The sequence below is a fragment of the Halospina denitrificans genome, assembly GCF_004364635.1.
In the GTDB taxonomy this organism is placed as follows: domain Bacteria; phylum Pseudomonadota; class Gammaproteobacteria; order Pseudomonadales; family Oleiphilaceae; genus Halospina; species Halospina denitrificans.
Map to the genome: position 1 here is coordinate 1 of NZ_SOAX01000003.1, position 57,361 is coordinate 57,361.

The 57,361-nt window shown below is 59.9% G+C and carries 53 protein-coding genes (1 of these 53 cut by a window edge); 31 read left to right on the forward strand and 22 right to left on the reverse strand.

What is annotated here, in order from left to right:
- Positions 1 to 128 precede the first annotated feature (128 nt).
- The 4 genes from DES49_RS07030 (at position 129) to msrA (ending at position 3,960) form a co-directional block, all read left to right on the forward strand.
- Complete coding sequence (locus DES49_RS07030) at positions 129 to 1,055, forward strand: glycosyltransferase family 2 protein (protein ID WP_166646022.1); 927 nt, start codon at positions 129 to 131, stop codon at positions 1,053 to 1,055.
- 120 nt (positions 1,056 to 1,175) lie between these two features.
- A complete protein-coding gene (locus DES49_RS07035) occupies positions 1,176 to 2,732 on the forward strand; it encodes an exosortase/archaeosortase family protein (protein ID WP_166646023.1) in 1,557 nt (518 codons plus the stop codon).
- 87 nt (positions 2,733 to 2,819) lie between these two features.
- Positions 2,820 to 3,359, forward strand: coding sequence for a peptide-methionine (R)-S-oxide reductase MsrB (gene msrB / locus DES49_RS07040; RefSeq protein ID WP_133735714.1), 540 nt, complete (start codon positions 2,820 to 2,822; stop codon positions 3,357 to 3,359).
- Between the two features lie 4 nt (positions 3,360 to 3,363).
- Entirely contained in the window at positions 3,364 to 3,960 is a 597-nt protein-coding gene (msrA, locus tag DES49_RS07045; RefSeq protein WP_133735715.1) for a peptide-methionine (S)-S-oxide reductase MsrA, read from the forward strand.
- Here the strand turns inward: msrA and DES49_RS07050 are convergent.
- The gene (locus DES49_RS07050) at positions 3,957 to 4,883 is read right to left on the reverse strand and encodes a DMT family transporter (RefSeq protein WP_133736136.1); all 927 of its coding nucleotides are present in this window, start codon (positions 4,881 to 4,883) and stop codon (positions 3,957 to 3,959) included. The genes msrA and DES49_RS07050 overlap by 4 nt on opposite strands.
- 100 nt (positions 4,884 to 4,983) lie before the next feature.
- Between DES49_RS07050 and DES49_RS07055 the strand changes: the two genes are divergently transcribed.
- Both DES49_RS07055 and DES49_RS07060 read left to right on the forward strand, forming a co-directional pair.
- Positions 4,984 to 5,331 (forward strand): DUF6694 family lipoprotein, encoded by a 348-nt coding sequence (locus DES49_RS07055; protein ID WP_133735716.1) that lies wholly within the window; start codon positions 4,984 to 4,986, stop codon positions 5,329 to 5,331.
- A gap of 14 nt (positions 5,332 to 5,345) precedes the next feature.
- Complete coding sequence (locus DES49_RS07060; protein WP_133735717.1) at positions 5,346 to 5,726, forward strand: PilZ domain-containing protein; 381 nt, start codon at positions 5,346 to 5,348, stop codon at positions 5,724 to 5,726.
- A gap of 6 nt (positions 5,727 to 5,732) precedes the next feature.
- Here DES49_RS07060 and DES49_RS07065 read toward each other — a convergent pair whose 3' ends face one another.
- From DES49_RS07065 to DES49_RS07075, 3 genes are all read right to left on the reverse strand, one after another.
- Positions 5,733 to 7,568, reverse strand: coding sequence for a putative bifunctional diguanylate cyclase/phosphodiesterase (locus tag DES49_RS07065; RefSeq protein ID WP_166646024.1), 1,836 nt, complete (start codon positions 7,566 to 7,568; stop codon positions 5,733 to 5,735).
- 201 nt (positions 7,569 to 7,769) lie between these two features.
- The gene (locus DES49_RS07070; RefSeq protein ID WP_133735719.1) at positions 7,770 to 8,270 is read right to left on the reverse strand and encodes a helix-hairpin-helix domain-containing protein; all 501 of its coding nucleotides are present in this window, start codon (positions 8,268 to 8,270) and stop codon (positions 7,770 to 7,772) included.
- Between the two features lie 76 nt (positions 8,271 to 8,346).
- Entirely contained in the window at positions 8,347 to 9,876 is a 1,530-nt protein-coding gene (locus DES49_RS07075) for a bifunctional GNAT family N-acetyltransferase/carbon-nitrogen hydrolase family protein (RefSeq protein ID WP_133735720.1), read from the reverse strand.
- 153 nt (positions 9,877 to 10,029) lie between these two features.
- On the opposite strand from DES49_RS07075, the gene DES49_RS07080 reads away from it, so the two are divergent.
- On the forward strand, positions 10,030 to 10,566 hold the full coding sequence (locus DES49_RS07080; protein WP_133735721.1) for a DUF4442 domain-containing protein: 537 nt from the start codon (positions 10,030 to 10,032) through the stop codon (positions 10,564 to 10,566).
- Between the two features lie 12 nt (positions 10,567 to 10,578).
- Here the strand turns inward: DES49_RS07080 and DES49_RS07085 are convergent, their stop codons facing one another.
- Positions 10,579 to 12,576 (reverse strand): transglycosylase SLT domain-containing protein, encoded by a 1,998-nt coding sequence (locus DES49_RS07085; protein WP_133735722.1) that lies wholly within the window; start codon positions 12,574 to 12,576, stop codon positions 10,579 to 10,581.
- A gap of 189 nt (positions 12,577 to 12,765) precedes the next feature.
- Complete coding sequence (locus DES49_RS07090) at positions 12,766 to 12,960, reverse strand: hypothetical protein (protein WP_133735723.1); 195 nt, start codon at positions 12,958 to 12,960, stop codon at positions 12,766 to 12,768.
- A gap of 203 nt (positions 12,961 to 13,163) precedes the next feature.
- Between DES49_RS07090 and DES49_RS07095 the strand changes: the two genes are divergently transcribed.
- The 6 genes from DES49_RS07095 to DES49_RS07120 are packed head-to-tail and all read left to right on the forward strand — an operon-like array spanning position 13,164 to position 21,390.
- Positions 13,164 to 14,282, forward strand: coding sequence for an efflux RND transporter periplasmic adaptor subunit (locus tag DES49_RS07095; protein WP_133735724.1), 1,119 nt, complete (start codon positions 13,164 to 13,166; stop codon positions 14,280 to 14,282).
- Entirely contained in the window at positions 14,279 to 17,434 is a 3,156-nt protein-coding gene (locus DES49_RS07100) for an efflux RND transporter permease subunit (RefSeq protein WP_133735725.1), read from the forward strand. Before DES49_RS07095 ends, DES49_RS07100 begins: the two co-directional genes overlap by 4 nt.
- Complete coding sequence (locus DES49_RS07105) at positions 17,431 to 18,273, forward strand: CPBP family intramembrane glutamic endopeptidase (protein ID WP_133735726.1); 843 nt, start codon at positions 17,431 to 17,433, stop codon at positions 18,271 to 18,273. Before DES49_RS07100 ends, DES49_RS07105 begins: the two co-directional genes overlap by 4 nt.
- A gap of 14 nt (positions 18,274 to 18,287) precedes the next feature.
- The gene (locus DES49_RS07110) at positions 18,288 to 19,424 is read left to right on the forward strand and encodes a serine hydrolase domain-containing protein (protein WP_166646025.1); all 1,137 of its coding nucleotides are present in this window, start codon (positions 18,288 to 18,290) and stop codon (positions 19,422 to 19,424) included.
- Positions 19,425 to 19,427: 3 nt separating this feature from the next.
- On the forward strand, positions 19,428 to 20,435 hold the full coding sequence (locus DES49_RS07115; RefSeq protein ID WP_243864943.1) for an Acg family FMN-binding oxidoreductase: 1,008 nt from the start codon (positions 19,428 to 19,430) through the stop codon (positions 20,433 to 20,435).
- A 1-nt stretch (position 20,436) separates the two neighbouring features.
- Positions 20,437 to 21,390: a M23 family metallopeptidase gene (locus DES49_RS07120; RefSeq protein WP_133735728.1), complete on the forward strand. Its 954-nt coding sequence runs from the start codon at positions 20,437 to 20,439 to the stop codon at positions 21,388 to 21,390.
- Between the two features lie 209 nt (positions 21,391 to 21,599).
- Here DES49_RS07120 and acuI read toward each other — a convergent pair whose 3' ends face one another.
- Together acuI and acuR are read right to left on the reverse strand one after the other, a co-directional pair.
- Positions 21,600 to 22,580, reverse strand: a complete 981-nt coding sequence (gene acuI / locus DES49_RS07125; protein WP_133735729.1) for an acrylyl-CoA reductase (NADPH) — start codon at positions 22,578 to 22,580, stop codon at positions 21,600 to 21,602.
- Positions 22,581 to 22,626: 46 nt separating this feature from the next.
- Positions 22,627 to 23,259 (reverse strand): acrylate utilization transcriptional regulator AcuR, encoded by a 633-nt coding sequence (acuR, locus tag DES49_RS07130; RefSeq protein WP_133735730.1) that lies wholly within the window; start codon positions 23,257 to 23,259, stop codon positions 22,627 to 22,629.
- Between the two features lie 161 nt (positions 23,260 to 23,420).
- Between acuR and DES49_RS07135 the strand changes: the two genes are divergently transcribed.
- The 7 genes from DES49_RS07135 to DES49_RS07165 all read left to right on the forward strand — a co-directional run bounded on the left by DES49_RS07135 (position 23,421) and on the right by DES49_RS07165 (position 31,398).
- Positions 23,421 to 23,831 carry an ACT domain-containing protein gene (locus tag DES49_RS07135; protein ID WP_133735731.1) on the forward strand — a complete coding sequence of 137 codons (411 nt, stop codon included), beginning with the start codon at positions 23,421 to 23,423 and terminating at the stop codon, positions 23,829 to 23,831.
- A 260-nt stretch (positions 23,832 to 24,091) separates the two neighbouring features.
- On the forward strand, positions 24,092 to 24,298 hold the full coding sequence (locus tag DES49_RS07140) for a helix-turn-helix domain-containing protein (RefSeq protein ID WP_133735732.1): 207 nt from the start codon (positions 24,092 to 24,094) through the stop codon (positions 24,296 to 24,298).
- Between the two features lie 67 nt (positions 24,299 to 24,365).
- Positions 24,366 to 25,568 carry a 1-acyl-sn-glycerol-3-phosphate acyltransferase gene (locus DES49_RS07145; protein WP_133735733.1) on the forward strand — a complete coding sequence of 401 codons (1,203 nt, stop codon included), beginning with the start codon at positions 24,366 to 24,368 and terminating at the stop codon, positions 25,566 to 25,568.
- Between the two features lie 28 nt (positions 25,569 to 25,596).
- Positions 25,597 to 26,349 (forward strand): SDR family oxidoreductase, encoded by a 753-nt coding sequence (locus tag DES49_RS07150; protein WP_133735734.1) that lies wholly within the window; start codon positions 25,597 to 25,599, stop codon positions 26,347 to 26,349.
- Positions 26,350 to 26,368: 19 nt separating this feature from the next.
- Positions 26,369 to 28,504, forward strand: a complete 2,136-nt coding sequence (locus DES49_RS07155; protein WP_133735735.1) for a TonB-dependent receptor plug domain-containing protein — start codon at positions 26,369 to 26,371, stop codon at positions 28,502 to 28,504.
- Between the two features lie 12 nt (positions 28,505 to 28,516).
- Positions 28,517 to 29,452 carry an ABC transporter substrate-binding protein gene (locus DES49_RS07160; protein ID WP_208297025.1) on the forward strand — a complete coding sequence of 312 codons (936 nt, stop codon included), beginning with the start codon at positions 28,517 to 28,519 and terminating at the stop codon, positions 29,450 to 29,452.
- Positions 29,449 to 31,398, forward strand: a complete 1,950-nt coding sequence (locus DES49_RS07165) for an ATP-binding protein (RefSeq protein ID WP_133735737.1) — start codon at positions 29,449 to 29,451, stop codon at positions 31,396 to 31,398. Before DES49_RS07160 ends, DES49_RS07165 begins: the two co-directional genes overlap by 4 nt.
- A gap of 3 nt (positions 31,399 to 31,401) precedes the next feature.
- Here DES49_RS07165 and gorA read toward each other — a convergent pair whose 3' ends face one another.
- From gorA to gspE, 10 genes are read right to left on the reverse strand one after another with little or no spacing between them, the layout of a single operon-like run.
- Entirely contained in the window at positions 31,402 to 32,769 is a 1,368-nt protein-coding gene (gorA, locus tag DES49_RS07170) for a glutathione-disulfide reductase (protein WP_133735738.1), read from the reverse strand.
- A gap of 24 nt (positions 32,770 to 32,793) precedes the next feature.
- Positions 32,794 to 33,315, reverse strand: coding sequence for a type II secretion system protein GspM (gene gspM, locus DES49_RS07175; RefSeq protein WP_133735739.1), 522 nt, complete (start codon positions 33,313 to 33,315; stop codon positions 32,794 to 32,796).
- Positions 33,316 to 33,318: 3 nt separating this feature from the next.
- Positions 33,319 to 34,593 carry a type II secretion system protein GspL gene (gene gspL, locus DES49_RS07180; protein ID WP_133735740.1) on the reverse strand — a complete coding sequence of 425 codons (1,275 nt, stop codon included), beginning with the start codon at positions 34,591 to 34,593 and terminating at the stop codon, positions 33,319 to 33,321.
- Between the two features lie 30 nt (positions 34,594 to 34,623).
- Entirely contained in the window at positions 34,624 to 35,613 is a 990-nt protein-coding gene (gspK, locus tag DES49_RS07185) for a type II secretion system minor pseudopilin GspK (RefSeq protein ID WP_133735741.1), read from the reverse strand.
- Entirely contained in the window at positions 35,610 to 36,356 is a 747-nt protein-coding gene (gspJ, locus tag DES49_RS07190; RefSeq protein ID WP_133735742.1) for a type II secretion system minor pseudopilin GspJ, read from the reverse strand. Before gspJ ends, gspK begins: the two co-directional genes overlap by 4 nt.
- A complete protein-coding gene (gene gspI / locus DES49_RS07195; RefSeq protein ID WP_133735743.1) occupies positions 36,356 to 36,745 on the reverse strand; it encodes a type II secretion system minor pseudopilin GspI in 390 nt (129 codons plus the stop codon). Before gspI ends, gspJ begins: the two co-directional genes overlap by 1 nt.
- Positions 36,746 to 36,747: 2 nt before the next feature.
- Positions 36,748 to 37,296, reverse strand: coding sequence for a type II secretion system minor pseudopilin GspH (gene gspH, locus DES49_RS07200; protein ID WP_166646026.1), 549 nt, complete (start codon positions 37,294 to 37,296; stop codon positions 36,748 to 36,750).
- A gap of 7 nt (positions 37,297 to 37,303) precedes the next feature.
- Positions 37,304 to 37,750 (reverse strand): type II secretion system major pseudopilin GspG, encoded by a 447-nt coding sequence (gene gspG, locus DES49_RS07205; protein ID WP_133735745.1) that lies wholly within the window; start codon positions 37,748 to 37,750, stop codon positions 37,304 to 37,306.
- A complete protein-coding gene (gspF, locus tag DES49_RS07210; protein ID WP_133735746.1) occupies positions 37,747 to 38,958 on the reverse strand; it encodes a type II secretion system inner membrane protein GspF in 1,212 nt (403 codons plus the stop codon). Before gspF ends, gspG begins: the two co-directional genes overlap by 4 nt.
- Before the next feature lie 3 nt (positions 38,959 to 38,961).
- Positions 38,962 to 40,467, reverse strand: a complete 1,506-nt coding sequence (gspE, locus tag DES49_RS07215; protein ID WP_133735747.1) for a type II secretion system ATPase GspE — start codon at positions 40,465 to 40,467, stop codon at positions 38,962 to 38,964.
- Between the two features lie 125 nt (positions 40,468 to 40,592).
- Between gspE and DES49_RS07220 the strand changes: the two genes are divergently transcribed.
- The 9 genes from DES49_RS07220 to DES49_RS07260 all read left to right on the forward strand — a co-directional run bounded on the left by DES49_RS07220 (position 40,593) and on the right by DES49_RS07260 (position 51,324).
- Positions 40,593 to 41,225: a type II secretion system protein N gene (locus tag DES49_RS07220; protein WP_133735748.1), complete on the forward strand. Its 633-nt coding sequence runs from the start codon at positions 40,593 to 40,595 to the stop codon at positions 41,223 to 41,225.
- Positions 41,226 to 41,240: 15 nt separating this feature from the next.
- Complete coding sequence (locus DES49_RS07225) at positions 41,241 to 41,876, forward strand: transglutaminase-like cysteine peptidase (RefSeq protein ID WP_133735749.1); 636 nt, start codon at positions 41,241 to 41,243, stop codon at positions 41,874 to 41,876.
- A 100-nt stretch (positions 41,877 to 41,976) separates the two neighbouring features.
- On the forward strand, positions 41,977 to 42,354 hold the full coding sequence (locus tag DES49_RS07230; RefSeq protein ID WP_133735750.1) for a MerR family transcriptional regulator: 378 nt from the start codon (positions 41,977 to 41,979) through the stop codon (positions 42,352 to 42,354).
- Between the two features lie 168 nt (positions 42,355 to 42,522).
- Positions 42,523 to 43,686, forward strand: a complete 1,164-nt coding sequence (locus DES49_RS07235) for an isovaleryl-CoA dehydrogenase (RefSeq protein ID WP_133735751.1) — start codon at positions 42,523 to 42,525, stop codon at positions 43,684 to 43,686.
- 67 nt (positions 43,687 to 43,753) lie between these two features.
- Positions 43,754 to 45,298, forward strand: a complete 1,545-nt coding sequence (locus DES49_RS07240) for a carboxyl transferase domain-containing protein (protein WP_243864993.1) — start codon at positions 43,754 to 43,756, stop codon at positions 45,296 to 45,298.
- Between the two features lie 9 nt (positions 45,299 to 45,307).
- Positions 45,308 to 46,105 carry an enoyl-CoA hydratase/isomerase family protein gene (locus DES49_RS07245; protein ID WP_133735753.1) on the forward strand — a complete coding sequence of 266 codons (798 nt, stop codon included), beginning with the start codon at positions 45,308 to 45,310 and terminating at the stop codon, positions 46,103 to 46,105.
- A 5-nt stretch (positions 46,106 to 46,110) separates the two neighbouring features.
- Complete coding sequence (locus DES49_RS07250; RefSeq protein WP_133735754.1) at positions 46,111 to 48,126, forward strand: ATP-binding protein; 2,016 nt, start codon at positions 46,111 to 46,113, stop codon at positions 48,124 to 48,126.
- Positions 48,123 to 49,031 (forward strand): hydroxymethylglutaryl-CoA lyase, encoded by a 909-nt coding sequence (locus DES49_RS07255; RefSeq protein ID WP_133735755.1) that lies wholly within the window; start codon positions 48,123 to 48,125, stop codon positions 49,029 to 49,031. Before DES49_RS07250 ends, DES49_RS07255 begins: the two co-directional genes overlap by 4 nt.
- A gap of 316 nt (positions 49,032 to 49,347) precedes the next feature.
- The gene (locus DES49_RS07260) at positions 49,348 to 51,324 is read left to right on the forward strand and encodes an acetoacetate--CoA ligase (protein ID WP_133735756.1); all 1,977 of its coding nucleotides are present in this window, start codon (positions 49,348 to 49,350) and stop codon (positions 51,322 to 51,324) included.
- Between the two features lie 6 nt (positions 51,325 to 51,330).
- Here the strand turns inward: DES49_RS07260 and DES49_RS07265 are convergent, their stop codons facing one another.
- Complete coding sequence (locus DES49_RS07265) at positions 51,331 to 52,896, reverse strand: cation:proton antiporter domain-containing protein (RefSeq protein ID WP_133735757.1); 1,566 nt, start codon at positions 52,894 to 52,896, stop codon at positions 51,331 to 51,333.
- 100 nt (positions 52,897 to 52,996) lie between these two features.
- Between DES49_RS07265 and DES49_RS07270 the strand changes: the two genes are divergently transcribed.
- Entirely contained in the window at positions 52,997 to 54,610 is a 1,614-nt protein-coding gene (locus DES49_RS07270) for a cation:proton antiporter (RefSeq protein WP_133735758.1), read from the forward strand.
- A 21-nt stretch (positions 54,611 to 54,631) separates the two neighbouring features.
- On the opposite strand, the gene DES49_RS07275 is transcribed toward DES49_RS07270, so the two are convergent.
- The 3 genes from DES49_RS07275 to DES49_RS07285 form a co-directional block, all read right to left on the reverse strand.
- Positions 54,632 to 55,066 carry an ion channel gene (locus DES49_RS07275; protein ID WP_166646027.1) on the reverse strand — a complete coding sequence of 145 codons (435 nt, stop codon included), beginning with the start codon at positions 55,064 to 55,066 and terminating at the stop codon, positions 54,632 to 54,634.
- Positions 55,067 to 55,222: 156 nt separating this feature from the next.
- On the reverse strand, positions 55,223 to 56,164 hold the full coding sequence (locus tag DES49_RS07280; RefSeq protein ID WP_133735760.1) for an electron transfer flavoprotein subunit alpha/FixB family protein: 942 nt from the start codon (positions 56,162 to 56,164) through the stop codon (positions 55,223 to 55,225).
- Positions 56,165 to 56,914 (reverse strand): electron transfer flavoprotein subunit beta/FixA family protein, encoded by a 750-nt coding sequence (locus tag DES49_RS07285; RefSeq protein ID WP_133735761.1) that lies wholly within the window; start codon positions 56,912 to 56,914, stop codon positions 56,165 to 56,167. It abuts the gene before it with no gap.
- A gap of 266 nt (positions 56,915 to 57,180) precedes the next feature.
- Between DES49_RS07285 and DES49_RS07290 the strand changes: the two genes are divergently transcribed.
- Positions 57,181 to 57,361, forward strand: partial view of an electron transfer flavoprotein-ubiquinone oxidoreductase gene (locus tag DES49_RS07290; RefSeq protein WP_133735762.1) — the beginning only. It continues 1,475 nt past the right edge of the window; 181 of the gene's 1,656 nt are visible here — the first part of the coding sequence; the start codon lies at positions 57,181 to 57,183; its stop codon lies off the right edge, out of view.

Sequence of the window (57,361 nt, forward strand, 5' to 3'; positions counted from 1 at the left end):
GACGACGGCACAGTGCTTTGGGCTATGTCAGTCCCATGGACTACGAGCTCAAAACCAGTGCTTAACCGAGTGTCCGTTTTCAGTGGGGCAGATCATAACCTTGGATTCAAGATAAAGGAGGCGTCGCCGTGACGTCGGACACCGTTGAAGGGGATGGCCTTCAGGTGATCGCTGAACCTCTTGTCAGCCTGATCCTGATCACTGCTAACCGGGCTGATTGGCTGGAAGCCGTATTGGATTCCATCCAGGCTCAAGAGGAGGAGCGCTGGGAACTCGTAGCGGTGGACTGTGGCTCCCAGGACAATACGTTGGAGCTGCTCGAGAGTCGTGCCTCTGATGATTCTCGGGTTCGGGTTCTGTCGATTGAGGAGACGGACAAGGCTGTTGGCCGTCGTTATGGCCTCCAGAAGGCCAAGGGACGATATCTGGCATTTCCTGATGTGCACAGCCACTGGTCGCCTGAATTCCTGACTCGACTTCTTAGAGAATTTGATGAATGTCCTGAAAGCACAGGCATAACCTATGTGTCAGCCGATATTCTGGGGAGCGAAGGCGAGGTGAACCGGACGCTTCCGGAAGAGCTGCGGTATGGCGCCATGGTATGGGAGTTGTTCGAGAAACCTGAACTCGCCCTCTCGGCATTACTGATTCGCCGCAAGGTTATTAAACCCCTTGAGAAGACTGGAATGCGATTCTGGCTTTCCAATGACCATGGGCTGCTGATCTGGTTGGCCTACAGGATGCCTCTTAAATTTTGTGACGGGGAGGGGATGGTCCAGGTTCGCCCCATTGAGGAACGGCTCCCATCCTATTTGGAGTCCGTATCCGAAGCCCGCGGAGAGGCCCTGACCCACGCCCTGGAAAACCTTCCACGAATTGTTCCCTCCCGATTTGCCCGCCGCTGTCTTGCAGACTTTTACCGTGCTCGCTCGGTTTCGCTCGCTAACAACGGAGATACGGGCGATGCATTCAGTTGCGCACTGCAAGCTTTGATGTACCGACCGCTGTGGCCGCGTGCCTGGCAGCAGCTTCTGCGGCTTGTCGTGAAAGGCTAGCTGCAATGCGACACTCTCGCGGGAATGCGCCGCGCCGTATTGTGCTCAAGCACTGATGCCTGCAGAATCAAGCTGTTTCGGGAATTCTCGAACCGAATAACGCTGACAAGGATGAACCGCATGGAAGGAACTGCCTCTGGCCCCCGTATGAACCGGCTTGCTCCGGTCCTGATGTTGCTGGCGCTTTTTGCCGCCACTGGCAGCACCTGGCTTTTGACCATGGATCGCTGGCTCAAACTGGATGAATCCTATTCCCATGGGTTTCTGCTGTTAGTGATTGCCGTGGTACTTGCGGTCCGCACCTGGCTCCGGGAAAGGCCTGTAGCCGGCTTCTATCCCCTCTGGTTGTTACCGTTTGTGGCCGGAATTGCCATCTACCTTGCTGGCGAACTGCTGATGGTGCAGGCGTTGCGTCAGATCGTACTGGTGCCGCTGATCCTAGGGGGCATGGCGGTGCTCTGGGGATGGCGGCAACTGGTGCCCTTTATCGTGCCTGTCGGTGTTCTCTTTTTCGCCATCCCGGTCTGGGATTTCATCAGCTGGCCGCTTCAGCTCATCACCACGTCGGTAAACCAGTTGTTACTTGGGGCATTTGGCGTTGAGTTCGAGGTTGAAGGGGTATTTATCTACCTGATTGGGATCGGGGCGTTTGAGATTGCCAACGGCTGCTCCGGATTGCGGTATCTGCTGGTGGGTTTGACCCTGAGTTTTCTTTACGGCGAGTTGAATTATCGGCGTTGGTCGAGCCGGATTATGCTGGCGGTAACCGCCGTTCTGTTTTCGTTAATTGCGAACTGGATCCGGGTGTTTGTGATCATTCTGGCCGGGTATCTTACCGACATGGAGTCTGGCCTGATCGAGGAGCACGATTTCTTTGGCTGGTGGGTCTTCGCGGGCACCCTGGTACCGGTTTTTCTCATTGGGCGCAGGCTTGAAAAGCGGTCCGCGGAGCAGGAACCAGCCTATTCCATAGAACCGGGGCGGGAGAGGACCCGGGGTCAATCGTCCAGATCAGACTGGATCGGCCTTGGGTTTACCGTGGTCATTCCGCTTGCGGCAGTTCTGTTTTTCGGTGGAAGCCAGGCGCAGCTTGAGACCCGGATGCAGACCTATGATCTGTCCCCGCTGCCCTCAGAGCAGTGGTCGCCCATGTTCCAGAAGGAGCTCCAGGGCTGGCGGCCCCAGATTAAGCGAACGGATCGATCCCTGGAGAAAACGTTTTTCCTGAAGGATGGGCTTCAAGCTGGTGAGGCTCCGGAGCAGTCAAGCTTTGTGGGCCTCTATACCTATGATCCCCAGCGGGGCGGCCGGGAAATCGTGATGTACGGTAATCGCCTGTATGATCGTGGGGATTGGTTGCCGGAAGCCACTTTTGATGTGCCAACCAGCAATGGCGTGACCTGGCAGGGCCTGACCCTGCGCCAGCGCGCCTCGGACAAGCGCCTGCACCTGGCCTACGGGTACTATGTGGAGTCCTACTGGGAGACCGATGAGGTCCGCGCCAAGCTGGCCCAGCTCTTCGGTGCTTTCAATCCGCGCAGTGATGGCTCGCTGATGATCGCGGGGCTCTATTGCGAGGACTGTGACGGACAGCAGGCAGTAGGGGAGCTGGCTCGGACGCTTCAGCCCCGATTGCAGGAGGCAGTCGATGGGGTTGCGAGCGAGTCGGCTCAATGAGACCTATATACCATGCACTACAAATGCAAACCGTGCGTGTCTCCAGAGCGTAAAATGAAGTAGAGCCAATTCCGCTTGGAGCGCCATATGAACCGCAGAAGCTTTGTATCCTCGATGATGGCCGCAGGCTTCCTGTTAATGGTCCCGGCCAGTTTCGCCTCCGCCCGCGACATCAAGTACTACCACGACTTTTCCGTTACCGATGATGCGCTCAAGCCGCTTGAGCGCGATGCCAGCTGGTGGCGTGAGCGCCTGGATGATGACGCCTGGGGAATCCTCTTTCAGGAGGAAACGGAACCCGCCCACTCCAGCCCCCTGGACAAACAGACCAGCAAGGGCAGCTACGTCTGTGCGGCCTGTTACCTGCCACTGTTCAGTTCCGACACCAAGTACGACAGCGGCACGGGCTGGCCCAGCTTTTGGGCGGCCCATGAGGCACACATGGGGACGAAGACGGATTATAAAATGTTCTGGCCGCGGACCGAGTACCACTGCATCCGTTGTGGCGGCCATCAGGGGCATGTGTTCGATGATGGGCCGGAGCCGACTGGAAAACGCTGGTGCAACAATGGCCTGGCGCTCAAATTTATACCAGAGGGTGAAGCGTTGCCCGGGTTGAGAGGTTGATGGTATGAGATGGTTTGGAGCGGCGTTGGTCGCGGTTATTACGCTGTCAGCCCCGGTGTTGGCCCAGAGCCAGGATCAGGATGTGGAGACAGCAATCTTCGCGGGCGGGTGCTTCTGGTGCATGGAGCCGCCTTACGACAAGCTTGACGGTGTTCTAGCCACCACCAGCGGTTTCAGCGGGGGTGACATTGAAGATCCTTCGTATGAGGAAGTTGCTGGCGGAAACACGAAGCATATTGAAGTTGTCCAGGTCCGTTATAACCCGGACAAGGTCAGTTACGGGAAACTGCTGGACGTGTTCTGGAAGAACATTGACCCGTTCGATGACGGGGGCCAGTTCTGTGATCGGGGCTACCAGTACACCACCGCCATCTTCGTGAACAGCGAGGAACAGCGTGAGGCGGCGGAGGCGTCCAAGCGTGAGCTGAAGGGGCGATTTGATCAGCCCATTGTGACGCCCATCCGGAATGCAAAACCCTTTTACGCCGCAAAGGAATACCACCAGAACTACTACGAGAAGCGCCCGCTGCGTTACAAGTTCTATCGTACGTCCTGCGGCCGTGATGGGCGCCTCGACGAAGTCTGGGGCGAGGACCGCTAGCGCTGCAGGGTGCTGCTGAGCAGCGAGCGTACGGTCTGCCAGCGGTTGATCAGCAGCGCGGTGAAGATGATGGCGCAGCCGGCGAACTGCTGGAGCACCATGGTTTCCCCGAACCAGCCGGCGGCAAAGAGCGCGACCCAGATGGGCTCCATGGAGAGGATCACCACCCCGTGACTGTGGGCTGACAGGCTCTGGGCCCAGGTCTGTACAAAGAAGCGGGCAGCGGTGCCGACAATGGCGCTGAGCACGATCCAGAGCACCAGGTTGCTGCCGAAGTCGCTGAACGTGGGCTCCCAGGGCTCCAGTGAGAAGGACAGGACCAGTGTGACCAGGCCGACGGTGAGCAGGGCAAGGGTTGTCAGCGGGTAGACCGGAACGGCCGCTCGATGGGACTGCCTGCCGGCCGGATTGGCATTGGCGGCCCTGGAGTTGAGCGTGAAGTAGAACGCCAGCACCAGGGCGGCGAGCAGGAAGAAGAATTGGCCCGCTTCCGGATCGAAACCATCATCCAGCGAGAGCAGGGCAAGGCCGGCCATGGCCACGGGCAGGGCGAACCAGGTGGTCGCGGGCTGGCTTTCCGCGAAGACGAGCCGGGCAATGACCGGCACGAATACCACGTTCAGGCTGATGATGAAGGCGCCTTCCCCGATATGGCTGGTCAGGTGAAGGCCGGTCACCCAGCAGCTCATTCCCGCGCCGAACACCAGTCCCACCTTGAAGGCCCGGCGCAGTTGCTGGCCCGTGAGCCCCTGGAAATGCTTATACCCCACCACACCAAGCACCCCACCGGCGAGCAGGAACCGCAGTGACAGGAACAGCAATGGTGGCATGGCGAGCACGGCTTCCCGAGAGAACATCCAACTTATGGCGGCAAGCAGGGCAGCCAGGACAAAGAGAAGGTCGGATTTTATGGTACTGGACAACGCCACTGTGAACTCCGCACGGAAACCTCGGAAACGGGACTTTACCGCTTGAGCACCGTCGACCACAATAAAGCTACTGATTATAAGGGAGGAAGATTCAATGAAGCAGCATCTGGGATTGCTGGCCGTCGCGCTCATGGCCTTTTTCATTGCGGCCTGTAGTGGCGGAGAGCCGGCCATGGATACGTCTACGGACGAGGCCATGGAGGCCTCCTATACCGAGATTGCGGAGAGCCTCTCAGACGAGAAGCGTCGCAAGTTCGAGGAGGCCCTGAGCAGCGTCTATATGGAAGGCGCACTGAACCATATGGACTCCGACATGTCCGAGGATGAGATCATGGATCGCGTCAATGAGGACGTCCATGGCAAGACTGCTGACGAGATCATCTCGATGGCGGAAAACAGCGAAGAGCGCATCCAGGAAAAGATGCAGGAAATGCAACAATAAGCCGGGAGAATTCTATGAACGAGCGCCGTCGGCAGCAGCGTCTGCCCTGGGTGTCCATGGATGCCCGGGTCAAGCTTCGCAAGGGGCTGATCGGATCCACCTGGATCAGTGTGAACGTGGTTGACTACAGCCGTCTTGGAATTGGCATTGTGACCGAGGAAGAGGTCTTCAAGCCGGACAGTCGCGTCCAGGTGAGCCTTCGCCTGGGCACCGAGGTGGGTGAGCTGACGGTGGACCAGGTGTCCGCCCATGTCCGTCACAGCGAGCCCCACGAAAACGGCCATTTCTATGGGCTCGAGTTTGATGAGGATCCGGGTAAGGGTGTGACTGAATCACTGGAACGGATTGAAGGGATCCTCAACCGTCATCAGAACCTGACGGAGCGTATGCAGTAAACGGCGTCAGGCCTTGAGTTCCCGGGGCCTGTCGTTATCCCCGCTGAAGTAGTGGTACAGATCGTCAAAGGTCATGGGTGTGGCGTATCGATAGCCCTGCACGAGGCTGCACCCATGCATTTTCAGGAAGTATTCCTGCTCTTCCGTTTCCACGCCTTCGGCAACAACGGCCATGTCCATCTGCCGTGCGATGGCGATGATGGAGGTGGCGATATCAGTGTTGCCGGCGTCGGCGGGCATGTTCCTTACAAAGGTCTGGTCAATCTTGAGCCTGTCCACAGGCAGTGAGCGCAACAGCTTGAGGCTGGAGTAGCCGGTGCCGAAGTCGTCAATGGTAATGGTTACACCGGTGGACTGGATGCGCGCCATCTGCTCGCGGACGCTATGCAGATCGTCCATCAACATGCTTTCGGTGATGTCGATCTCCAGGAAGCGCGCCTCAAGCCCGGAGGTTCTCAGGGCAAATTCGATAATGTTCTGAAGGCCGGGATCCCGGAATTGACGTTCTGAGAGGTTCACCGCCACCCGTACCCCACGGCCCAGAAGCTGGTGCAGGAGCTTGATCTGCATACAGGCATTCTGCAGGACCCAGTTGCCCATGGGCATGATCAGGCCGGTATCTTCCGCCACCGGCAGGAATTCATCCGGCATGATTTCACCCCTTTCGGGATGCTGCCAGCGGATCAGGGCTTCCATGGCCGTGATGTCGCCGGTGTTGAGATCCACCTGGGGCTGGAAAAGCAGGTGGAATTCATCGTGGCGCAACGCCTGGCGCAGTTCCCGCTCCAGGGACATGAGCTGAACGGCGCGCTCGTTGAGGGTTTCGGTGTAGAAGTCGTACTGGTCGCGCCCCTTATCCTTGGCCCGGTAGAGGGCCAGGTCGGCGTTCTTCATGAGCACGTCATGGGTCATGCCGTCATTCGGCGCCGTGGTAATACCGATGCTGGTGGAGATCAGGACTTCCTGGCTCTTGAGGCGGATGGGCGCCTTTAGACTGGCCAGGATGTTCTCGGCGATCATGGTCAGGTCCTTGGCGTTGGAAACGTCATGGAGCAGGATGGTGAATTCGTCACCGCCCATCCGGGCCACCGTGTCCTGGGCGCGCACGCAGGACTTAAGGCGATCCCCGACGGTGAGCAGCAGCAGGTCCCCGGCGTCATGGCCGAGGCTGTCGTTCACCTGCTTGAACTGGTCGAGGTCCAGGAAGAGCAGGGCGATCTGGTTGCCGCGCCGGCCAATGGACTGCAGAGCCTGTTCCAGCCGGTCCTTGAACAGGCGCCGGTTGGCGAGGTTGGTGAGGCTGTCGAAGAGGGCGAGCTGCTCCATGCGCTCGTGGGCTATCTTGAGTTCCGTGATGTCCACGGCCGAGACAATGTAGTTGGCCGGGTTGCCGTTGGCATCCAGCACGGAGGAGGTGGTGACGGCGGTCCAGAGGGGCGTGGAGCCGTTGGTGCGGCACAGGAGTTCACCCTTCCAGTGCGGCTGCAGGCAATCCAGGAAGTTGGTCAGAACACCGGTCTCTGTGCCGGCCAGGTTAACAGTGGCGCTGAGGCCGGCGACGGAATTACCGAGCATCTGCTCCGGGGAGAAGCCGGTCAACTGGCAGAAGCGCTCGTTCACGAACTCGATGTGGCCTTCCGCATCCGTGATCAGGATCATGGCGCCACTGTTCATCACGGCGCTGGAGAACTTCGTCAGGGTGTTCTCGCGTTCATCCTGCTGGCGGCGGGTAGCGGCGAGGCGCAGGCTGAGGACGACCACCAACCCGATCAGGCCCAATGCGACGCCCAAGACGATCAGTGTTCCCGCAGTAGTCAGCCATGCTGGTAAAGCCAGTGCCATGGGCGCCATCCTATCCTGTACTGGTCCCCGAACGTGGATTCCTCAGTACCCACAGTAGTCAAGATCAGGTCCATCGTAGGGAATTGCGTCACAAATGGCTTGCAGTTAGAAAAGATTTTACGTGTTACAGAATGTAAACGAATATTGCAGCCCGTAACGAGGGAGGGGCGCGGACCTTTCAGACCCGTGCCCCGGGCGGACTCAGACCAGTTTCCTGGCCTCGGCCTGCCAGCTCGAGAAGCTCTTGAGATGTTTGAAATCCTCAAGTTTCTTCTGGTCGTCAGCGGATGGGTTGGCGATCTGCTTGATTGAGGTGATGCCCTTGGCCTGCATTTTCTTGGCCGTGGCCGGACCAACACCCTTGATCTGTGTCAGGTCGTCCTTGGTCTTGGCGCCCGAAGCGGACTTGGTGCCAGAGGACTTGCTACCGGAGGACTTCTTGGCCGTGCTGCCGCCGGAGGTCTTTTTCTGGGTGGTTGATGCCCCGGAAGAGGCTGACTTGCCAGCCGTTTTTGAGGATGTGCTGGTGCTTTTCGCGGATTTCTTCGGCGCCTTCTCGGCGAGACCGACGCGCTCCATCATCTGCTCACGCAGCTCCTGGACCTGGTTCTGGAGGCTGTCGATGCGTTTGAGCGCATCACTTACAAGACCTTCCACGCGTTCAAAAACTTTGTTGACGCCCATTTTATCTTTTTTCCCCATGATGATTCTCCCTGCGGAGTTCCTGTTGAGTCAGAGCCGTTAAAACATTTCAAGTCTAACATTTTCCTGTCCGGGGTCACCCCCGCCACTTGAGATCATACAGGTCAGGGCGGCGGTCTTTAAGATTCGTGACCGATCCTTCTGCGCGAATGACCCGCAATTTATCAAGATCCAGATCCGAGAACATGATCATTTCGGTGTTGGGCGTGGATTCGGACATCACCGCGTCGTGCGGGAATGCGAAATCCGAGGGTGAGAAAACGGAGGACTGGGCGTACTGCACGTCCAGGCTTTCCACCCTGGGAAGGTTGCCCACACTTCCCGTAATTACAACATAGCATTCATTCTCCACGGCGCGCGCCTGGGCGCAGTTGCGCACGCGCAGGTAACTGTTCTTGGTGTCCGTCCAGAAGGGCACGAAGATGATGTCCACGCCGCCTTCCTCGGTCGCGGCGATGCGGCTGAGTTCCGGGAATTCCACGTCGTAGCAGATCTGGATCATGACGCGCCCGGCGTCAGTCTCGAATACACCCAACTCGTTGCCGCCCTCGATGACCCAGTCACGGCGTTCGTGGGGGGTGATGTGGATCTTGCGCTGCTCGTCGATGCGACCGTCCCGGTGGCACATATAGGAGACGTTGTAGATGCGGTCGTCCTCGAACAGCGGCATGGAACCGGCAACAATGTTGATGTTGTAGCTCACCGCCATCTGCGACATTTCGTCCCGGAACTTCTCGGTGAAGGCCGCCAGGAACCGGATGGCCTTGGTCTGATCCGTCTGGTCCGTTAGGCCCATGAGCGAGGCGTTGAAGAACTCCGGAAAGACGGCGAAGTCGCTCTTGTAGTCGGACAGCGCGTCCACGAAGTACTCCACCTGGCGCAGCACCTCGTCCACGGAGTTGAACTCACGCATCTGCCACTGAACCGCACCCAGCCGGATCTGGCTCTTGCGGGATGCCAGAACCGAGTTGGGCGGCTCGAACATAATGTTGTTCCACTCGAGGAGTGTGGCATAACCTTTTGATTTCTCGTCCTCCGGGATGTACTTGTGGAGCAGGCGCTTGACCTGGAAGTCGTTCGAGAGCTGGAACGACAGGATGGGGTCGTAGATCTCCTTGCGGTGTACCTGCTTGATGTACTCGGCGGGGTTCATTTCCTCCGCATACTTGCGGTAGCCCGGAATCCGCCCACCGGCCAGGATGGCGCGCATATTCAGGCTGCGGCACAGGTCCTTGCGGGCGTCATAGAGTCGCCGGCCAAGGCGGTAGCCGCGATAATCGGGGTGGATGAACACATCCAGCCCATAGAGGGTGTCGCCCTCGGGGTAGTAGAGGATGCGGTCATTCTTCATGACCAGATCGTCGTAGGTGTGTGGGTTGGAGAAGCGCTGGTAATCGACGCGCGCCGTGAGCGCTACCGCCACCAGCCGGCCATTGTCCTCGATGCAGATCTGGCCATCCGGGAACTTCTCGATCATGTGCTTGATGGTATCCCTGGGCCAGGCGCCCCCGATGTCCTGATACACCAGGTCCATCAGTTCCCTGAGCTGGGGGTAGTCGCGTAGTTCCAGATTTCGTGTCTGGAGATGAAGTTCTTCGTGCGCCATCAAGCTGAATGTCCTCCGGTCGGTTTTCAGCGTCTCGCTTTGAATCGGCCATGGTAATCACTGCACGGGCATCGGTACAGCGCTCTGGCACCATAACGCGCATTCTCAACTGTGCTAGAGTAGCGCTTTTCAAAGTCTGAGACGGGAACTGACATGAGCGTTTTCAACACTGTTGCCCCGCGCATGCGGGACTATTTCGAGCAGCTTGAGGCATCCGGCCGGCCGGTTCCGGGGCTGGCGGATTTTGAGAAGAAGGTGGGGTACGGCCTGTTTAACCGTTTGATCGCGATCAGTGTGCCGTTCACCCGCCGGAACGGGTTCTCGGTTGTGGAGCTGCGTTCCGGGTATCTGCGGGCCCAGCTCAGCCGCAAGGGCAACCGCAACCACCTGGGTACGGTCTACGCCGGTGCCCAGTACCTGCTGGCTGAGATTCCTTTCGGGGCGCTGTCACTGGTGGAATTCGGTGGCCGTCTGATCCCGGTGCTCAAAGACCTGCACATTTTCTATGACGCGCCCGCACGGACGGATCTTGAGGTTGAGTTGACGCTGGATCCGGAGCGCAAGGCGAAAATAGAGAAGGATGTGTCGGAGAAGGGCAAGGCGGAGCTTATCCTGGAGCTCCACCTGAAGGACAAAAAAGGGGACGTGGTCTCCCGGGCCTTCGCCAATTACCAGGTCCGGCCCGTCTGAGGTTCTTGCCGCTTATTCGTCGAGGCACATGCAGGCCAGCTCGCGCTTGGTCAGCAGGTGTCCCGGCGGCTCCCCCCGGCGATAGCCATAGATGACCGTATAGGCCATGACGCGCCGAACGTACTGGCGGGTTTCATGGTAGGGCATGGTTTCAACCCAGATATCTGAGTCCAGGTCAGCGGTGTCCTCACCCAGCCACTGACGCACACGATGCGCCCCGGCATTGTAGGCGGCCGTCGCCAGTATCCGGTTGTTGTTAAATTCCTTGAGCAACTTGCTGAGGTGCGCCGTCCCGAGCTGGATGTTGGCTTGCGGGTCGAGCAGGGTGGTGAGGTTGTTGTAGGGCATGCCCGTCTCCCTGGCTGTCTGCTGTGCTGTTGCCGGCAGCAGCTGGAGCAGCCCCACGGCGCCCCGGTGGGAACGGGCGTCATGGCGGAATGCGCTTTCCTGGCGCGCCAGCGCATAGATCCAGTTCACATCGAGCCCCTGTTCGCGGGCGGCGGTGTGGAACTGTTCCCGGTAGGCGAGGGGGAAACGCATGGCGAGGTGATCCCAGGCGCTGGTCGCTATCGCACCCTGGACGCCCTGTTCATGCCAGCCCCAACCCTGGGCCAGCCGCGAGGCCAGCAGGATCTGCCGATCATCCAGGCCGGCCCGCATCTGACGCCATTCACGCCGCGCTTCATCCAGCCGGTTCAGCTTGTAGAGCTCGCGGGCACGCTTGAGCGCCGGTTTGGCGGAAACCTTTGATACCTGATCCTTCTCGAAAACCAGCCCCTTGTGATTCAATTCATAGGGCTTGCCGAGCTGGTCGGCGGCCATGAACCCGTAAAACGAGCGGCTGCCGGCAATGGTTTCAAAAATGGCCTGGGCAGCCCGCGGATGACCGGTCTGGTCCAGGGCCCGTGCCAGCCAGTATTGCCAGTCCGCCTCGCTGCTGAGCGAGTGGGGCATTGTCTTGATGGCGTCGAGCGTCCCTTCCCAGTCCCGCTTGCGCAGGGCAATACGCACGCGCCATTCGTGAAGGGTCTCGTCATCATTGTACTGGAGCGCGGAATCGAGCCACTTGGCGGCGTCCTCGTGGAATCGGGTCGCCAGAATCAAACCCAGGCGCTTCTCAATCCGGCCTACGTCTTTCTCGGCAAAACTGAATCGGTCCCGGTAGAACGGCCAGACTTTGGCGGCTTTCTCTGGGTTGGTCTGAACCAATCGCTGGATGGCGTGAGCGACCACCGTTGCCGCGCGTGGGTGGTGGCGGTCGAAATTGTGGGACAGGCGAAGCTGGTCCGGGCGGTGATGCAGCTGGATGAGCCGGCTGCTGTAAGTGCGATCGTCGCTGTGGAGGTAGCGCCTGAGGTAACTGGCGAGGTTATAGTTGCCGGCCTCCAGGGCGTTCTGGAACCGGGTCCAGGCCAGGTCTGCCGTCAGCCCGCCGTTGTCGCGCCAGTAATCCAGCAGTGGATTGCAGGCCTCGGGCAGGGAGTAGCCGCTGCGCCAGAGATCGGGAGCCTGGTTCATGACATGCGCGTGATTGCCTGTCTTGAGCTGGGCTCGCAGTGCCAGGCATCGAAGGCGGTCACCGCCTGTGCTGCCATCGTGTTCACGGGCCAGTGTTTCCCACTCGCCACTGTCCCCCAGGTGAAGCAGCCACGCCCAGCGCAGGCGATGCGCCTTGGGGATGTGGCCGTAGGCGGCCATCATTTCATCGATTTCCCCGCGTGTTGCGACGAAAAGCCGCTTCTGCATGCGCAGCAGTTCCAGATAGGAATAGAGGGGATAGTCTTCCAGGGATGCGCGGAGTTCCCTGTAGCGCTCCAGATTCCTCTGTTCCAGCGCCTTCTCGGCCTCGAGGAAGCGTTCCCGCTGATCCTCCAGGCTATTGGGTGTTTTATTGACGGAGACAACACGCTCATCGCTGCCGTCAGGTGGTGCCTGCAGCGATGCGAGGGCCGGCGCTCCGGAGGTGACTGCCAGTGCCGCCGTTATGATCAATGAAAAGGGTTTGAACATCCCTGAGTAACCTCGTCGTATGGGTCTGGAATAGAGTTGCTATGTGGTTCGGCTTCCAGTGCGAAACCACGATCCATTTATAGCAGAATGCGAGGCCCGCCGCGTAACGATTTTGTGACATCGTAATGCAGAGGTGAAAAAGGGAGTATGCGGCGTGGGCCGTTGATTACGGGCCCACGCTATTGGTGGTTAGTAGGTGATACCGTGGCGGTCATAGATCTCCTTGACCTCCCGTGATTGCTCCTCCGGCAACATCACTCGGATCATCTGCTCTTCCTCGTCAATATAGATCAGTTCCTGCGGGATCTCGCTTCCCATAAGATCCTCACGGACATTACGCGCCTGATCGATATTTTGAAACTTGCCGCTGATTGCCTTGCTCATGATTCCCTCCATTTTCTCCCGCATTACACAGTTGACTGACAGTGCCGCCTGTTCTCAAGTATACGTCATGCGACTATAAAAAAGTCTTTCCCGTTTTCCTTGAGACTATACTTTCAGGGGCGGAATTGACCCCAGTCAATCCGAACGCCACACCCCCCTTGCTAAATTGAACCGCTAACCTACCACCCAACCCAGATAAGCCGATGGAAACCCCGGAAAAGCGTTCCCTGAGCCACCACCGTTCGGCGCTGATTGCCGGGCTCATTTTCATTGCTGCCGCCCTTTGGATGCTTTCGGGTCTTTTCAGTGCTCCTGACTCGCACAACTCCGGGGAAACTGGGGCAAAGCAGGCCGACGAGCCGGCGTCAGTGCGGGTCTTCGAGTCGCGACATCAGCTGATTCAGGATCGAGTCATTATTACGGGTCGCACCCTGGCGGATCGCAGCGTGGCGGTGAAGGCGGAAACGGACGGGGTGGTCGAGAAACTGCATTTCGAACGTGGGAACCGGGTGGCCCAGGGCGATCTTCTGGTGGAGCTGGCGATCGAGAGCCGGCAGGCGCGGCTGCAGGAGGCGCGCTCGCTGGTCGAACAACGTGAGATCGAGTTTCGGGCGGCGCAGCAGTTGCGCAGGCAGGACTCGATTGCGGAGACCAGCCTCGCCAGTGCCCGGGCGGCGCTTGAGGCGGCCCGGGCACAGCTGGAGATGGCGGTCTCGGAGGCGGAACGTACACGGATCAGGTCACCCATCGAGGGCTTGATCGAGACCCGCGATGTGGAGCAGGGCGATTTTATGAGCCGGGGGGCACCGGTAGCCACGGTGGTGGATCTGAACCCGATCCGGGTGAAGGGTTCACTGTCCGAGCGTCACCTCAACAGGATCGAGATTGGCAGCCGCGCCGAGGTGAGGCTGATCAACGGGTCCGTTCACGAGGGTGAAGTGGCGTTTGTGGGCCGGGTAGCCGAGGCGGGAACGCGCACTTTTCCCGTCGAGGTAGTCATCGAAAATGACGACAGGGCCATCATCGAGGGTCTGACTGCCGAGGTTACGCTCTTTGCCGACGAGCTCGCCGCGCACCGTGTGCCCTCATCCATGCTGACGCTGGCCGATGACGGCACTCTGGGCGTCAAGGGGGTGAATGGGGCCGGCGAGGTGGTCTTTTATCCGGTGGAGGTGGTGAGGGATACATCTGATGGTGTGTGGCTGACCGGGCTTCCGGAGTCGGCGCGCCTGATCGCGGTGGGGCATGAGTTTGTGAGCGTGGGGCAGCCGGTGCAAACGGTGCCCTACGAGGGCTTCGAAACGCCCGGAGACAGCGGATGAACGGCTGGGTCGAATGGCTGTTCAGTCGTCACCGGGCGGTGTTGTCCGCCCTGGCGTTGCTGCTGATCGCGGGCGCCTGGGCCTATCTGGATATCGCCAAGGAGGCGGAACCGGATGTGGATATTCCCTATGTGTTCGTACACGTGGGATTGGAGGGCGTGTCTCCGGAAGACGCCGAGCGGTTGCTGATTCGTCCCATGGAAGTGGAGCTTCGCGGAATCGACGGGCTGAAGGAGATGCAGGCCAGCGCATCGCAGGGTGGCGGCGAGATCGTGCTGGAGTTCGATGCCGGCTTCGACGCCGACGCCGTTCTCCAGGACGTGAAGGACGCGGTGGACAAGGCTGAACCGAAGCTGCCCCCCAATGCGGACGAGCCCGTGGTTCAGGAGATCAACACCAGTATCTTTCCGGTACTGCTTGTGACACTGGCTGGGGACGTGCCCGAGCGCACGCTGCAGCAGTTGGCACGCACCACACGCGATGAAATCGAATCCGTGACCAGTGTATTGGATGTGACCATCGCCGGGGAGCGCGAGGAGGTGGTGGAGGTCATCGTTGACCCACTCAGGATCGAGAGCTATGGCCTTCGGGCCGATGAGATCATCCAGTACCTGAGTCGCTCCAACCGGTTGGTGGCCACGGGTAACCTGGATACCGGCGACGGGCGCTTTGCCATCAAGGTCCCGGGGCTGATCGAAACCACTGAGGACGTGCTCGATATGCCGGTCAAGGTCGAGGGCGAGGCTGTTGTGCGCGTCCGGGACATTGCCACCGTCAAGCGCACCTTCAAGGACGCCGAGGGCCACGCCCGGGTAAACGGGCTACCGGCAGTGACCCTTGAGATTACCAAGCGCACCGGCGAAAACGTGATTGATACGGTGGCGGCCGTGCGTGACCGGGTGGACAGGCTCAAGGCTGACTGGCCATCCAACCTGGTGGTCACTTACAGCCAGGACCAGTCCGAGTTCATCGAGATGATGCTCACGGATCTGGAGAACCACGTGGTGAGTGCCGTGGTGCTTGTGATGATTGTGGTGGTCGGGGTTCTGGGGCTGCGCTCTGGCCTGCTGGTCGGTGTCTCCATCCCCGGTTCCTTCCTGGCCAGCATCCTGGTGCTGCACCTGATGGGCTATACCGTGAACATGGTGGTGCTGTTTGGGCTTATCCTGGCCATCGGCGTCCTGGTTGACGGCGCCATAATGGTGGTGGAATACGCTGAGCGCCACATGGCGGCAGGCGAGGATCGTTTCCGGGCCTACGCCCTGGCGGTGCGGCGTATGGGAAGCCCTATTATCTCAGCCACCCTCACCACCCTTGCCGCGTTTCTTCCCATGCTGTTCTGGCCGGGGATCGTGGGTGAGTTCATGCGCTATTTTCCCATTACGCTGGTGACCACGCTTACCGCGTCGCTGCTGATGGCCCTGATATTCGTGCCCACCCTGGGCGCCCATCTGGGTAAGGCCGGTGCCGAGGCCAGATGGCAGCGGCGCAACCTCCAGGCCGCCGAGTACGGCAACCTGGAAGAGATAACCGGGGCGGCCCGCCATTATCTGCGCGGGCTCGACAAGGCCCTGGATTACCCGGGGAGGGTGCTGGGGGTTACATTGGCTGGACTGCTCGCGGCGTGGATGCTGTATGGGATCTATGGCAAGGGCGTCGAGTTCTTCCCCACGGTGGAACCGGATTTCGCCACACTGCTGGTCCATGCCCGCGGCAATCTGTCCGTGGACCAGAAGGATGCGTTGGTTCGCGAAGTGGAGCAGGAAGTGCTGGCGTACCGGGATTCCTTCGAGAGCGTCTACGCCCGGACTGCCGGGGGAGGAGGCTTCAGTTTCATGGGCGATGTGGCCGAGGATGTGATCGGTCGCATTTCGGTTGAATTCGACGACTGGGATAAGCGCCCGCCCGCCAATGAGATCCTGCAGTCCATCCGCGAACGCACTGACGGGCTGGCTGGTCTCGAGGTTGAGGTGCGTAAGATGGAGGCTGGCCCCCCGGTGGGCAAACCAGTGCAGGTATTGTTGAGCGCCAGCGATCCCAGCAGGCTGCCGGCAGCGGTTGAGACAGTGCGCCAGCGCTTTCAATCCATGCAGGGACTCACCGATATTGAGGACGATCGCCCATTGCCCGGCATCGAGTGGGAGATGAAGGTTGACCGCGCCCAGGCGGCCAAGTTTGGAGTGGACGTCACCACCATCGGAAACGCCGCCCAGCTGGTGACCAACGGTCTGCGCCTCGCCAGTTACCGGCCCGACGATACCGACGAGGAAATCGATATTATCCTGCGCTACCCGGAGCGCTGGCGCACACTGGGCCAGCTCGACCAGCTGCGTGTGAACACGCCGGGTGGCGCGGTGCCCATCAGCAACTTCATCGAGCGCCGGGCTGAGCCCAAAGTGGCCAATCTGCGCCGGGTTGATTCGGCTCGGGCCATGGCGGTGCGCGCGAATACCGCCCCCGGCGTGCTGGCCGACGACAAGGTGCAGGAGTTGCGCGCCTGGCTGGCGACCGATCCGTTGCCCTCCGGCGTACAGTACGAATTCAAGGGCGAAGATGAGGAACAGCGTGCCGCTGAGGCATTTCTGGTGCGCGCGCTTTTCGTCGCGCTCTTTCTGATGGCGGTGATCCTGGTCACCCAGTTCAACAGTTTTTTCAGCGCCGCCCTGGTGCTTTCGGCCGTGTTGGTGTCCACTATCGGAGCGGTTCTGGGCTTATTGGTGACCAACCAGGCTTTCTCTATTGTGGTGACCGGCACCGGAATCATTGCCCTCGCCGGTGTCGTCGTCAATGACAACATTGTACTGATCGACACCCATGACCGTTTGCGGAAGCGCATAAGCGATCCGCGGGAAGTGATTCTGCGCACGGGCCTGTTGCGCCTGCGCCCGGTTGTGTTGACCACTATCACGACGGTTCTGGGATTGATGCCCATGATGCTGCGCATGAACATTGACCTGTTCAACCGTGAAATCGCCTTTGGCGCGCCCATCACGCAATGGTGGTTGAGCCTGGCGACGGCCATTGTGTTCGGGCTGGGATTCGCGACGGTTCTGACGCTTATTATTACGCCCTGCGCGCTGATGGCGCGGGTGAAGGTGCGCGAACGCCTGCACGGCAAGAGCGCCAACGCGGGGCATGGAGACAGCCCATGATTCCCGATTATCCCGAACAAGACGGCATCGACCTGAAGGCATTGATCCCCTTCGTCCTGGTTACCTTCCTGATCACCTGGAGCATCACGGGGTTCTATATTGTCTTCAACGATCTCGCCGCTGGATTGCTGGGACAGATATCGGGGACCCACCCGCTGTTTTTCCTGGCCGTCTGGGCGCCCGCCATCGCCGCCGTGGCGGTTATCCTTCATCGACGGGGTATGATCGGTCTGAAGCATTACCTTCGGCGTTTGGGGATATGGCGCATTCCTGCCGGCTGGCTGCTTTTCATTCTTGTTGGTATGCCGGGCGTCTTCTTCCTGGGAGCGTTCATCAAGGGCGCGCCCTTGCAGGCGCCGATCTTTTCGGACGGCGCTGCGGCTGTCCTGATGGTCATGGCCATCATGCTTGTCCTTGGGCCGGTGGAAGAGCTGGGCTGGCGGGGATTAGCGTTGCCCGTGCTCCAGCGGCACATGGCGCCGGTATGGGCCGCCATTCTGATTGGCGCGGTCTGGGGCGTCTGGCACCTGCCGGCATTTTACCTCAGTGGCGTGATTCATAGCGGGTGGGGCTTTGCGCCTTTTTTCATTGGCAACATCTGCCTGAGCCTTATCGTGACGCCCATCTTCAACAGAACCGGTGGCAGCATCCTCTGGCCCATGCTTTACCATTACCAGCTCATCAACCCGCTTTGGCCGGATGCCCAGCCTTACGATACCTATCTGCTGGTTGGTGTCTCGGTGCTGATTCTGGTTTTCTGGCGGGAGGAAATGTTTTCGAATAAAAATGCCTCCACCGTTGTGATTCCATCAACCACCCACTCAAAAACCCCAACATGATCCGCATCGGGTTATTGATCATTCTCGCAGGGCTGTCGTGCCTGGCCTCCGGCGCCACTGAAGAAAGGGTGCGCGAGGTGCTGTCAGACCTGCGGGAGCGCCATGGTTTCCCGGGGGCGACGGTTGCCTGGGCGGGTCCTGGCAATAAGGTTCGTACCCTGGCCGTCGGCATGGCGGATCCGGACAGTGAGAGGCCCATGTCGCCAGACACTCCTATGCTGGCCGCCAGTATCGGCAAGTCCTTCGTCGCTGCGGCCATCCTGCGCGCTGCTGAACAAGACCAGCTTGAGCTGGATTCTCCAATATCGACCTGGCTCGGTGACGAGGAATGGTTCCACCGGCTACCCAATCACAAGACCCTGACCCTGCGTCGTCTGCTGACCCATACGGGTGGTTTGCTTGACCATGTCTACCTTCCGGCATTCCAGGCACTATTGCGCCAGTCCCGCACCAGCGCGGATGCTCCGGATACCCAGGAACTGATCAGCCTGATACTCGATACGGAACCGTTGTTTGCTCCCGGAGAAGGGTGGGCGTACTCAGATACCGGTTACCTGCTGGCAGCCCGTGTTCTGGAGGCCGCGACGGGGTGCCCCTGGACGGATTACGTCCGGACCCACTTCCTGAAACCATTGGATCTTGAGGACACGGCCCCGACCAATCAGCGTCATCTACCAGGGTTGGCAATGGGTATCATCAGTTCAGAGAACCCATTCGGGTTACCCGAGCGCACCATGGATGAAAATGACCGGCTGGTGTGGCACCCAGCTGTGGAGGATGCCGGCGGCGGATTCGTCAGCACGGCTGGCGATCTTGCCCGTTGGGGCAGGGCGCTATGGTCTGGCCGACTGCATTCCGAGGCCAGTTTCAAAGCCATGATGACCGGTAAACCCGTGAGCGAGGAGCGTGAAGGGGTTACCTACGGACTTGGTGTGGTCATCGAGCCCACCGAACAATACGGCGAGGTCCGTGGCCACCGGGGCTGGATACCCGGCTATGTTTCTTCACTGAGGTACTACCCGGATTACGATATCGCGATAGCCCTGCAGATCAATTCTGATATTGGCATGCTTGGAGAGCAGGGAAGCCTGACGCAGGTGGAGGCCGAGGTCACCGAGGCCATCCTCACCCCGTACATGCAAGGAGAGTAAACAGTGAATTACTCGCAAAAGGTCAGAGAAATATGGCAGCCCCCAGAGCCGCAAACTGGAACGCCGGATTACAGGGAGCTTGTGCGCTACGCGACCCTGGCCGCATCCAGCCACAACACCCAACCCTGGCTATTCAAACTGGAAGATGGGCGAATACGGATTCTTCCTGATTTCTCAAGGCGTTGTCCGGCCGTGGATCCGGATGACCACCACCTTTACGCGAGCCTGGGCTGTGCCGCCGAGAATCTGATTCTGGCAGCGGAGGCGGCGGGGCTAAAGGGCTACTGCTCCTACGACGCCTCAACCTCGGGTGTACAGATTGATTTCGAGGAAACCACCCCCTTTCAATCATCGCTATTCAAGGCAATTACCCAAAGACAGTGTAGCCGCGTCGAATACGATGGATCGCCGCTCTCTGCTGAGCAGTTGCAGCTGCTGGAGCAAGCCGGGAAGGGCGATGGTGTCTCCATAATGCTGTTTACGGATGATGAGCAAAAAGAACAGATAGCCGGGTACGTCACCGCGGGTAACTCCGCTCAGTTTGGCGACTCTGCCTGGGGCCGGGAGCTTAAATCCTGGATTCGCTTTAGTGGGCGAGAGGCGGGAACCAGTGGTGACGGCCTGTATGGACCAGTCATGGGCAGTCCCAGCGTTCCCCGCTGGCTTGGGTTGTTAGCGATGCGATTCGGGTTTTCTGCGGAGAAGCAGAACCAGAAAGACGACCGGCACATCCGCAGCTCGTCGGCTGTTGCCGTACTGGTTTCCGATTCTGACGACAAACCCCATTGGATTGAAGCGGGCCGGTGCTATGAACGACTTGCCTTGCAGGCGGCTGCGTTGGAGCTCAAGACGGCGTTCATTAACCAACCGGTTGAGGTCCCGGACCTGCGCGGTGACTTTGCCCGCTTCCTGGGGATTGGGAATGGCCGTCCGGACCTTGTGCTGCGGATTGGGCGCGGACCTGCGGCACCCCGATCGCTGCGCCGCCCGGTGGAAGAGGTTCTTCTCTGAGATGCCCTGGATCACGGTACTTACCCAGTTGTTCCTGCCCGTCCTGTTGTTGGTTTGGCTCGCTCTGTTTCCGGCACCGGGCTCACTGGCTCTTGCGCTCCAGGGACTGTCTGTCGGTCTAGTGCTTTTCGGGCTCAGCTTTGCGGCCCTGTGGGCTCTACCTCCGTTCTGGGTGCCTTATCTGTACGGCCTGGTTTTTCTGTTGATCGTAATCCGGCAACTGATGACCATTCGTTCTTCCACCCATGGCCTCTGGCAGGCGTCAGTTGGCTCGCCCGTGCTTATCGCTGTAGTCGCTGGACTCGGAGTGCTTGGGGGGTACATGGGTATAGCCGCCATTCAGGGGCGGGTTACGCCCAACAGCGACGTGGTGGATATCGCGCCGCCGTTTGCCGCCGGTCATTTCCTGGTCGCGCATGGCGGGTCAACTGAGATGGCGAATGTCCATCTCCGAACACTGGATGAATCCGAAGAGCGTTTCCGGCCCTGGCGGGGCCAGAGCAGGGGGCTGGATATCTTTCGCATTACCCCCTGGGGATGGCATATGAGCGGATGGTGGCCGGCGGATCCGGCCCAGTACACGACCTTCGGTACCCCTGTTGTAGCGCCCTGCAGCGGCAGGGTAGCGAAGGTCGTCGATCGGTTTGAGGACATGACCGTTCCTGAAATGGACGGTGACAACAAAGCCGGTAATTATATTGCCGTCGACTGTGGTGATTTCGTGGTAATTCTCGCGCACCTGCGTCAGGGAAAGATGGCGGTTGCTGAAGGAGATCAGTTACGTGTTGGGGATACCCTGGGCGAAGCGGGCAACTCGGGAAACAGTTCCGAACCGCATCTGCATATTCACGCCCAGCGCGGGTTGCCCGCGGGGTCACCCTTGGGCGGGGAGCCGTTATGGCTGACCATCGACGGACAGTTTTTGGCACGCAACGAAAGACTCCATGTTCCGTGATTGCCGGTCCTGTTTTGGTAAACCCCACCAGTAATCGGAATAGCTTTGCTCTGGGCGCCAGCGACGACGCTCACCGCACTCAATAGCGCAGCAGCCCCGGCCCGCAGCTTGCTCTCTGCGAAAGGAAGGTGACGGTCCTTTTAGCATAGAACAGAAAAAACCAAATCCGTTGGATCGTCACTTCCTGCTCGCATTTGGCCCCTGCAAGGTCACGTCATATCAACAACGACCCTCCCTCTGATCTTTCCTTCCAGCAGGTCGTCGGCAGCACCTATCGCCTGGTCCAGCGTAAGGGACTGAGTAATGGTGGTCAGCTGTTCCGGATCAAGAAGCTCACCCAGTCTGCGCCAGGCCTCGACTCGGTAGGCCAGGGGCTTCATGACGCTGTCGATACCCGCCAGCGTGACACCACGCAGTATGAAAGGAGCGACGCTGGCTGGTAGATCCATGCCTTGAGCCAGGCCACAGCAAGCAACGGTCCCGTCATATTTCGTAGAAGCGAGCACGTTGGCAAGCGTGTGACTGCCAACACAGTCGATTGCGCCGGCCCAGCGTTCCTTGGCTAATGGGCGCCCCGGCTCGGAGAGTTCGTGGCGGTCAATCACGCCCTCCGCGCCCAGCCCACGCAGATACTCTGACTCTTCCAGGCGTCCCGTAGAGGCAACAACGTGATAGCCCAGCCGCGCCAGCAGTGTAATGGCATAGCTCCCCACGCCACCGTTGGCACCAGTGACGAGGATTTCCCCCTGATCCGGAGTAACACCGTGGCTTTCCAGCGCCATAACCGCCAGCATGGCCGTATAACCGGCCGTACCGATCGCCATGGACTGATAGGGTGTGAAAGCGGCGGGTTGGGGGATCAGCCAGCGGCTATCGAGCCGTGCTTTCTCTGCCAATCCACCCCAGTGTTTTTCGCCCACGCCCCAGCCGTTGAGCAGCACCGTATCCCCAGGCTTGAAATCGGATGCGGAGGACTCCTCCACAACCCCTGACAGATCGATTCCCGGCACCATGGGGAACTGCTTAACGACGGGCCCCTTGCCAGTGATGGCGAGCGCATCCTTGTAATTGAGCGTACTGGATTGGACCCGCACAGTGACGTCGCCATCAGGGAGCTCCGATTCATCCAGCGACTTGATCTCCACCCGCTGCTCGCCATCCTGCTTATCAATAAAAACTGCGTTGAACATTGGTTACCTCTTTTTGTAGACGAACGTCTATTAATCAATAAAAAATTTACCGGGGCAAACCGTCCAGAAAGGTTTCGACAAACGTATCGAGCGGGCGGGCCGTAGCCTCCAGCCTCGCTCGCATGACGGCCCCCTCCCAACCGATCCAGAACGCTTCTGCCAGGCGATCACAGTCGGCTGATTGAGACAGTTCACCCATTTGCTGCGCCTCACGCAGACAGTAAGCCATCCGCTGTTGCCAGTCCTTGAGCGTTTCCTGCAGCCATGCTCGATAACCCTGGGGGAGGACGTTCGCTTCCTGTCCCAGATTTCCCACCAGGCATCCACGTTGGAAGCTATGCCGTTGCATACCTTCCTTCGCGTCCGCAACGAAGGCGCTTATCCGTTGCAGGGGCGGGAGGGAATCATTGAGTAAATGGCTATCAAGCTTCTTTGCGAAATAATTTGCGTAATGCTCCAGGATCGCGTATCCAAAGGCTTCTTTGCTTGAAAAGTAATAGTAGAACGAGCCCTTGGGTACGCCGACACGCTTGAGGATGCCGTCAATGCCGGAGACGGCAAACCCCTGTTCGGTCAACACCTCCGTCCCGCTGCGAATAAGCGCGGCACGGGTGTCGATGTCGTCACGAGGGACCTTGGGCGGGCGACCTCGCCGTTTTTTAGGTAGCGTTTTCTCCATTGGGTTAATATAGACTAGGTGTCTATAAAATTAAACCCCGACCGACGATCGGCCAGGCAAAGCACTTGATAGGGCGGTACGGATATTTTTTGCGCATCAAGACCACTGGAAATGGTAGATTTTCAGGATACCCAAGACATTCTGCTGAAGGATCGTTAGAGATGAAGCGAACACAGTTTCTCCAGGATTTGATTAAGAATCTCTCGCCAAACCTGGATCCGACCCCTTATGTGTACTGCACAGTAGCTCACGCAAAGTATGGCGAGCTGGAAAGGCTGAAACCCATCGTCAGCATTGCCGAACTGGAGGGCCTTACGCTCGTCGTTCCTCTCGAGCAGGCCAAAGCGGAGAATCTGGACTACTACAGAGTCTTCCAGCGCATCACGCTCAAAGGCCACTCAAGTCTTGAAGCTCTGGGACTCACTTCGGTGGTAACGAGCCTGCTGGCTGAACGGGGCATCACCACCAACGTCATTGCAGGTTTCTATCACGACCACATGTTTGTGCCCAGTGAGCGAAGCGATGAAGCCATGCAGGCACTGAAGGAGCTTGCCAGCAATCCGGATAGCTGAAGACTGGGGGGCGGGTCGGCCAGGCAGCTCAGTGATCTTTTGGCCTTTCCACACTGTATTTAACATAATATACATTATGCGCAACGCTATGGAACCGAACCCCGTGTTTATGCGTATGGTAACTGTGAGCTTTGCTTTTAATTCGCATTGCAAAACAAAAACATAAAAAATGCGCTAAAATTGGTGTATAGTCAGAGGATTATAGACTGTAGCAAAACGTAACTGGAATAAGGATAGTTCCGCCTCATGAGAGGCTATCGATGAAATACAACGCTAAGCAGTTCGGAATCAATGTCCGCGAAGTGCGCAGGAACCGGGAAATTTCCCAGGACCAGCTCGCGTTGAGAGCTGGGATCGATCGCAGCTATATGGGCCGTATCGAGCGGGGTCAGGTCAATATTACGCTTGAAAAGGTGTACCGGCTGGCAGAGGCACTTGATTGCAGTGTTCGGGATCTGTTGCCCTGATTCGGGCATGACGCGCAGGCAAAAGATGGCTATGCTGGCCACCTGAATTTCAGCCTGTGGAGTCGCAATGCCCGGTTCGGACGATATTCGCCCTTATTCCGATGACGAAATCAATGCCGTTATCCAGCGTCTGCTGCGCCAACGGGATTTTCTGGATCTGGTGGGACGCTTCCGTTACGGCCGCATCCATCGCCTGGCACCGCCGCTGATCCGATTCTGGGTGGCGGCGCAGATGCGGTTGGCATTCGGCCGCATCCAGTCCGTTGCGCAGCTTCAGTCGCGTATGGCACCGCTGGTTGCTCGAGGTCTGCGATCAACTACCAGCGGGATTTCGTGGTCAGGACTCGAAAACCTGGACAGTTCAAAGCCCTGTCTGTTCCTGTCCAGCCACCGGGATATAGTGCTTGATCCGGCTCTGGTGAACTATGCCCTCTATGAGTCCGGAATGGCCACCACCCGCATCGCCATCGGCGACAATCTAACCGGTAATCCCCTCGTTGCGGACCTGATGCGGCTGAACAAAAGCTTCATCGTCCGGCGCAACCTTTCCAATCCCCGTGAGATGCGCAACACCTTTCTGGAGCTATCCCGTTATATCCGCGAATCGCTCAGCGAAGGCCATTCCGTTTGGATGGCCCAGCGTGAAGGCCGGGCCAAGGACGGTGTGGATGTATCCGATCCCGCCATCATAAAGATGCTGTACATGAGCCATAAACGGGATGGCGTCAGTCTTGCGGAGTCGATCCGCGAGCTGCGGGTGGTACCGGTCGCCATATCCTATGAGCTCGATCCCTGCGATGAGGACAAGGCTCGGGAACTGGAAGAGCGCTACCGCACCGGCCATTACGAGAAGCGACCGGGCGAAGATATCGAAAGTATTGTGAAGGGTGTGTCGGGATTCAAGGGTCAGGTCCATGTGGCCTTTGGGGCGCCTCTGGAGACCGATGACGTCGAGCGCGCCGAGGACGTGGCAAGGGCGGCTGACGAACAGATCCTGGCGCTGATGCACTTCAATCCCGTGAACTATGCTGCGGCGGAAAAACTCGCCACCCGTCATACCATCGGCGCCCTGCCCGCTTCACTGGAACAGGAAATGCCTGATTCGAACCATCTCAGCGATGCTCACTCACAGCTCGACCAGCGCCTTCATGGTATGGACCCCGCGTTGCATCCCTGGTTACTCGGCATTTACGCTAACGCATTATTAAGGCGCCATAATGTTTCGGTCGGGGAACTGAGTAACCCCGGGGACGAGCCAGTAGAGTCGTAATTAACAGTGACAAGGGAGAGCCGCGCCCATGAACAGGGTAGTACTGATAACCGGCGCCAGTTCGGGGCTGGGTGAAGGCATGGCCCGGGAGTTTGCGGCCCGGGGCAACAACCTGGCGCTCTGTGCGCGCCGTACGGAGAACCTTGAAGCCCTTAAATCAGAGCTTGAATCCAGGCACAGCGACATCAGTGTCAGCGTGCGCGCCTTGGATGTGAACGACCATGATGCGGTGTTCCAGGTTTTCAATGCCTTCCGGGACGAATTCGGGCAGCTGGACCGGGTGGTTGTGAATGCCGGCATCGGTAAGGGCCAGCCGCTTGGAACCGGGCGTTTCGAGGCCAACCGGCAGACGGCGGAGACGGATTTCGTGGCGGCCCTCGCGCAGTTTGAGGCGGCCATGGCAATTTTCCGGGAACAGAATCACGGGCACCTGGTCGGCATTTCCTCCATTTCCGCAGTCCGGGGCATGCCCGCCAACATGACAGTCTATGGTGCGACCAAGGCGGGGCTGGCCTCCATGGCGGAAGGCCTGCGCGTTGAACTGCGCAAAGCCGGGAGCCCCATAAAGGTTACAACCCTGTTGCCGGGCTATATACTGACGGCAATTAATGAGGATCTGAAGAACGCACCCTTTCGTGTGGATCGCGATACTGGATGTCGCGCACTGGTCGAGGCGATTGAGAAAGAAAAGCGGGTAGCCTGCGTGCCGCCCTGGCCCTGGACGCCAATCGCTTTCTTGCTGCGTCGCTTACCCGAGGCCGTTCTGGCTCGGATGTTCTGACACCTGGGGATCCATCGGTATGGCCCACCACCGCCCTGCTCCACTTGTCGTCCTGCCATTGTTTTTCACCCTGGCAGCCAATGTCTCCCTGGCGCGGGACGAAAGCCAGAGTTCTTACCATGAGCTGCCCGGGGCCCCGGAGATGGCCGCCCCCGAGACCGGGGACCTGCCCCAGGTCCTCACCGCCAGCCGCCTGCGGCAGTCCAAGGCCAACACGCCGGGGACCGTGACTATCCTTGAGGGCGAATTCATTCGCGACCTCGGGATTCTGAACCTGTGGGATGTGTTCCGCCTCGTACCCGGTATGACTGTCGGGTATGTGGGCAGTAATGATCCGGTGGTGAGCTATCACGGTACCGTGGCGGTTGAGCAGCGCCGCCTCCAGGTGCTTGTGGATGGCCGCTCCTATTACAATGCGAGCCTGGCGGATATGGACTGGACCAACCTGCCGGTTCCGCTGGACGAAGTGGAACGCATCGAGGTTACCCGCGGCCCCAACGCGGCCTCTTACGGCGCGAACTCATTCCTGGCCGTCATCAACATCATCACGCGGTCCCCCAGCGATACCCATGGTGTCGAGCTGCGGGGAAGCGAGGGGCTCAGGGGCGATGACGGTTTCGGCCACTATTACGGGTCAATCGGTTCCCGAAACGGTCCCCTGGACTGGCGGCTTTCGCTCAATCAAAGGCGCAGCGATGGTTTTGATTTCCGGTATGCGCGCGATGACACCGGCAGCCGCACGGATGAGAAAGTCGATAATTACGACGGCTATGACACCCTGTCACTGAACTATGCCGGTGAACTGGAACTGAGCGCAGCTGACACGCTGGATATGGAAATGGGCTATCACGACGTCCATGAAGAAGAGGATCCGGCCCTGTACAGCAACTTCAACCCCCAGAACAAACCCACAACCTCCGGTGAGGACTGGCATGCGTCGCTGAAATGGCATCACGAACCTGCCACGGACCGTTTTTTCCATTTCCAGCTCTATTATCAAACCCGTGAACGACGCCGTACCATCCGCGCCCGGGTGGACGAGCTGGTCCCGGATGCGCCCGCTTTCGAAGCCGATGTGAACGAGGATCTGGAAGAAGAGCGGGTGCATGCGGAGTTCCAGCAGACCCACATCCTCAGCCCGGCCTTGCGTATTGTTTATGGCGCCAGCTACCGCGAGGATCGCTACGAGTCGGACACGTTTTTTAACGGAGAGGGTGAGACCAATCGGAGCCGGGTATTCTCCAACATCGAGTATTCACTGACACCCTGGTTGGTTGCCAACGTCGGCGGCATGTGGGAGGAGGACAGCCTCGGCGGTGACTTTTTCTCCCCAAGGGGGGCAGCCAATATTCATCTGAGCCAGAACCAGACGCTCCGGTTCGTGGTCTCCAAGGCCCATCGTTTGCCGGATCCGTTTGAATCCTCGCCGAACTGGCAGTATCGCGCGGCCAACGTTTCTCCGGATGCCCTGGCCGAGCTGATCGAAGGCGAACGTGCTGGCCCCTCCGTCACACCTTCAAGTCCCGACAACCCGATACAGCCACTGGAAGAGGAAACCATTCTTTCCCGGGAGCTGAGTTACCTGATCCAGCAGCGTCTCCGTGGTGGGCTTTTCCAGGCCGAGGTCAAGCTCTTCCGGGATTCGTTGACCAACCTTATCGCCGGCCAGACCAATCTCGGGGACGACCCCGACGACGAACAGCGCTGGGACCTGGACAACAGTGTTGATCTCACCCAGAAAGGCTTCGAACTGGAAGGATCACTGAATCTGGGCGACAATTTTTTCAGGGCCACTTATGCGTACCTGGATACCGACGGAACCTATAAAGGGTCTCCCAATCAGGCCCGTGACCCACAGTTTTACCTGACACTTGAGCAGCGGATGAATGCACGCCATAGTGGGAGCGCGACCTGGCTGCGGCGGTTCGGCGGCAACACCAGTGCGGCGTTTACGTACTATTTTACGGACGAGATCCGGACCAACCACTTTGAAAGGCTCGACACGCGCCTGGCACGGAGCTGGCATTTTGAACAGAGTCTTGTTGAGCTCGCGGCCATCTATCGCCATTACCTGACGGATGATCCGCTGTACCGGGAAGACAATAACTGGGCCGACCGCAACCATTTCTTCGCGGAGGCACGCATCCGCTTCTGATGGATCAGCATGATGGATAATAATAACATACAGGCAAGGAAAGGCCTGCTCCCAACCTGGAGGGGCCTGGGGCGGCATCTCGGCGTGTTTCTGCTGCTCTCCCTCGTCAGCGCGGGATCTGGCGCGGAACAGGACCGACTTTTTTTCGCTGGCGGGGATGACCCGGCGCTCACCGAGCTGATCCAATCCCGAGTTGAAGCCCGTTTCGGTAACCGCCTGGATCTCGCCCCCTACAACCAGCAAACCGCCAGTGATGCCCTGGTCCTCACCGCTAGTGCCGATGCCCTTGCCGAGGTTCGGGCCAATAATCCGGATCAACCGGTTGTTTCCCTGTTCAGTACCTCCGGTGAAACCAAGCGGATTATTGACAGCGCCGGGCGATTTTCCGCCATCTATTCCGATCCGCCCCTGGATCGACAGCTTGAGCTCGGCCAGTTGATTATCCCCAGGGCGCGAACGGTTGCGATACTGAGCTCACGCGAACAGGCCGACTCCTTTGATCAGGTGATCGATTCGGCCGAACGCCTGGGCCTGGAGGCGCGGGTTTTTGTGGTTTCCTCCCCGGACACCCTGATCCGCGACCTGACCCGCGCCCTCGCCTACGGTGACTTTGTACTCGGCACGCCTGACAGTCGCATATTCAATCGCAACACGGTCAAACCCCTGCTACTGACGAGTTACCGACGCAACCGCCTGGTCATTGGGCCGACCAGGCCTTTCGTGAGGGCGGGATCGGTTGCCTCCACCTATACCCCGGCAGAAGATCAGGTTGATGAGGGACTGCAGCTTGTGGAGGCCTGGTTCGAAACCGGCGAGCTGCCGGACCCCCGGTATCCCGACGAGTTTCAGGTCATCATCAACGAACAGGTGGCCCGTTCAATGAATCTCCCCCTCCCCGGTGAAGAATCACTCAGGGAATCCCTGATTTCCAGAGAGGATGAACAGTGACGGCACAACGACGGACCCGCTGGACGCTTTACCACCGACTGCTGATGCTCGGCATGCTGCCCGCCCTGATCATGTTTCTGCTCATGCTGATGTACTTCACTCAGGCACGGCTGGACGATACGCGCAAAAGCCTGTTCCAGGGGACGCAGCTGATCGCGGATAATCTCGCCCCGGCGGTGGAATTCCCGGTCATCGCGGGCAATCGCCAGGAGTTGAATGCGCTGCTTCAGCAGACGCTTGAGCGCTCCCGGGTCAAGCGGATCGAGGTGCGTGATCGCGATGGCGACGTGGTGGGCAAGGCGGGCAGCATCTCCGACAGCAACCCGGAGAACCTGCACCATTTCGAGAGCCAGATCCTGCGTGAAGCTGTGAGCCTTGAGAACGAGGGATTTTCTGCCGGGCTTGGCAATTTCGGCGAGTCGTTTGACAGAAACGAACGCCGAATCGGTACGGTTCAGGTTACGGTCTCCGAGGCCATACTTGCGGCCGAGCAACAGGATATACTCTGGACATCCGCAGGCATTGGACTGACCCTTTTTGCGGCCACGCTTATCTTCAGTGGCCGGGTGGCCTACCGCTTCAGCGTTCCCATTGAACGCCTGGCCCGCAATGTCAGCAATCTGCCAAATGGTGATCTGGAGGTGCACACGGGTGACACCCCGGTTGCCCGGGAACTGCAGACGCTGGAGGATGCCATCCAGTCCATGGCCAGCCGTCTCGAATCGGCGGAGTCGGAACGCGAGATCAGTTTCCAGCAACTGGCGGAGGCGCGTGACAAGGCGGAGCAGGCAAGCAACGCCAAATCTGACTTCCTGGCCATGATGAGCCACGAACTGCGCACCCCGCTTCACGGTATTATCGGCATGCTCCAGTTACTGGAACAGGACTCGCTCAGCGCCCAGCAGCAGGATTATCTGATCACCGCCCGTCAATCCACCGAGGACCTGCTGGTCATTATCAATGACATTCTGGATTTCTCGCGGATTGAGCGGGGCCGGCTGGAACTTGACCAGGTTCCCTTCGACCCGCGCAGCGTGATCGAAAACTGTTTTGCCTCGTACCGCCACGACGCCGAGGCGCATCACCTGGATTACCAGATCCGGTGGCGCGGCGAATGGCATGAGGGTCTGGAAGCTTATGGGGATCCGGGACGATTACGCCAGGTCCTGGCCCATCTCATCGGTAATGCCATCAAATTCACCCCAGAGGGCTACGTGTTCGTGACGGCGCACTGGTCCCGGAACGAGGACTCCGAGGGACTGCTGACGTGTGAAATTGAGGACAGCGGCGCCGGCATTCCCGCGGACCGGCTCAGCGATATGTTCAATACCTTTGAACAGCTCGATGGCTCGGCGTCGAGGCGCTTCGGGGGGACGGGGCTCGGGTTGCCTCTGGTCCAGAGGCTTGTGGAGCTGATGGGAGGCCACATCGCGGTGGACAGCGATCCGGGCTGCGGCAGCCGTTTCCGGTTCATTATACCGATGGCGCTGCATCAGCCCGAGACGGAGCTTGGCGACTCGCCCGTGCGAGAGATGGAGGAACGGCAATTAATGGGCGGAACCTCGGACTACGAAGCACTGGTAGTGGAGGACAATGCCGTGAATCAGCGCGTGGCGGCGCGCCTTCTGGAAACCCTCGGATTCCACGTGCGCTGTGCCTCGAATGGGGCCGCGGCCGTTGACGATATTGAGTCCCGTGATATGGGGTACGACGTGGTGCTGATGGATTGCCAGATGCCCGTCATGGATGGCTGGGAAGCCACGCGCCGCATCCGCAACTGGGAGCGCCAGCATAATCGCTCCCAGATGCCGATCATTGCCATGACAGCCGATGTGCTCCCGGATACGGAGAAATCCTGCCTTGCCTCGGGCATGGATGCCTATCTGCCCAAACCGGTCCGCCGTGACAACCTCCGCGACGCGCTCAAGCGTTTGATCAACCTCTAGGGATCAGGTTGAGCTGACATCCCGCATGGTCACGAACTCCTCAGCGGATGTGGGGTGAATACCGATGGTCTGGTCAAAGTCCGCCTTGGTGGCACCGGCCTTAAGGGCCACGGCAATGCCCTGCATCATTTCACCGGCATCTGGACCAACCATGTGGGCGCCAACGACGCGGTCTGAATCGTCATCCACGATCAGTTTCATCAATATGCGTTCGTCCCGCCCGGACAGGGTGTGTTTCATGGGCTTGAAGTGCGTGCGGTAGACGCGGATGCGCCCGCACTCTTCGCGCGCATCCTCCTCGGTCAGCCCGACCGTGCCGATGGGTGGCTGACAGAAAACGGCCGAGGGGATATTGCGGTAGTCCATGGTTTTTGTCCCCTCCCCGAACAGATGATCGGAAAGGACCATGGCCTGCTCGATCGCCACGGGTGTGAGCTGTGGCGTCCCGATCACATCCCCGAGCGCATGGATGCTGGGAACGCTGGTCTGGAAATGCCGGTCCGTACGGATCGAGCTAGTCTCGTTGAGTTCAACGCCAACAGCTTCCAGGCCCAGACCTTCCACCAGGGGCTTTCGCCCGGTAGCCGCGAGCACCAGGCCGGCTTCCAGGGTGGAGCCATCATTAAGGCGCACCTGGTAGGCTGAATCGCCGGAGGCCTCAACAGCATCGATATTGGTGTTGAAGCGCAGGGTGACGCCTTTCTTGGGCAGCTCTTCCGCCAGGAATCGACGCACATCACCGTCAAATCCGCGCAGGAACAGCTCGCCCCGATAGATGAGCGTGGTCTCGACGCCGAGCCCCGCGAGAATGCCCGCAAACTCGACAGCGATGTAGCCGCCACCCCAGACCACGGCTTTTTCCGGGAGCTGGTCCAGGTAGAACATGTCATCGGAGGTGTGGAGATGTTCGCGCCCCGGAATAGCCGGGGTGTCGGAGGTGCTGCCGGTCGCAACGGTGATTCGCCGTGCCGACAGAGTCTCGTTGTCGACGGAGACCTCGTTAGGTCCCGTCACCCGCGCGTTACCCCGATAAAGATCAACACCGGCATTATCCAGCAGGCGTTGATAGATGCCGTTCAGCCGCTGGATCTCCGTGTCCTTGTTTTCCCGCAGCGTGCGCCAGTTGAACTGGACCGCCTCGGGTGCAACCGAAAACCCATACCCGGCAGCATCCTCCACGTCTTCCCGGACATGGGAGGCATAGACAAAGAGCTTCTTGGGCACGCAGCCAACATTCACACAGGTGCCGCCAAGGTCCCCCCTCTCGACGATGGCAACGCGTGCCCCGAGACCGGCTGAAACCCGTGCCAGGCGAACACCGCCGGACCCCGCTCCAATGACAACAAGATCATAGTCATACGCTTCGGACACGAGTGCCTACTCCTCTTTTAAGAATCAGATTTCCAGTGTAATACGTGCGTCAACAAGCCCGGGTTGATCGGCCCGGTCCAGCGACGCCTGGTCAACCGCAATCCCGTACTTGCTCTCAAGGTGAGCCAGCCACTGGGTCAGATCGGTAAAGGGCACCTGTTCAAGCCAGATCCGCATTGTCTGGTCCCCACTGGGTTCAAAACGCTGCAGCGGCATCCCCGACTTATCCGCGGAGTCCGTCACGGTCTTGAGCAGGTCATCATCCCCGAGGCTTCCCGTCTGGCCGGGCTCGTTATTCATTTCTGCCACGGCCCTGGCGGCCGTTTCCTTGCTCCGCACCCATTCCAGGAGTTCACGCGAGGATTCCATATCCGCCTGCGCATCCGCCCGGAATTCCGCAACAGGTCGCCAGACGAACAGGTACGCAAAGGTGATGGCGACTGCCAGCGCAAGCACCTGCAGGGCTTTCTGGTCTCTGCTGCTGAGCTGGTCGTACTGCGCAGTCAGCTTCTGAACCAGCGGCATCCGTTTGAGGTTCTCCAGCACGGGTCAGCCTCCCTGGGTGATGGTTAAACGGGCACGGGTTCCGTCGTCGTTATTGACCACGGAACCGATCTGGGCACTGAGCCCGGCGTTACTCAGACCGGTACGCATGCTATCAAGCTGGGAAAAACTCTCGCCGCGCAGCTCAACCCGGAGCTCGCCCCGCTGGGCGCTGAATTGGATGGCATCAAAATGCAGGCTCTCGGAATTAGTCAGCTGCTGGTATTGATGACCCGTATAGCGCAGCAGTGTCAGGAACTCACCTCCTTTGCCGCCCTCTTCCGCGGCCCTGAGCTTACCGGTAAGTACGCGTTTGACGTTACCTGCATGGGTGCGCGTGTCATTCGGGAAAAGATCATCGTAGATCGCCATGGCCTGCCGGTTGAAACGGTGCGCCTGTTGCTCATAGTAATACCCCTCCGCCAGCATGAACCCCAGCTGCAGCACAATGCCGATGGCGGCAACCACGGCCACCGGACGCCAGCGACGCAGTGGATGCTGACGGGTATCGGCGGGGGCAAAACGTCCCTGGCAGAGGTTGATGACGCCCGCGCCCTCAGCAAGCGCTCCCCGGGCCATAAGGGCAAGAGGTGACTCTGTCAGTTCTTCCATGTGCACCAGCGCGTCCGGGTTCTGGTCCAGGGCGGCCAGAGCCATTCGGTGCTTTTCCTGGGCTTCGGAGGTGGCGAGGACCTGGAGCCCCGGAGGCGTTTCGCTTCCCCGGGAGTCGACCAGTGAATCCACAAAAACCGAAAGGGCCTCCACGGCAACGGCATACCAGGCACCATCCCGGGAATGAATGAGGGCCTGCTCCGTCTCGACCAGGATGGTCCACTGGTGTTTATCCAGCGGCAGCAGCATGGCATCCGCGTAGATGGCGCCTACAGGGTATTCCCAGGCCTCAAGGCGTTCCATGTAGGCTTGAAGGGTGGGCTCGTCAATTGCGGCAACCTGCCACTCGTTATTGCTCTGGCTGCCCAGGGCCAGGTGAACGGAATCGATGTCCTGAGCTATCTGTTCCTCGACGGCGAAAGGCAGCGCCTGGTGGATGACACGCTTCTGCCGCCCCGGAATCCGGGCGGTGCAATGGGTGACGTCAAAAGCGGAGATGATGCCGGCAATCTGCACCCTGGAGACATCAAGTTCCCCAAGCCGCGCTTCGATCTCTGCACGCTCGGCCCCTTCCCCATGGGCATGAGTTTCGCCGGCAACATCAGCCAGGAGCCAGTCATAGCATGAAGGCGTGTCAGGGTTGTCCCTGAGGAACAGAGTGTAAGCCATAGTTCTGTGCCGATCCGTCTCGTTCTGGAGTTATTCAGAAGCCTGGATGCGCTCCTTGGTAATCAGGCCGGTGCGGCCACTGTCTCTGGACAAGGTTACCACGTCACCCTGTTGATTGCGTTGAACCAACGATACCAGACGGTGCACCGAACCGCTCACACTCACCCGTGCAGCAATCTCAAAAAATGAAGTGGTAACCCCCAGCCCGTCGCTCTTGAGTCCCAGGCCGCTGAATTCCCGCCGAGCCAGGAAGTCCTTCACGCTCTCAAAGGCGCCCTCTTCTGCAGCCGAAACCACGGACTCCGCCTGGCCCTGGGAAATCCGATCATGCAGGGACTGGATCACGGGCGCGCTGGCGAAGTTGACGTTGATGGTGCCCTGGCGGGTGGGCAATGCCGCCACATGGGGGCGCAATGCCTGGTAGTCCTCATCCGTGATTCCCTGCATCAGGCGCAGCTCCGACACATGGGTAAAGGGTTGATCCGCAGCCCTGTAGGGCGGGTCCATGGCCATGTAGTCGCCGTCCTCGGCGCCCCCGCCTCCGGTGCGCTGATCGTCGCGGTCGATCCAGTCGATCAGGGTTTCGACCCGGACCGAGCGGATATCCAACGCAACCAGCAACCGCTCGAAACGTTCGCGGCTGAGTTGGTTGATATCACCGTTCTGCCCGACCAGGGAATTCAGGTTAAGTTTTCCCTGCAGATCGTTGATCTGCGCCTCAATTGCGCCCGCATCAACCGGAAAGGCCACAGCTGCTTTCGCCCACTGCTCGCCACGATGGTCCACGCCCTGGGTACCGTCCTGGGAGTCTTCCATATCCCGGTTGAGGATCTGGCGCCCGAAAGCTTCGGCACCAAGGGCCAGGCTCTGGGCCTTGGACTGGGTCAGGTAACTCGTGGCCCTCTGGATCATCAGGTCCTGACGGGACATCATCCCGGCAGCCAGGATCGAGCCCAGGGCAAATGCCATGAGTACGATGATCAGAGCGACCCCCTGCTGTGAGCTGCGACGCTGCTTCATGGGCGTTCCCCCTGGCCTTGCTCCTCCTCGCCATTATCCTGGTTTTCACCGCCTCCCTGGGGAGCAGAGAAAGAAGCCGACGGTGTCTCTCCCAGACCCACAACACGCCGGAGGGTGCCAAAGCGCTCGTGCTCAAAGGTGACCTCAACTGCACGCGGCATGGTGCTCATTGCCGCAGCCGGGCCACCCTGCCCCTGTTGGGGTTGCGTCTGACTCTGGCCCTGACCGTCTTGCTGGTTTTTTGGCCAGTCCTCAACCCAGTTGTCATCGGCGTCAAGGAAACGGACCTCCATTGCCTCAACGTGGCTCATCACCTGCTGCTCCCGCGATTCGGAATTCGAGGCCCGGTCGACGACGCTCCAGAATCGGCGTATGACGCGGCCCTCAATCTCGTTATGCTCCCAGGCGACGCGCTGGAGTTCGCTGCGGCGTTTGCCCAGCGGGTTGCGCCACCCCTGGCGTGTCAGTGCCAGGTTGATGTTCTGGTTGCGGCTTGTCATCGACGGCACGGATTCCCCGAAACCGTCCTTGACCGGCCGTTTGATGGCCTGAAACAGATCCCGTTCAAGGAGTGACATGGTGCGCTGCACCTCCCGGAACTGTCCGGATACCCGCTCCACACCCTCGCGCGAGGCCATGAGCGTATCCATCACCTGCCATACACCGAGAGAGAGCATGGCGGTAATGAACACGGCAACCAGAATCTCGAGAAGCGTGAACCCTCCCTGCTGACCTCGATGCATCAGTTCTGCCCCAGGAAGCCGGTGAACACGAGTTGCTGCTGCCGACGGTCGGCAACCCGTTCATTGATGCGGTAAACGGTCATCTCGACCCGCCGGATTGCAGGATCTTCCGTATTGCTGATGTCGGTCTCGATTTCCCAGTCGTAGGGCCCGTAGGAGAGCTCCTCGTCGGACTCGCCCGTGCCGGGCAGCTCGTCCTGGAGGCGCATTTCCGTGAGCCGGTTGCGGGCAATCCAGGTGGCCATGGTCTGGCCTTCGATCCGCCGGTAGTTGCCCATGTATCCGGTGGCCACCTGCTGGAGGGTGGCTGCCAGCAATGCGAAAATCATCAGCGCAATCATGACCTCAATGAGCGTAAAGCCTGCCGCCTTGCTTGCGTGGCGCCTCATGGTCACAGCTCCCCGCTATCCGGCTCGTCGCCGGGTCGTGACCAGTCCGGGCCATTAACGCCGTCGCTCTGGATGCGGTGGACGGCCTCCTGCTGTTTCCGCCACCAGATGGAGAGCTCAAACGGAGTCATTTGGCCGCTCGAAAAAAACACGATGTGGGGAATCAGTTCAGCGTCACTGTCCCCCAATCCGGTTCCGCCCCCGGAGTCGCCTTCGCTCTGAATCTCGATCTCCGCCCATTTCGGAAGGCGACCACCCGGCAGCCCTCCTCGCGGCTCGGGCACCCATTCCGCCTCATCGCGATCGAACACCAGGAAACGGTAGCGATTGTCTTCCTCGAAGCGGACGCCCATCTCCCGGCTGGTCAGCACGGCCTCGTCCGCCGCGGCCTGCATGCGCAGGTAGAGGGTTCTCGTAACCTCGGTCAGCTCGCGCCGCTCGCCACCACCGCCGATATTCATACCCACGAGACTGATAAGCAGTCCAACAACGACAAGGACCACCATGAGCTCGATCAGCGTAAAGCCCCGCTGGGAAGGCGCGCGCCCCATGGGTCGATTAATCCTGGAGATCCCAGACGCTGATATCCGCGTTGACACCCTCGCCACCTTCACGGCCATCCGCACCCAGAGAATAGAGGTCGTAGGGGCCATTGGAACCCGGGCTGACGTACTCATATTCATTGCCCCAGGGGTCTTCCGGGACGGAATTCATATAGCCTTCCGGGTTCCAGTTCGTCGGTTCGGGGTTACCGGAAGGTTTTTCCACCAGTGCCTCAAGCCCCTGCTGCGTGGACGGGTAGTGACTGTTGTCCAGCCGGTACATATCCAGGGCACTGCTGATCTGGCGCATCTGGGCCTTGGCCGTGGTCACACGGGCCTCGTCGCCCCGCCCCATGATGTTGGGCGCAACCAGGGCGACAAGGAGCCCGATGATGACCATGACCACCATGATCTCAATCAGCGTGAAGCCGCGTTCGGTTCTTCGATTCGTCATCAGTTTCATCCCATTATCTGGCTCATGTTCATGATCGGCAGCATTATTGCCATCACGATGATAAGTACAACAGCGCCCATCACCAGCAGCATGAGCGGCTCGAAAAGCCCCACCAGCGCTGTGATCTTACCCTGAAGGTCATTCTCCTGGTGCGCCGCCGTGCGCTCCAGCATCCGGTCCAGCTCGCCGCTGACCTCCCCGCTGCCGATCATGTGAATCATCATCGGCGGGAAATACCCGGTCTTTTCCAGGGCGTTCTTGAGCGAGCCACCCTCGCTGACCGCCTGGGTTGCTTCCCGCACGCGCAACTTGAGGTACTCGTTGGACAGAACTTCCCCCGAGATCCTCATGGCCTCCACCAGCGGAACACCGCTACTCGTAAGTATGCTGACCGTACTGGCAAAACGGGCCGTATTCAGGCCCCGTGAAAGCTTGGAGATGAAGGGAATGTGCAGCAATTGGCGATGGAAGCGCAAGCGGAACTGTTCCTTCTGCAGAGCGAAGCGGAATGCAATCCCTGCTGCGACCAACAGCAGCAGCATCAGCCAGCCCCAATCCACAAAAAAATTGCTAATGGCCAGCAGGCCCTTGGTCAGCGTGGGCAGTTCCTGGCCACTGCGCACGAAAACATCAATGATATCCGGAACCACATAGGTCAGCAGGAAAACCACAATGGCGATCGCCACAAACGTCAGAATGACCGGGTAGATCGCCGCCAGCTGGATCTTCTGTCGCGCCTCCTGGCGTGACTCGGTGTAGTCCGCCAGCCGGTTCAGCACCAGGTCCATGTGCCCCGCGTGTTCCCCGGCCGCTACTGTTGCGCGGTACAGGTGTGGAAAGGCGTTGGGGAACTCCCCCAGGCTGCCGGCCAGCGTATAGCCCTCAAGGACCTTGCCGCGTACGGCCAGCATCATGCTCTTGGTGCGGGGGTGTTCCGATTGCCCTGCAATTGCCGACAGAGCCTGCTCCACCGGAATACCGGACTGGATGAGGGTCGCGAGCTGGCGGGTCACCAGCGCCAGGTCGGATGTCGATAGCCCCTTGCCAAACTGGAATCCAGAGGGCTTACGGTGGCGATCCTGGGTCGGCGAGACTTCGAGGGGCATCCAGCCCTTCTCGCGCAGCTGTTGCCGGATGGCCCGGGCACTGTCGGCCTCGAGCACTCCCTTTTTCTGTTTTCCCCGCTGGTCAAGTGCCTTGAACTCAAACGCTGCCATGCATTATCCCCGGTGGGTGACGCGCAGAACTTCTTCCACCGTCGTGGTGCCATTGAGTATTTTACTCACGCCATCCGTGTGAATGCTGGGACCGCGTTCGCGCGCTGCGCGCTCAAGTGCCATTTCGCCCGCCTGGTCGTGGATCAGGGTCCGCAGGCCTTCATCTATGCCGATGATCTCATAGATCCCCATGCGTCCCCGGTAGCCAAGCTGGTTGCAGTTCTCGCAGCCACTGTGCCGGTATATGGTTGGCGGGTTGTCCGGGTCCTTCTGAAGGAATTCGCACTCGGTGGCATCCGGCTTATAGGGTTGCTTACAGTCCTCACAGAGGACGCGCACCAACCGCTGCGCGGCGATACCGATAATGCTGGAGGAAATGAGGAACGGCTCCACCCCCATATCGATCAGGCGGGTAATGGCGCCAACGGCCGTGTTCGTGTGCAGGGTCGACAGCACCAGGTGGCCGGTCAGACTGGCCTGGACGGCGATCTCGGCCGTTTCCAGGTCGCGGATCTCGCCAATCATCACCACGTCCGGATCCTGGCGCAGTATGGCCCGCAGCCCCCGGGCAAAGGTCATATCCACTTTCGGGTTGACCTGGGTCTGGCCAATGCCCGGCAGGTTGTACTCAATGGGATCCTCGACGGTAAGGATGTTGCTGGAGCGATCGTTGATCTCGGTAAGCGAGCCGTAAAGCGTGGTGGTCTTACCCGAACCGGTAGGCCCCGTCACCAGGATAATACCGTAAGGCCGGTGAACCAGATTCTTGAGGAGCTTGAGATCGCGCTCGGCCATGCCGATGGAATCCAGTTCCAGGAGCCCGGCCTCCTTGTCCAGGAGACGCAGAACCACCCGTTCGCCGTTGGATGAAGGCATGGTGGAGACACGGATGTCGATTTCCCGGCCACCGACCCGCAGCGAGATGCGGCCATCCTGGGGTACCCGTTTTTCCGCAATATCCAGCTTGGCCATAACCTTGATTCTGGAGACCAGCAGCGGCGCCAGGGCCCGCTTGGGCTGTACGACTTCGCGCAGCACGCCATCCACCCGGAACCGGATAACCAGGCGTTTCTCGTAGGTCTCAACATGGATGTCCGAAGCACCGCTCTTGATGGCTTCCGTCAGGATGGCATTGATCAGGCGGATAACCGGCGCGTCGTCCTCCTGCTCCATCAGGTCCTCGGTTTCCGGAACCGAATCCGCCAGGCTGGCCAGGTCCATCTCGTCGCCGATCCCTTCCACCATCTGCATGGCTTCCTCGGAATCGTTCTGATAGGCGCGGGTCAGTGCGTCGTCAAAGTCGTCCGCTTCCACTTCGCGGATGCGCGCACGTCCGCGACTGAGCCGGGTTGCCTCGGCAATCGCCTGCGCCGACGCGCCCGGGCGTACGAGGAGTTCCGGATGCCCCTGGGTGTCCGGTGTCAGGATGACGCCGTTACGCCGGGCAAAACTGAAAGGCAGTCTCGGCTCATTGGGACGCGCTGTGTCGTTAAGGGTTTCAGGACTCAAGAAATTCTCCGTGTGCCCGGGACCACAGAATGGGCTAATCTGGGCGCAGTCTGTTTGTGGATACGTTAGTATCCCGTGATAATGAAGGCAACACCAACAGATTTCCCGAAGGGTCCTGATTGTCCATGGAAAAACTGCTCAATGCCATGCCCGTGCTCACAAGTCTGATCCTCGGGCTGCTCGTAGCCATTGGCCTTGCGTGGCAGGGAATGGGGCTGCGTGACGAGATGAGCGTCAACACTCATGGGGCGCAGCAGCAGACCCGGACGCAACAGACTGACAGCGCGCCCGCCCAGGCTGTGGACCTGAAGGAACTCACTTTCTTTGGTGAGCCCGGTGATAATGCGGCCCCGCAGGTAACCGACGCCGAGGATCTGCCCGAGACCAACCTCCAGCTCGTGCTCCGGGGGGTCATGGCCGGCGATACTGAGGAGCGCGACAGCGCCCTGGTGGAAGGGCCTGACGGCGAGACGGAAGTCTACCGGGTGAGCGAGTCTCTGCCGGGCGATGCCGTGCTCAGGAAGGTGCACCGCAAGCGCATCGTGATCGAGCGCGGAGGAGCGCTTGAGACGCTCTCCTTCCCCGAGAATGAGACGGGCGACAGCGTAACCGTCGCCAACGCCAACTCGCGCTCATCGCAGTCACGCCCTGAACCCGATGCCAGTGGCAGCAGCTCCAGAAACCGCAAATTCCAGGGACGCGAAAAGGATGTACGGGAACGCCTCAATAAACTCCGCGAACGGCTCAGTGACAACTGACCGCTGGCAACCGCCATGCGAACCCTTCTTGCCCTAGTGCTCTTTCTCTTTGCTGTGGCCGCCGTGGATGGCCTGGAGTTGGGCAGCCGGCTGCTTGATTATGTGGAACGCGAGTTCGGTGAAGCGGCTCGTGGCAGGCTTGAGAACTGGCAGGCCCTGGTTGCCGAGCATCGCGAATCCCCCGAACCGCTCCAGCTCGAGGCGGTTAACCGGTTTTTCAATAAACGTGATTTCCGAAGCGACCTGGCTCACTGGGGTGAATCCGACTACTGGGCCACACCGGTGGAATTCCTGGCCACGGATGCCGGGGACTGCGAAGAATACGCCAACTCCAAATACATGACGCTCCGCGCTCTGGGCGTACCGGATGAGCGCATGCGTATTACCTATGTGGATGCAAGGCAGCTTAACCAGGCTCACATGGTGCTCGCCTATTACCCGGAGCCCGGCGCGGAACCGCTGATTCTCGACAATCTTGTTGATTCCATCCAGCCGGCCTCCCAGCGCCAGGACCTCGAGCCGGTCTACAGTTTCAATGGCAGTGATCTGTGGCTTTCCCGGGAGGCGCGGGAGGACCGACGGATCGGGTCGGCCGACGATGTTGCGGAATGGCGCCGTCTTCGCGACCGCATGATCAATATTACCGATTAGCCGTGCCCTGGCATTGAATTCGCGGGTGGCGTTAATTGTCAGCGTTGCGGCTTTACGTTAACGTTAACGTAATACGCATCACGGTAGGGAGTTGTTCGATTTGAATCGCGAAAAGACCTATGGAATCGGTGAGCTGGCGCGGGATTTTGATGTGACGACGCGGACGATCCGTTTCTATGAGGAGGCGGGGCTTCTGAGCCCGGCTCGGGAGGGTCAGCAGCGGGTCTATACGGATGCGGATCGGGTGAAGTTGAAGTTGATTCTGCGGGGGAAGCGGCTGGGGTTCAGTCTGTCGGAGTCGCGGGATCTTATTGAGATGTACGATCCGGAATCCGGGAATTCGCGGCAGCTCAATGCTTTACTGTCAAAAATTCAGGAGAGGCGTGAGCAGCTGAATGAGCAGATGCGGGAGATTGAGTTGATGCAGGTGGAATTGGAGGAAGCTGAAAAGCGTTGTTTGGATGCTTTTGATCGGTGAAAAGACGGAGGGCCCCGGAGGGTGGGGAAGGCTTTTCGGGACACGCAGTGAATACGTCCGTGTACGCTCGCTTTCGCCATCCATGGCTCAAGACGGTCCCGAAAAGCCTTCCCCACCCTCCGGGGCCCTCCTGAATCGATTGTGAAACTGTAAATTTGGAGATTTTCGATGAGCTATCCCGGTCTTAATTTCGCTTTGGACGACACGACGGCCATGCTTCGTGATCAGGTGAGTCAGTTTGCCCAGGGGGAGATTGCGCCTCGGGCCGGGGCTATTGATCGGGAGAATGCGTTTCCCCGGGATCTGTGGCCGCAATTGGGTGAGATGGGGCTCCTGGGGATGACGGTTTCGGAGGCTGATGGTGGGACGGGGATGGGTTACCTGGACCATGTTATTGCCATGGAGGAGATTTCGCGGGCTTCCGGGTCTGTGGGGTTGAGTTATGGGGCGCATTCGAATCTTTGTGTGAATCAGATCTTCCGTAATGGCAGTCCTGAGCAGAAGGCTAAGTACCTGCCGAAGTTGATGACTGGAGAGCATGTTGGTGCGTTAGCGATGAGTGAGCCCAATGCGGGGTCTGATGTGGTGAGTATGAAGCTGCGGGCCACGCGTGATGGTGAGGGGTTTCGGCTTAATGGCAGCAAGATGTGGATTACGAATGGGCCGGATGCGGATGTTTATGTGATCTACGCCAAGACGGAGCCGGAGAAGGAGGCTCGGGGGATTACGGCGTTTCTGGTGGAGCGGGATACGGCCGGGTTCAGTCAGGGGCCGAAGATGGACAAGTTGGGGATGCGGGGGTCGAATACCTCGGAGTTGATCTTTGAGGATGCCTGGGTGCCGGCGGAGAACATTCTGGGTGCGGAGAATGACGGGGTTCGCGTTCTTATGTCGGGGCTGGATTACGAGCGTGTGGTGCTGGCTGGCGGGCCCCTGGGCATCATGCAGGCCTGTCTGGATCTGGTACTGCCCTATGTGCATGAACGTAAGCAGTTCGGTCAGGCTATTGGGGAGTTTCAGTTGATCCAGGCGAAGATTGCGGACATGTACACGGAGTTGAACGTGTGTCGTTCCTACCTCTACACCGTTGCGGCCGCCTGTGACCGGGGTGAGACTAGTCGCAAGGACGCTGCTGGCGCGATTCTCTACTGCTCGGATAAGGCGACGAAGATGGCGCTTGAGGCGATCCAGATTCTGGGCGGTAATGGGTATATCAATGAATACGCCTCGGGCCGGTTGCTGCGTGATGCCAAGCTCTATGAGATTGGCGCGGGTACCCAGGAGATCCGGCGGATGCTGATCGGGCGTGAGCTGTTCAAGGAAACGGAGTGATCCCATGGGCGTGATCGAATCCACCATTGACCGGGACTCGGGTGTTTTCCGCGAGCGGGCCCGGCACATGGAAAGTCTGGTCAGCGACCTGACCTCGACCCTGGCCACTATCCGGGAAGGCGGCGGTGAGAAGGCGCGGGAGCGGCATCGGGCCAAGGGTAAGCTGCCGGTGCGTGAGCGCATCAATCGGCTGCTCGATCCGGGATCGCCCTTTCTGGAAGTGGGTCCGATGGCGGCTTACGGTGTCTACGAGAGCGAAGTGCCAGCGGCGGGCGCTGTGGCCGGGATCGGCCGGGTGCGCGGTGTTGAGTGCATGATCGTGGGTAACGATGCCACGGTTAAGGGCGGCACCTACTTCCCCATGACGGTCAAGAAGCACCTGCGGGCCCAGACCATTGCCGGGGAGAACCACCTGCCCTGCATCTACTTGGTGGATTCCGGCGGCGCCAACCTGCCCCAGCAGGACGAAGTCTTTCCGGACCACGATCATTTCGGGCATATCTTCTTCCGCCAGGCCAACCTGTCCGCCAAAGGCATTCCCCAGATTGCCGTGGTTATGGGCCCCTGCACGGCCGGTGGCGCCTATGTGCCGGCCATGGCGGATGAGGCCATCATGGTCGAGGGTCAGAGCACGGTTTACCTGGCCGGGCCGCCCCTGGTGAAAGCCGCCACGGGCGAGACGGTTACTGCCGAGGAGCTTGGCGGCGCGGATGTCCACACCAGTACGTCCGGCGTCGCGGATCATCTTGCCAAAAGCGAGGAGGACGCGCTGGAACGCGCCCGGGCCTGCATCGCCAACCTGAACTGGCACAAGGGCGACTGGCTGCGCACCCGCGAACCCCGGGAGCCGCTCTACCCGGCCGAGGATCTCTACGGGATCGTGCCCACGGACCTGAAGACCCCCTATGACGTGCGGGAAGTGATCGCCCGCCTGGTGGACGGCTCCGAGTTCGATGAATTCAAGGCCCGCTTCGGCACAACCCTGGTTTGCGGCTTCGCCCACTGGGCGGGCATGCCGGTGGGCATCATCGCCAACAACGGCATCCTGTTCTCGGATTCCTCCTCCAAAGGCGCCCATTTCGTCGAGCTGTGCTGCCAGCGCGGTATTCCCCTCGTCTTCCTGCAGAACATTACTGGCTTCATGGTCGGGCGGGATGCGGAACAGGGTGGCATTGCCCGCCATGGGGCAAAACTGGTGAACGCCGTTGCCTGTGCCGGTGTGCCCAAGTTTACCGTCATCATCGGCGGCAGCTTCGGCGCCGGGAACTACGGGATGTGCGGGCGTGCCTACGAACCTCGCATGCTCTTCATGTGGCCGAACGCGCGCATTGCCGTCATGGGTGGCGAGCAGGCCGCCGGCGTGCTGGCGGATGTGAAGCGCAATGCGCTGGAACGCCAGGGGGAAAGCTGGTCCGATGAGGACGAGCAGGCCTTCAAGCAGCCGGTGATTGACCAATTTGAGCGCCAGTCCCACCCCTATTACGCCAGCGCGCGCCTCTGGGACGACGGCATCATCGACCCCGTCCAGACCCGCAACGTGATCGCACTGGGCCTCTCGGCGGCTCTCAACGCCCCCGAGCAGGACACCCGCTACGGCATCTTCCGGATGTAAGGAGCCCTCATGACACAACGCCCGGAAACCGTCCTTCAGGACGACGAACCCAAAGGAGTACGGCGGATCACCCTGAATCGCCCGGACAAGCGCAACGCCTTCGATGCCGCGGTGATTGCCGAGCTCACCGCCGCCTTCGGGGAGGCGGAAAACGATCCGGATGTGCGGGTCATCATTCTCGCCGCCTCGGGCGAGCACTTCTCCGCCGGCGCGGACCTGGAATGGATGCGCGCCACTGCCGCCATGAGCGAATCCGAGAACCGAGACGATGCCCGCCAGTTGGCTTCCCTGATGCGCACCCTGGACGAAATGACCAAGCCGGTTATCGCTCGGATTCAGGGCGCGGCTTTCGGGGGCGCGTTGGGACTGATCTGTTGCGCGGATATTGCCGTGGCCGAGAGCGGCGCCCGCTTCTGCCTGAGCGAGGTCCGCCTGGGCCTGGTGCCGGCAACCATCGGGCCCTATGTAGCCCGGGCCATGGGCCACCGCCAGGCGCGGCGCTACATGTTGACCGCCGAACTCATGGACGCGGACACCGCCCGTGACCTGGGGCTGGTGCACGAGGTCATGGCGAGTGAGACCCTGGATGAAGGGGTTGAGGCCATCTGTCACGCGCTGCTCCAGGGTGGTCCGGACGCCCAGACCCACTGTAAGAAACTGCTGCAACGCCTTGATAACCCGGCTTCCGGTGACGCCGTTCATGAGTTCACGGCGGAGATGATTGCCGCGGCAAGAACCGGCAACGAAGGCCAGGAAGGTCTACGCGCCTTCTTTCACAAGGACACCCCAAAATGGCGCCCGGAGTAACTCCCATGACCGGCCACACCCTGCTTGTTGCCAATCGCGGCGAAATCGCCAGCCGGATCATCGGGACGGGCCGCGCCATGGGATTGACGACCGTTGCCGTCTACTCGGAAGCGGATGCGGAAGCACCCTTCACCCGCGAAGCCGACCAAGCCTACCCCATCGGCCCGGCGATGGCCGCGGAGTCCTACCTCAACCAGGACCGGATCCTTGAGGCGGCCCATAAGGCGGGCGCGGACCTGATCCACCCCGGTTATGGCTTCCTCTCCGAGAACACCAGCTTCTCGGAGCGGTGCCTCAACGAAGGCATCCGCTTTGTGGGCCCGGGAGCCGAGGCGATTGCGGCCATGGGCGACAAGACCGCGGCCAAGACGCTGATGGAAAACGCGGGCGTCCCGCTCGTTCCTGGCTACCACGGCGAGGATCAATCCCTGGAACGGCTGAAAAAGGAAGCCGAGTCCATGGGCATGCCATTGCTCATCAAGGCCAGCGCCGGCGGGGGTGGCAAGGGCATGCGGGTGGTTCGGGATATGGACGACCTCGAAACCGCCCTGGATGGCGTTAAACGCGAAGCCAAAGCCGCTTTCGGCGATGACCGCCTGTTGCTCGAGCGCTTTGTGGATGAGCCCCGCCATGTGGAGGTCCAGGTCCTGTTTGATCACCATGGCAACGGCATCCATCTCTTTGACCGGGACTGCTCCATCCAGCGCCGTCACCAGAAGATCATTGAGGAAGCGCCCGCCCCGAACGTCACCGAAGCCACCCGCGAAGCTATGACCGCCGCCGCCCTGCGCTGTGGAGAGGCCATCGGCTACCGCAGCGCCGGCACCGTGGAATTCCTCCTCGGGCCGGATGGGAACTTCTATTTCATGGAAATGAACACCCGTCTCCAGGTTGAACATCCGGTTACCGAGGCCATCACCGGGGTTGACCTGGTCGAATGGCAGATCCGGGTGGCGCTTGGTGAATGCCTCCCCTGGCGGCAGGCCGACATAACCAGTGAGGGGCATGCCGTTGAGGCCCGCGTCTATGCCGAGGACCCGGATCATGGGTTCCTGCCAACCAGCGGCCGTATCAGCTACCTGAATGAACCCACTGATCAGGCGGGCATCCGGATCGATTCCGGCATCGCCAGTGGCCAGACTGTCTCCAATCACTACGATCCCATGCTTGCGAAGGTCATTGCCCATGGCAGTACGCGGAATGATGCGCTGGAACGACTGAGCGGCGCCCTCACCCGTTACCACCTGGCCGGCTTTGCCTGCAACGTCGGTTACCTGAGCCGTATTATTAACCACGAAGCCTTTCGTGGCAGTCAATTACGAACGGATTTTGTCAAACTGCATGAAGGTGACCTCATGACGCAGAGCCTTACCGGCAGCGAGCAACGGGTGCTGGGGCTGGTCGGCTGGCTCTGGCTCCAGCCCGCAACCCGTTCCTCGGGCCAGGATCCCTGGGACACGCTGACGGGTTGGCGCCTGGCCGGAGAAGGCTGGCAGCGGGCCGAAGTCCACAGCGGCGAGCGCTATATCCTGGATTACTGCCTGGGCTCAACCCGTGACGGCAACGGGTCCGTCCGGGTGCGGGAGGGCGACGGGATCATTGGGGTGCATTGGAGCGGCAATGCAACAACCCGGAGCCTGAGCATACAGGGCACCACCGGCAAACGACGGGAACTGGAGCTCACCGCCATCGGCCAACCCCCGGCGGGCGTTGCCCTTTTTGCACTCGGCGAGTCCTGGGAGGTGCGCGTGAACCACCCGGAAATCGACCTGGCCGAGGCCGATACGGGCAGCCTCACTGCTCCCATGCACGGTCGCGTCGTCGCCCTGCACTGCCAAGCCGGCGACCGGGTGAAGGCGGGGCAGCCGCTGGTGGTCATGGAAGCCATGAAAATGGAACATACGGTTACGGCCCCGGCAGAGGGTGTGGTCACTGAACTTTTCTGCAGCCAGGACGAGAATCTGAAGGCCGGCCATACCCTGCTCTCCTTTGAAGCGGACGACACGGGAGGAACCGCATGACCGATCGCGTTGAGATCGTCGAAGTCGGCCTGCGCGACGGCCTCCAGAACGAAGCCACACCGGTGCCCGCAAGTCTGCGCGCGCAGTGGTTCAATGCCCTGTCAGCCGCGGGGCTCAACCGCATTGAGGCCGGCAGCTTCGTCTCCCCGAAATGGGTGCCCCAAATGGCGGATACCGAGACTGTCATCCAGGCCATCGACCATCGCCCCGGCCTTTCCGTGGAAGCCCTGATCCCCAACCAGAAGGGCCTGGAGGCCGCCATGGGCGTCAACGGCATCGACCGCCTCGCCTTCTTCACGGCGGCCTCGGATGCCTTCACCCGAAAGAACATCAACTGCACCGTGGAAGAGAGCCTGGAACGCTTTGCGCCGCTCATGAAGCAGGCCAAGGACGCCGGCTATGGGGTGCGCGGGTACGTCTCCTGCATCGTGGGCTGTCCCTACGCCGGCCCCATTGAACCCGCCGCCGTGGCGCGGGTCTGTGAAAAAATGATGGCCATGGGGGTGGATGAACTGTCGCTGGGCGATACCATAGGCGTTGCCCGGCCCCTGGAGATCAACCGGGTTCTGGATGCGGTTCTACCCGCGGTTCCGGTGGAGCGGCTGGCGCTGCATTGTCACGATACCTATGGGCAGGCGTTGGCGAATGTGCTGACGGGGCTGGAACGTGGGGTTCGGACTTTTGACAGTGCTGTTGCGGGGCTTGGTGGCTGTCCTTATGCGAAGGGAGCTTCCGGGAATCTGGCTACTGAGGATCTGTTGTATCTTCTGGATGGCCAGGGGCTTGAGACTGGGGTGAGTCTTGATCGGGTTTTTGAGGTTGGCCAGGAAGTCTGCTCACACCTTGGGAAAGAGTCGCCTTCGCGGGTGGCTCAGGCTCTTGGTGCCCGTTCCCAGACTGCTTGATTGTGGTTTGCGGAGGGAGTGGGGACTGCTTTTCAGGACACGCTGTGAATACATCCATGTAAGCTCGCTTTTGCCATCCATGGCAAAAGACGGTCCTGAAAAGCAGTCCCCACTCCCTCCTCGAGACCTACGGCATTACGCTGGCCTCTTTTTGCGACGCGTCTTGCACACAATGATCAAAGGCGGGGTCTGGCATCTTCTTCAGGAGCGCTCAGCCACCAGGGATGGTGGCTGGCGAGCGTACAGGGACGTATTCACAGCGGCTCCTGAAGAAGATGTCAGACCCCGCCGCAGCACATAACCGGAGATCAACAAAATGACCACGGCACCAATCTGGACCCCTTCCACAGACCGAATCAGGAACGCGCGAATCACCCGGTTCCGGAATTGGCTGGAAACCGAGAAAGGCCACGCAATACCGGAAGGCTACGAGGGGCTGCATCAGTGGTCGGTGGATCATCCGGAGGCGTTCTGGGAGAGTATCTGGCAGTTCTTCGATGTGCGGGGCCAGTATCAACCGAGCCGGGTTCTTGAGAATGGTGACCGGATGCCGGGTGCCAACTGGTTCGGTGGTGCCAAGCTGAATTTCGCTGAAAACCTGCTGCGCGGCGAGCCCGATAAGGTTGCCCTCATTGAGCAGCGTGAAGACGGCCGGGGTCGGCAGCTGACGTACGGTGAGTTGCGTGAGCTCAGTGCGCGACTGGCCGGGACTCTCCAGGCTCACGGGGTTGGCAAGGGGGATCGGGTTGCCGGTTTTGTGACCAATGGACTGGAAGCGGTTATCGGTATGCTGGCCACGGCCCGTCTTGGGGCTGTCTGGTCTTCCTGCTCGCCGGATTTTGGTTATCAGGGGGTGCTGGAGCGCTTCGGGCAGATTGAGCCCAAGGTGCTGATTGCGGTGAACGGTTACCAGTACAACGGGAAAAAACTCGATACCCGGGAACGCATTGATGCGCTCGCCGGCGAGCTGCCCGGGCTGGCGTTAAGGATCCATATCGATAACCAGGGGGATTTTCCCTGGGATGAGGCCGAGGGCGCTGTCAGCTGGACAGACGCGCTGGCGGAGGAACCCGCCGCTGGCTTTACGCCGATGGCATTCGATGATCCGCTCTATATTCTCTATTCCTCCGGTACCACGGGCGCGCCCAAGTGCATCGTCCATGGCGTGGGCGGCACCCTGCTCCAGCATCTCAAGGAGCTGGGGCTGCATACGGACGTGGGCCGGGATGATGTGGTGTTCTATTACACAACCTGCGGCTGGATGATGTGGAACTGGCTGGTGAGTACGCTGGCGACGGGTGCTACCGCCCTCCTCTATGACGGTTCCCCCATGGCGCCGGAAACGGAGGTGCTCTGGAACCTGGCCGAGGAGCACGGGATCACGGTGTTCGGGGCCAGTGCCAAGTTCTACGCCGCCTGCGAGAAGAATGGTCTGAAGCCGGCGGAAACCCATGCGCTGGGGCCATTGCGTGCGGTCCTTTCCACGGGCAGTCCCCTGGCCCACGAGAGCTTTGATTACATCTATAACGCCATCAAACAGGATCTGTGCCTGGCGAGCATCTCCGGGGGAACCGATATCGTCTCCTGTTTTGCACTCGGCAACCCCATACTCCCTGTCTACCGGGGTGAACTTCAGTGCATCGGTCTGGGCATGGATGTCGGCATCTTCAATGACAACGGGGAGTCGGTTACCGAAGAGAAAGGCGAGCTGGTGTGCCGTCAGCCTTTTCCCTGCATGCCGGTTGGGTTCTGGAATGACCCCGATGGCGAGCGTTTCCGCAAGGCTTATTTCGCGCAATTCCCCGGTGTCTGGGCGCATGGTGACTTCGGAGAGATCCGGGAACACCCGGCAACGGATACAACCCCGGCGCAGCGCGGCATGGTGATCCATGGGCGCGCGGACGCGGTCCTGAATCCCGGCGGGGTCCGTATCGGCACGGCCGAAATCTACCGTCAGGTGGAAAAGGTGGATGCCGTATTGGAGTCACTGGCCGTGGGGCAGCAATGGGAAAACGACGTTCGTGTCGTGCTGTTCGTGCGTCTCAGGGAGGGCGTGGAACTGGATGAGACACTGAGCCGGACCATTCGCGATACCATCCGCGCGAATACGACGCCGCGCCATGTTCCCGCGAAAATCCTCCAGGTCCCGGACATTCCACGCACCCTGAGTGGCAAGATCGTGGAACTGGCGGTGCGCAATGTGATCCATGGCGAACCGGTGAAGAACCGTGAAGCCCTGGCCAACCCGGAAGCGCTTGAACACTTTGCGGATCGACCGGAGCTTGCGGAGTAACCCTGCCTAGGAGCCCGCCGGGGCTTTCGGGTCCAACGCCTCCCGGGTCTTGTCCGCGATGCCGATGCCGGCGCCCGCCATGGCTTGGTAGGTCTCGGACACCCCGGCGTTGAGCATGGGTTCCGCTTCATCGTCGTGGAAGGCGTTGGCCACAATCGGACCGGTGAATCCCATCTTCCGCAGGTTCCGCGCGGCGATAAGCTTTCCGTCGAGGTGCGGCATGGCCAGTATCACGGCCTGGAGCCCGGTGAGATCAAGGCCCTGCCAGAGCTCGATGTCCTCGGCATCGGCATAGACCACGTTCTGGCCCTTGCTGCGCTGTTTCTCCACCTTGTCCGGGTCGGCGTCCATGCCAACCACGGTCAGACCGGCGTTCTCCACCGAACCAAATGCGGCCTGACCGGTTCGGCCCATGCCCACGATGAGGATATTCGAAACGCCGATGGAGACCGGCTGTTCATCCGGATGGTAACTTTGGCGCTCGCATCGCTTCAGGCGGGATTCCAGCCGATCGAACAGCGGATGGGCAAGCCGGTTCAATGGCGCGGCGATCAGGAAGGAAACGGCCACGGTGATGGCCAGCGGAACCAGCCATTCCTCCAGAACCCCCGCCGCGACAATCAGTCCGAACTCGCTGTAGCAGGTCAGGCTCAGTGCCCCCAGAAACGCATTACGCGCCCGCAGACGGAAGAGTATCAGCAGCGCAAAGAAAAGCAGTCCCTTCAGGGGCATGATCAGAGCCATGACAAGGGCAAACACCAGGGCGTCGTAATCCGGAAGGCCGGACATCCCGATCTGCAGGAAGAAGCCGATCAGCAGAATTTCCTTCAGGCCCCACAGGGAATGGGACAGCTCCTGGGCGCGGGGGTGACCGGAGAGAAGCACGCCCATGGCCAAGGCGCCTACTTCCGGGCTCAGGCCAACCACTTCAAACCCGTAGCCGCCAATGGCCACCGCGAAAACCACACCCATGAGAACAAGGAGCTCCTCATGGCCTGCCACGTCCATCAGCCAGTGGAGCGCTGGTCTGAGCAGCGGAAGGCCCAGAACCACCGGAGCCCAGACGGAGGGCGTGCTGTTTCCCGCAAGGCTCAGCACTACCAGCGCGATCAGATCCTGCAGGATCAGAATCCCGATTGCGACCCGGCCATGGAACGACCGAAGCTCCCCCTTGGCTTCCAGGACCTTAGCCGCAAGGACGGTACTGGAAAAGGCCAGAGCGGCGGCCAGCAACAGGGAGTCGCGCTGCCCGAGATCCAGGAAATAGAAAACACCAAGACTGAACAGACCCACTGTGAAAGCGAAATGCAGCACGGCGCCGCCGATCACGGCCGGCTCAATAAGATTCCGGAGCTTGAGCTTCAGGCCAACGGTAAACAGAAGCAGCAGCACGCCGAGATGGGAGACGTGTTCCAGGAAGGGCCCTGCTTCCGGCGGCAATCCGAAAGCCGGGCCGAACGCATTCAGGGCAAACCCGGCGGCCAGGAAACCAACCAGGGGCGGGAGATTCACCTGACGGACCAGTAGCCCGAAGACAAACGCAAATGAAAGAGAGACAACTTCGATTAACATTGACTACCCTGAGTCCTGATTATCACGGCACTCGAAACCGGCTACCCTGCTGAAACGCGGGATTGTAGCATTGATTGCCGGGCGTTGGCGGAGAGGTTCAATGGATATCTACCACGAATTCACGTTACTGCTCCTGATCGCGGTGGCTGTGGGCTATGTCTCGATGCTCCTGCGCCAGCCGCTGCTTATCGCCTATCTGGCAGTCGGTATCATCGTGGGCCCCAGCGTGCTGGGCATCGTTTCCGCCCACACCCAGATTGATCTCCTGGCCCACTGGGGGATCACCATTCTGCTGTTTGTTGTCGGGCTCAAGCTCGATCTCAGGATTGTCCGGTCCCTCGGTCCCGTGGCATTGGCCACGGGACTTGGCCAGCTCACCTTCACCATCCTGATCGGGTTTGGCCTCACCCTTCTGCTTGGCTTTTCAGCGATTGATGCACTCTACATCGCCATCGCCCTCACCTTTTCCAGCACCATCATCATCGTCAAGCTGCTCTCGGACAAAGGCGAACTGGAGTCGCTGCATGGCCGTATTGCCATGGGTTTCCTGATCGTCCAGGACATTGCGGTCGTTCTTGCCATGCTGGGTCTCAACCTCACCATCCCAAGCGCGGATGACCGCCTTATTCCGCCGCTCCAGGGGCTTGGCATAAGCCTGGTGTTCATGGTGGTGGTTCTCCCCCTGCTGATGCGGTATGTCATTCCACGCCTGATGCGCAGCCTGGCGCGTTCGGTGGAAATGCTGATGCTCTTTGCCATCGCATGGGGAACGATGCTCGCGGCGGGAGCAGACATAATGGGGCTTTCAAAAGAGGTTGGCGCGTTTCTCGCCGGATTCTCGCTGGCCAACACCGCCGTCAAGGATGCGATCACCAGTCGGCTGACCAGTCTGCGGGACTTCCTTCTGCTGTTCTTTTTCATCTACATGGGAGAACAGCTGAACCTTGGCCTGATCGGAGACAACATTGTCCCTGCAGTGATCCTGTCGCTTTTTGTCCTGATCGGAAACCCACTCATCGTTATGGCGATCATGGGTGTGATGGGCTATCGCCGCCGGACCGGGTTCAAGGCCGGTCTCACCGTGGCCCAGATCAGTGAGTTTTCGATTATCTTCATCACCATGGGACTGGCGCTGGGGCACATCGACGACAACGTGCTCGGGGTCGTCACCCTGGTCGGCATTGTGACCATCACAACCTCAACCTACATGATCCTTTACTCCGACCAGCTTTTTGATCGTGTCAGGGACTGGCTTTCCCTGTTTGAGCGAACGATCACCTATCGTGAACTTGAAGCGTTCGACGGGGACGCGGCTCGCCCGATCATCGTTGTCGGACTAGGACGCCTCGGGCGGCGGATTGCCGCTCAGCTCATGGAACGTGGCGAAGCCGTCATCGGTGTAGACATTGATCCGAGTCGGGTCGAAAAATCACAGGCGGAAGGCATCCACACCGTCTTCGGTGATGCCGAGGACATCGAATTCCTATCCCATCTGCCGGTGCATACGGCAAAATGGGTGGTGAGCACCCTGCCCCGTCGTGACCTGAACGAAATCCTGATGCAGGGGTTGAGCCACTTCTCCAGATCCGGCCGTATTGCCATCGCAAGCTTCCGTGAAGATGACGAAATCCACTGGAAAAGCAGGAACGTGGACCTGATTCTTCATCCCTATCGTGAGGCGGCGGAGCAGGCTGTTTCCCAGATTACGCCCTAACCCTGCCTGACCGCCACTCCGTTACCAGAAGCGCTGCATCTCCAGGAAGGTGATGGACGCCGACCAGGTAATCAGCATAAAACCCGTCAACGCCTCAGTGCCGAAGATAAAGCGGATGGGGCCAACGGGGTAAACCTCACCGTACCCAAGGGTTGTGTAGCTCACGGCCGAGAAATACACATGATCCAGCACTGTCATAACATCCTGTTGGCCGACCACCGCTCCTGCCCCCTCGAATTGGACCAGCGTCCAGGACAAAATACCGAAAAGCCAGATCTCAACCACATGCGCAACAAACAGACCCAGCACCATCAGGATGACGGTGGCCGCGGCGTGCAGCTTCAACGCGGGCAGACGGCGCATGAGAAAGGCTGCAGCCACGCCATGAATGCTTACGCACACAACAAGCGTCGCCAGCGTGGCCGTAGCCACAACAAAATGGATGGGGGTCAGCATTGGCATACCCGTCTATTGGACGCTCTGGGCCGATTACGGCGTTCCGTTCAGAATAAGAAAGATTGCCCCGGAATCAAGCCGCCAGGAGCCCTGAAACAGAAAAACCGCACCCTTGGGTGCGGCTTTTTTGAAGAACCCGTTGTTCCAGGGGTTCTATCAGACCACTTTCTTGAGTTCTTCCTCAAGCTGCGGTACCGCTTCGAACAGGTCCGCCACCAGGCCGTAGTCCGCCACCTGGAAGATTGGCGCGTCCTCGTCCTTGTTGATGGCAACAATGACCTTGGAATCGCCCATGCCCGCCAGGTGCTGGATGGCGCCGGAGATGCCCACGGCGATGTACAGGTTCGGCGCCACGATCTTGCCGGTCTGACCGACCTGCATGTCGTTGGGCACAAAGCCTGCGTCGACGGCGGCGCGGGAGGCACCAACGGCGGCGCCAAGCAGGTCCGCGACGGATTCGATGATCTTGAAGTTCTCGCCGCTCTGCATGCCCCGGCCACCGGAGATGACCACATCCGCGGAAGCGAGATCCGGGCGGTCGGATTCGGCCAGTTCTTCGCTGACGAACTCGGAGATGCCGGCATCGTGTGCGGAATCCACGGACTCGACGGAAGCAGAGCCACCCTCGGCCGCGACCGGGTCGAAGCTGGTGGTCCGCACGGTGATCGCCTTGATGCTGTCCGTGGACTGCACGGTGGCAATGGCGTTACCGGCGTAGATGGGCCGCTGGAAGGTGTCCTCGGACTGGACCGACATAATCTCGGAGACCTGGGCCACGTCGAGCAGCGCTGCGACACGCGGCATGGTGTCCTTGCCGACGGAACCGGCGGAGGACATCACGTGCGAATAGTTCTTGCCAAGCTCGGCGATCAGCAGGCTCAGGTTTTCCGCCAGCTGATGGCCATAGGCGTCATTGTCGGCGCTGAGCACTTTGCTCACGCCATCTGCCTTGGCGGCCTGTTCGGCGACGGCGCCAATGTCCTTGCCGGCAACCAGAACGTCAATATCACCACCGATGGCCTTGGCAGCCGCGATGACACTGAGAGTAGACCCGGCGAGCTCACCCTTGTTGTGATCTGCAATAACCAGTGTACTCATTTAAATCACCTTCGCTTCGTTCTTCAGTTTGTCGACAAGCTCTTCCACGCTCTCAACCTTGATGCCGGGCTGACGCGGCTGTGGTTCTTCAACCTTGAGCGTTTTCAGGCGTGGTGCGGCTTCGACACCAAGATCCGCCGGGCTGACGGTTTCGAGCGGCTTCTTCTTGGCTTTCATGATGTTGGGAAGCGACGCATAACGCGGCTCATTGAGTCGCAGGTCGGTCGTTACCACCGCAGGCAGGTTCAGCGAAACGGTGAGCAGGCCGCCGTCGATTTCACGGGTTACCTTGACCTTCTCACCCTCAACCTCAACCTCGGATGCGAAGGTGCCCTGAGGCATGCCCGCCAGCTGCGCCAGCATCTGGCCAGTCTGGTTGTTGTCCGTGTCGATGGACTGCTTGCCCATGATCACAAGGTTCGGCTCTTCCTTGTCGACTACGGCCTTGAGCATCTTGGCGGCATCCAGGGACTGGACCTCGTCGTCGGTTTCCACCTGGATCGCCCGGTCGGCACCCAGTGCCAGCGCAGTGCGCAGCTGCTCCTGGCTGACCTTCGGGCCAATGGTGACCGCGACGATCTCGGAGGCGATGCCCTTCTCCTTGAGACGGACCGCTTCTTCGACGGCAATCTCGCAGAATGGGTTCATTGCCATTTTCACATTTGCCAGGTCCACCCCGGTGTTATCCGGCTTGACGCGAACCTTGACGTTATAGTCAATCACTCGTTTTACAGCGACCAGAACCTTCATAGATTCCTCGTTTGTGACGATGGGTTTAAAACGTGTTCCGTGCTCGCGCAGCGCGGTGCTGGAGACGCGAGGGGGTTGTTGCCTGCAATGCGGGCGGCAAAAAGCGCCCTAATACTGACGACAAAACCCAGGGGGGTCAATAGCCCCCAAGACGGCGTCCTGCCGCCCCTTTAATTCAAACAAACGTTTGTTTGATTCCCATGATGATATATCCTATGGCAATGTAAAGCTATACATTGCCCATTGAGAAGCTTGAGGAGATAAACGTGGAACGCGAATCGATGGAGTTTGACGTCCTGATTGTTGGTGCGGGGCCCGCCGGTCTTTCCGCGGCCTGCCGCCTTCAGCAACTGGCGAACGAAGCGGAACAGGAGCTTACTGTCTGTGTTGTCGAAAAGGGATCAGAAGTTGGCGCTCACATCATTGCCGGCACCGTTTTCGAGCCTA

Excerpts from the sequence above, each read along its gene's own strand:
- DES49_RS07035 (WP_166646023.1), top strand. The coding sequence starts at position 1,176 with ATGGAAGGAACTGCCTCTGGCCCCCGTATGAACCGGCTTGCTCCGGTC.
- msrB (WP_133735714.1), top strand. The coding sequence starts at position 2,820 with ATGAACCGCAGAAGCTTTGTATCCTCGATGATGGCCGCAGGCTTCCTG.
- msrA (WP_133735715.1), top strand. The coding sequence starts at position 3,364 with ATGAGATGGTTTGGAGCGGCGTTGGTCGCGGTTATTACGCTGTCAGCC.
- DES49_RS07055 (WP_133735716.1), top strand. The coding sequence starts at position 4,984 with ATGAAGCAGCATCTGGGATTGCTGGCCGTCGCGCTCATGGCCTTTTTC.
- DES49_RS07060 (WP_133735717.1), top strand. The coding sequence starts at position 5,346 with ATGAACGAGCGCCGTCGGCAGCAGCGTCTGCCCTGGGTGTCCATGGAT.
- DES49_RS07065 (WP_166646024.1), bottom strand. The coding sequence starts at position 7,568 with ATGGCACTGGCTTTACCAGCATGGCTGACTACTGCGGGAACACTGATC.
- DES49_RS07070 (WP_133735719.1), bottom strand. The coding sequence starts at position 8,270 with ATGGGGAAAAAAGATAAAATGGGCGTCAACAAAGTTTTTGAACGCGTG.
- DES49_RS07075 (WP_133735720.1), bottom strand. The coding sequence starts at position 9,876 with ATGGCGCACGAAGAACTTCATCTCCAGACACGAAATCTGGAACTACGC.
- DES49_RS07080 (WP_133735721.1), top strand. The coding sequence starts at position 10,030 with ATGAGCGTTTTCAACACTGTTGCCCCGCGCATGCGGGACTATTTCGAG.
- DES49_RS07085 (WP_133735722.1), bottom strand. The coding sequence starts at position 12,576 with ATGTTCAAACCCTTTTCATTGATCATAACGGCGGCACTGGCAGTCACC.
- DES49_RS07090 (WP_133735723.1), bottom strand. The coding sequence starts at position 12,960 with ATGAGCAAGGCAATCAGCGGCAAGTTTCAAAATATCGATCAGGCGCGT.
- DES49_RS07095 (WP_133735724.1), top strand. The coding sequence starts at position 13,164 with ATGGAAACCCCGGAAAAGCGTTCCCTGAGCCACCACCGTTCGGCGCTG.
- DES49_RS07100 (WP_133735725.1), top strand. The coding sequence starts at position 14,279 with ATGAACGGCTGGGTCGAATGGCTGTTCAGTCGTCACCGGGCGGTGTTG.
- DES49_RS07105 (WP_133735726.1), top strand. The coding sequence starts at position 17,431 with ATGATTCCCGATTATCCCGAACAAGACGGCATCGACCTGAAGGCATTG.
- DES49_RS07120 (WP_133735728.1), top strand. The coding sequence starts at position 20,437 with ATGCCCTGGATCACGGTACTTACCCAGTTGTTCCTGCCCGTCCTGTTG.
- acuI (WP_133735729.1), bottom strand. The coding sequence starts at position 22,580 with ATGTTCAACGCAGTTTTTATTGATAAGCAGGATGGCGAGCAGCGGGTG.
- acuR (WP_133735730.1), bottom strand. The coding sequence starts at position 23,259 with ATGGAGAAAACGCTACCTAAAAAACGGCGAGGTCGCCCGCCCAAGGTC.
- DES49_RS07135 (WP_133735731.1), top strand. The coding sequence starts at position 23,421 with ATGAAGCGAACACAGTTTCTCCAGGATTTGATTAAGAATCTCTCGCCA.
- DES49_RS07140 (WP_133735732.1), top strand. The coding sequence starts at position 24,092 with ATGAAATACAACGCTAAGCAGTTCGGAATCAATGTCCGCGAAGTGCGC.
- DES49_RS07145 (WP_133735733.1), top strand. The coding sequence starts at position 24,366 with ATGCCCGGTTCGGACGATATTCGCCCTTATTCCGATGACGAAATCAAT.
- DES49_RS07150 (WP_133735734.1), top strand. The coding sequence starts at position 25,597 with ATGAACAGGGTAGTACTGATAACCGGCGCCAGTTCGGGGCTGGGTGAA.
- DES49_RS07155 (WP_133735735.1), top strand. The coding sequence starts at position 26,369 with ATGGCCCACCACCGCCCTGCTCCACTTGTCGTCCTGCCATTGTTTTTC.
- DES49_RS07160 (WP_208297025.1), top strand. The coding sequence starts at position 28,517 with ATGGATAATAATAACATACAGGCAAGGAAAGGCCTGCTCCCAACCTGG.
- gspL (WP_133735740.1), bottom strand. The coding sequence starts at position 34,593 with ATGGCTTACACTCTGTTCCTCAGGGACAACCCTGACACGCCTTCATGC.
- gspK (WP_133735741.1), bottom strand. The coding sequence starts at position 35,613 with ATGAAGCAGCGTCGCAGCTCACAGCAGGGGGTCGCTCTGATCATCGTA.
- gspJ (WP_133735742.1), bottom strand. The coding sequence starts at position 36,356 with ATGCATCGAGGTCAGCAGGGAGGGTTCACGCTTCTCGAGATTCTGGTT.
- gspI (WP_133735743.1), bottom strand. The coding sequence starts at position 36,745 with ATGAGGCGCCACGCAAGCAAGGCGGCAGGCTTTACGCTCATTGAGGTC.
- gspH (WP_166646026.1), bottom strand. The coding sequence starts at position 37,296 with ATGGGGCGCGCGCCTTCCCAGCGGGGCTTTACGCTGATCGAGCTCATG.
- gspG (WP_133735745.1), bottom strand. The coding sequence starts at position 37,750 with ATGAAACTGATGACGAATCGAAGAACCGAACGCGGCTTCACGCTGATT.
- gspF (WP_133735746.1), bottom strand. The coding sequence starts at position 38,958 with ATGGCAGCGTTTGAGTTCAAGGCACTTGACCAGCGGGGAAAACAGAAA.
- DES49_RS07220 (WP_133735748.1), top strand. The coding sequence starts at position 40,593 with ATGGAAAAACTGCTCAATGCCATGCCCGTGCTCACAAGTCTGATCCTC.
- DES49_RS07225 (WP_133735749.1), top strand. The coding sequence starts at position 41,241 with ATGCGAACCCTTCTTGCCCTAGTGCTCTTTCTCTTTGCTGTGGCCGCC.
- DES49_RS07235 (WP_133735751.1), top strand. The coding sequence starts at position 42,523 with ATGAGCTATCCCGGTCTTAATTTCGCTTTGGACGACACGACGGCCATG.
- DES49_RS07240 (WP_243864993.1), top strand. The coding sequence starts at position 43,754 with ATGGAAAGTCTGGTCAGCGACCTGACCTCGACCCTGGCCACTATCCGG.
- DES49_RS07245 (WP_133735753.1), top strand. The coding sequence starts at position 45,308 with ATGACACAACGCCCGGAAACCGTCCTTCAGGACGACGAACCCAAAGGA.
- DES49_RS07250 (WP_133735754.1), top strand. The coding sequence starts at position 46,111 with ATGACCGGCCACACCCTGCTTGTTGCCAATCGCGGCGAAATCGCCAGC.
- DES49_RS07255 (WP_133735755.1), top strand. The coding sequence starts at position 48,123 with ATGACCGATCGCGTTGAGATCGTCGAAGTCGGCCTGCGCGACGGCCTC.
- DES49_RS07260 (WP_133735756.1), top strand. The coding sequence starts at position 49,348 with ATGACCACGGCACCAATCTGGACCCCTTCCACAGACCGAATCAGGAAC.
- DES49_RS07265 (WP_133735757.1), bottom strand. The coding sequence starts at position 52,896 with ATGTTAATCGAAGTTGTCTCTCTTTCATTTGCGTTTGTCTTCGGGCTA.
- DES49_RS07270 (WP_133735758.1), top strand. The coding sequence starts at position 52,997 with ATGGATATCTACCACGAATTCACGTTACTGCTCCTGATCGCGGTGGCT.
- DES49_RS07275 (WP_166646027.1), bottom strand. The coding sequence starts at position 55,066 with ATGCTGACCCCCATCCATTTTGTTGTGGCTACGGCCACGCTGGCGACG.
- DES49_RS07280 (WP_133735760.1), bottom strand. The coding sequence starts at position 56,164 with ATGAGTACACTGGTTATTGCAGATCACAACAAGGGTGAGCTCGCCGGG.
- DES49_RS07285 (WP_133735761.1), bottom strand. The coding sequence starts at position 56,914 with ATGAAGGTTCTGGTCGCTGTAAAACGAGTGATTGACTATAACGTCAAG.